Source organism: Streptomyces sp. NPDC107765, assembly GCF_055657085.1.
In genome coordinates this window covers 221,796-278,852 of sequence record NZ_JBVKBL010000003.1, presented here as the reverse complement: position 1 = coordinate 278,852, position 57,057 = coordinate 221,796, and the positions used below count along the sequence as shown (strand labels likewise).

Annotated in this window: 52 protein-coding genes (1 of these 52 cut by a window edge); 6 read left to right on the top strand and 46 right to left on the bottom strand. The window is 72.0% G+C overall.

The features are described from left to right. Positions 1-773 carry the 5' portion of a methionyl-tRNA formyltransferase gene (gene fmt / locus ACZ7MX_RS09930; RefSeq protein ID WP_472131018.1) on the bottom strand. It extends 166 nt beyond the left edge of the window, so the window shows 773 of its 939 coding nt (coding positions 1-773); it begins with the start codon at positions 771-773; the stop codon falls past the left edge of the window. Between the two features lie 249 nt (positions 774-1,022). On the opposite strand from fmt, the gene ACZ7MX_RS09925 reads away from it, so the two are divergent. Beyond that, the gene (locus ACZ7MX_RS09925) at positions 1,023-1,574 is read left to right on the top strand and encodes a hypothetical protein (RefSeq protein WP_472131016.1); all 552 of its coding nucleotides are present in this window, start codon (positions 1,023-1,025) and stop codon (positions 1,572-1,574) included. A gap of 161 nt (positions 1,575-1,735) precedes the next feature. Here the strand turns inward: ACZ7MX_RS09925 and ACZ7MX_RS09920 are convergent, their stop codons facing one another. From ACZ7MX_RS09920 to pyrR, 14 genes are all read right to left on the bottom strand, one after another. Continuing rightward, positions 1,736-3,877: a primosomal protein N' gene (locus tag ACZ7MX_RS09920; protein WP_472131014.1), complete on the bottom strand. Its 2,142-nt coding sequence runs from the start codon at positions 3,875-3,877 to the stop codon at positions 1,736-1,738. Positions 3,878-4,007: 130 nt separating this feature from the next. Continuing rightward, positions 4,008-5,216 (bottom strand): methionine adenosyltransferase, encoded by a 1,209-nt coding sequence (gene metK / locus ACZ7MX_RS09915; protein ID WP_472131012.1) that lies wholly within the window; start codon positions 5,214-5,216, stop codon positions 4,008-4,010. Positions 5,217-5,469: 253 nt separating this feature from the next. Next, positions 5,470-6,708, bottom strand: coding sequence for a bifunctional phosphopantothenoylcysteine decarboxylase/phosphopantothenate--cysteine ligase CoaBC (gene coaBC, locus ACZ7MX_RS09910; RefSeq protein WP_472131010.1), 1,239 nt, complete (start codon positions 6,706-6,708; stop codon positions 5,470-5,472). A gap of 125 nt (positions 6,709-6,833) precedes the next feature. After that, on the bottom strand, positions 6,834-7,106 hold the full coding sequence (gene rpoZ, locus ACZ7MX_RS09905; protein WP_030412017.1) for a DNA-directed RNA polymerase subunit omega: 273 nt from the start codon (positions 7,104-7,106) through the stop codon (positions 6,834-6,836). A gap of 103 nt (positions 7,107-7,209) precedes the next feature. After that, positions 7,210-7,833 (bottom strand): guanylate kinase, encoded by a 624-nt coding sequence (gene gmk / locus ACZ7MX_RS09900; protein ID WP_472131008.1) that lies wholly within the window; start codon positions 7,831-7,833, stop codon positions 7,210-7,212. Between the two features lie 38 nt (positions 7,834-7,871). Further along, positions 7,872-8,198: an integration host factor, actinobacterial type gene (gene mihF / locus ACZ7MX_RS09895; RefSeq protein WP_030412015.1), complete on the bottom strand. Its 327-nt coding sequence runs from the start codon at positions 8,196-8,198 to the stop codon at positions 7,872-7,874. A gap of 206 nt (positions 8,199-8,404) precedes the next feature. Continuing rightward, a complete protein-coding gene (gene pyrF / locus ACZ7MX_RS09890; protein ID WP_472131367.1) occupies positions 8,405-9,247 on the bottom strand; it encodes an orotidine-5'-phosphate decarboxylase in 843 nt (280 codons plus the stop codon). Between the two features lie 65 nt (positions 9,248-9,312). Further along, positions 9,313-10,422 carry a quinone-dependent dihydroorotate dehydrogenase gene (locus tag ACZ7MX_RS09885; RefSeq protein WP_472131006.1) on the bottom strand — a complete coding sequence of 370 codons (1,110 nt, stop codon included), beginning with the start codon at positions 10,420-10,422 and terminating at the stop codon, positions 9,313-9,315. 63 nt (positions 10,423-10,485) lie between these two features. Next, complete coding sequence (gene carB / locus ACZ7MX_RS09880) at positions 10,486-13,794, bottom strand: carbamoyl-phosphate synthase large subunit (RefSeq protein WP_472131004.1); 3,309 nt, start codon at positions 13,792-13,794, stop codon at positions 10,486-10,488. Continuing rightward, positions 13,787-14,944: a glutamine-hydrolyzing carbamoyl-phosphate synthase small subunit gene (gene carA, locus ACZ7MX_RS09875; protein WP_472131002.1), complete on the bottom strand. Its 1,158-nt coding sequence runs from the start codon at positions 14,942-14,944 to the stop codon at positions 13,787-13,789. The genes carB and carA overlap by 8 nt, the downstream gene beginning before the upstream one ends. Further along, the gene (locus tag ACZ7MX_RS09870) at positions 14,941-15,543 is read right to left on the bottom strand and encodes a PH-like domain-containing protein (protein ID WP_472131000.1); all 603 of its coding nucleotides are present in this window, start codon (positions 15,541-15,543) and stop codon (positions 14,941-14,943) included. The genes carA and ACZ7MX_RS09870 overlap by 4 nt, the downstream gene beginning before the upstream one ends. After that, positions 15,540-16,826 (bottom strand): dihydroorotase, encoded by a 1,287-nt coding sequence (locus tag ACZ7MX_RS09865; protein ID WP_472130999.1) that lies wholly within the window; start codon positions 16,824-16,826, stop codon positions 15,540-15,542. Before ACZ7MX_RS09865 ends, ACZ7MX_RS09870 begins: the two co-directional genes overlap by 4 nt. 4 nt (positions 16,827-16,830) lie before the next feature. Continuing rightward, the gene (locus ACZ7MX_RS09860; RefSeq protein ID WP_472130997.1) at positions 16,831-17,808 is read right to left on the bottom strand and encodes an aspartate carbamoyltransferase catalytic subunit; all 978 of its coding nucleotides are present in this window, start codon (positions 17,806-17,808) and stop codon (positions 16,831-16,833) included. Positions 17,809-17,901: 93 nt separating this feature from the next. Next, a complete protein-coding gene (gene pyrR, locus ACZ7MX_RS09855) occupies positions 17,902-18,492 on the bottom strand; it encodes a bifunctional pyr operon transcriptional regulator/uracil phosphoribosyltransferase PyrR (RefSeq protein WP_472130995.1) in 591 nt (196 codons plus the stop codon). Between the two features lie 221 nt (positions 18,493-18,713). On the opposite strand from pyrR, the gene bldD reads away from it, so the two are divergent. Continuing rightward, positions 18,714-19,214 carry a transcriptional regulator BldD gene (bldD, locus tag ACZ7MX_RS09850; RefSeq protein WP_030412006.1) on the top strand — a complete coding sequence of 167 codons (501 nt, stop codon included), beginning with the start codon at positions 18,714-18,716 and terminating at the stop codon, positions 19,212-19,214. A 164-nt stretch (positions 19,215-19,378) separates the two neighbouring features. On the opposite strand, the gene nusB is transcribed toward bldD, so the two are convergent. The 14 genes from nusB to ACZ7MX_RS09780 form a co-directional block, all read right to left on the bottom strand. Beyond that, positions 19,379-19,813: a transcription antitermination factor NusB gene (nusB, locus tag ACZ7MX_RS09845; RefSeq protein WP_261952574.1), complete on the bottom strand. Its 435-nt coding sequence runs from the start codon at positions 19,811-19,813 to the stop codon at positions 19,379-19,381. Between the two features lie 2 nt (positions 19,814-19,815). Then, positions 19,816-20,382, bottom strand: a complete 567-nt coding sequence (efp, locus tag ACZ7MX_RS09840) for an elongation factor P (RefSeq protein WP_472130994.1) — start codon at positions 20,380-20,382, stop codon at positions 19,816-19,818. A 65-nt stretch (positions 20,383-20,447) separates the two neighbouring features. Next, positions 20,448-21,554, bottom strand: a complete 1,107-nt coding sequence (locus ACZ7MX_RS09835; protein WP_030412003.1) for an aminopeptidase P family protein — start codon at positions 21,552-21,554, stop codon at positions 20,448-20,450. Positions 21,555-21,639: 85 nt separating this feature from the next. Further along, positions 21,640-22,524, bottom strand: a complete 885-nt coding sequence (locus ACZ7MX_RS09830; RefSeq protein WP_472130992.1) for a Pro-rich N-terminal domain-containing protein — start codon at positions 22,522-22,524, stop codon at positions 21,640-21,642. 236 nt (positions 22,525-22,760) lie between these two features. Further along, a complete protein-coding gene (gene aroQ, locus ACZ7MX_RS09825) occupies positions 22,761-23,210 on the bottom strand; it encodes a type II 3-dehydroquinate dehydratase (RefSeq protein ID WP_310725685.1) in 450 nt (149 codons plus the stop codon). Next, positions 23,207-24,298, bottom strand: a complete 1,092-nt coding sequence (aroB, locus tag ACZ7MX_RS09820) for a 3-dehydroquinate synthase (RefSeq protein ID WP_472130990.1) — start codon at positions 24,296-24,298, stop codon at positions 23,207-23,209. The genes aroQ and aroB overlap by 4 nt, the downstream gene beginning before the upstream one ends. Then, positions 24,295-24,852, bottom strand: coding sequence for a shikimate kinase (locus ACZ7MX_RS09815; protein WP_472130988.1), 558 nt, complete (start codon positions 24,850-24,852; stop codon positions 24,295-24,297). The genes aroB and ACZ7MX_RS09815 overlap by 4 nt, the downstream gene beginning before the upstream one ends. Beyond that, positions 24,849-26,033, bottom strand: a complete 1,185-nt coding sequence (gene aroC / locus ACZ7MX_RS09810) for a chorismate synthase (RefSeq protein ID WP_472130986.1) — start codon at positions 26,031-26,033, stop codon at positions 24,849-24,851. Before aroC ends, ACZ7MX_RS09815 begins: the two co-directional genes overlap by 4 nt. 126 nt (positions 26,034-26,159) lie before the next feature. Continuing rightward, a complete protein-coding gene (locus tag ACZ7MX_RS09805; protein WP_472130984.1) occupies positions 26,160-26,987 on the bottom strand; it encodes a shikimate dehydrogenase in 828 nt (275 codons plus the stop codon). Then, on the bottom strand, positions 26,984-28,732 hold the full coding sequence (gene mltG / locus ACZ7MX_RS09800; protein WP_472130982.1) for an endolytic transglycosylase MltG: 1,749 nt from the start codon (positions 28,730-28,732) through the stop codon (positions 26,984-26,986). Before mltG ends, ACZ7MX_RS09805 begins: the two co-directional genes overlap by 4 nt. Positions 28,733-28,860: 128 nt before the next feature. After that, the gene (gene ruvX / locus ACZ7MX_RS09795) at positions 28,861-29,325 is read right to left on the bottom strand and encodes a Holliday junction resolvase RuvX (RefSeq protein ID WP_030799948.1); all 465 of its coding nucleotides are present in this window, start codon (positions 29,323-29,325) and stop codon (positions 28,861-28,863) included. Positions 29,326-29,339: 14 nt separating this feature from the next. Beyond that, a complete protein-coding gene (alaS, locus tag ACZ7MX_RS09790) occupies positions 29,340-32,009 on the bottom strand; it encodes an alanine--tRNA ligase (RefSeq protein ID WP_472130980.1) in 2,670 nt (889 codons plus the stop codon). Continuing rightward, positions 32,009-32,353 (bottom strand): DUF6167 family protein, encoded by a 345-nt coding sequence (locus ACZ7MX_RS09785; RefSeq protein ID WP_472130978.1) that lies wholly within the window; start codon positions 32,351-32,353, stop codon positions 32,009-32,011. Before ACZ7MX_RS09785 ends, alaS begins: the two co-directional genes overlap by 1 nt. An 8-nt stretch (positions 32,354-32,361) precedes the next feature. Next, entirely contained in the window at positions 32,362-32,793 is a 432-nt protein-coding gene (locus ACZ7MX_RS09780; protein ID WP_472131366.1) for a DUF948 domain-containing protein, read from the bottom strand. Between the two features lie 188 nt (positions 32,794-32,981). On the opposite strand from ACZ7MX_RS09780, the gene ACZ7MX_RS09775 reads away from it, so the two are divergent. Further along, a complete protein-coding gene (locus ACZ7MX_RS09775) occupies positions 32,982-35,213 on the top strand; it encodes an ATP-binding protein (protein WP_472130976.1) in 2,232 nt (743 codons plus the stop codon). A gap of 27 nt (positions 35,214-35,240) precedes the next feature. Here the strand turns inward: ACZ7MX_RS09775 and rpsD are convergent, their stop codons facing one another. Further along, on the bottom strand, positions 35,241-35,852 hold the full coding sequence (gene rpsD, locus ACZ7MX_RS09770; RefSeq protein WP_261952560.1) for a 30S ribosomal protein S4: 612 nt from the start codon (positions 35,850-35,852) through the stop codon (positions 35,241-35,243). A 185-nt stretch (positions 35,853-36,037) separates the two neighbouring features. Between rpsD and ACZ7MX_RS09765 the strand changes: the two genes are divergently transcribed. Beyond that, positions 36,038-36,790 carry a DUF2470 domain-containing protein gene (locus ACZ7MX_RS09765; protein ID WP_472131365.1) on the top strand — a complete coding sequence of 251 codons (753 nt, stop codon included), beginning with the start codon at positions 36,038-36,040 and terminating at the stop codon, positions 36,788-36,790. Between the two features lie 40 nt (positions 36,791-36,830). Here the strand turns inward: ACZ7MX_RS09765 and ACZ7MX_RS09760 are convergent, their stop codons facing one another. From ACZ7MX_RS09760 to ACZ7MX_RS09745, 4 genes are all read right to left on the bottom strand, one after another. Next, complete coding sequence (locus ACZ7MX_RS09760) at positions 36,831-38,201, bottom strand: replication-associated recombination protein A (RefSeq protein WP_472130974.1); 1,371 nt, start codon at positions 38,199-38,201, stop codon at positions 36,831-36,833. Positions 38,202-38,299: 98 nt separating this feature from the next. Further along, a complete protein-coding gene (locus ACZ7MX_RS09755; protein WP_472130972.1) occupies positions 38,300-38,941 on the bottom strand; it encodes a vitamin K epoxide reductase family protein in 642 nt (213 codons plus the stop codon). Between the two features lie 200 nt (positions 38,942-39,141). Then, positions 39,142-40,404 carry a histidine--tRNA ligase gene (gene hisS, locus ACZ7MX_RS09750; protein ID WP_472130971.1) on the bottom strand — a complete coding sequence of 421 codons (1,263 nt, stop codon included), beginning with the start codon at positions 40,402-40,404 and terminating at the stop codon, positions 39,142-39,144. Between the two features lie 11 nt (positions 40,405-40,415). Then, on the bottom strand, positions 40,416-41,129 hold the full coding sequence (locus ACZ7MX_RS09745) for an MBL fold metallo-hydrolase (protein ID WP_472130969.1): 714 nt from the start codon (positions 41,127-41,129) through the stop codon (positions 40,416-40,418). Positions 41,130-41,289: 160 nt separating this feature from the next. Between ACZ7MX_RS09745 and ACZ7MX_RS09740 the strand changes: the two genes are divergently transcribed. Both ACZ7MX_RS09740 and ACZ7MX_RS09735 read left to right on the top strand, forming a co-directional pair. Then, positions 41,290-42,117 carry a peptidylprolyl isomerase gene (locus ACZ7MX_RS09740; protein ID WP_472130967.1) on the top strand — a complete coding sequence of 276 codons (828 nt, stop codon included), beginning with the start codon at positions 41,290-41,292 and terminating at the stop codon, positions 42,115-42,117. A 215-nt stretch (positions 42,118-42,332) separates the two neighbouring features. After that, positions 42,333-43,562 (top strand): DUF349 domain-containing protein, encoded by a 1,230-nt coding sequence (locus tag ACZ7MX_RS09735; RefSeq protein WP_472130965.1) that lies wholly within the window; start codon positions 42,333-42,335, stop codon positions 43,560-43,562. Between the two features lie 63 nt (positions 43,563-43,625). Here the strand turns inward: ACZ7MX_RS09735 and ACZ7MX_RS09730 are convergent, their stop codons facing one another. From ACZ7MX_RS09730 to ACZ7MX_RS09675, 12 genes are all read right to left on the bottom strand, one after another. Next, on the bottom strand, positions 43,626-46,235 hold the full coding sequence (locus tag ACZ7MX_RS09730; protein WP_472130963.1) for a RelA/SpoT family protein: 2,610 nt from the start codon (positions 46,233-46,235) through the stop codon (positions 43,626-43,628). 173 nt (positions 46,236-46,408) lie between these two features. Beyond that, positions 46,409-46,957 (bottom strand): adenine phosphoribosyltransferase, encoded by a 549-nt coding sequence (locus ACZ7MX_RS09725; protein WP_472130961.1) that lies wholly within the window; start codon positions 46,955-46,957, stop codon positions 46,409-46,411. Next, the gene (gene secF, locus ACZ7MX_RS09720) at positions 46,954-48,069 is read right to left on the bottom strand and encodes a protein translocase subunit SecF (protein ID WP_472130959.1); all 1,116 of its coding nucleotides are present in this window, start codon (positions 48,067-48,069) and stop codon (positions 46,954-46,956) included. Before secF ends, ACZ7MX_RS09725 begins: the two co-directional genes overlap by 4 nt. A gap of 1 nt (position 48,070) precedes the next feature. Further along, a complete protein-coding gene (secD, locus tag ACZ7MX_RS09715; protein WP_472130957.1) occupies positions 48,071-49,834 on the bottom strand; it encodes a protein translocase subunit SecD in 1,764 nt (587 codons plus the stop codon). Between the two features lie 149 nt (positions 49,835-49,983). Next, a complete protein-coding gene (yajC, locus tag ACZ7MX_RS09710; RefSeq protein ID WP_472130955.1) occupies positions 49,984-50,580 on the bottom strand; it encodes a preprotein translocase subunit YajC in 597 nt (198 codons plus the stop codon). Positions 50,581-50,699: 119 nt separating this feature from the next. Continuing rightward, positions 50,700-51,788, bottom strand: a complete 1,089-nt coding sequence (gene ruvB / locus ACZ7MX_RS09705; RefSeq protein WP_472130954.1) for a Holliday junction branch migration DNA helicase RuvB — start codon at positions 51,786-51,788, stop codon at positions 50,700-50,702. A gap of 103 nt (positions 51,789-51,891) precedes the next feature. Next, positions 51,892-52,512 (bottom strand): Holliday junction branch migration protein RuvA, encoded by a 621-nt coding sequence (gene ruvA / locus ACZ7MX_RS09700; protein WP_472130952.1) that lies wholly within the window; start codon positions 52,510-52,512, stop codon positions 51,892-51,894. After that, positions 52,509-53,060 carry a crossover junction endodeoxyribonuclease RuvC gene (gene ruvC / locus ACZ7MX_RS09695; RefSeq protein WP_472130950.1) on the bottom strand — a complete coding sequence of 184 codons (552 nt, stop codon included), beginning with the start codon at positions 53,058-53,060 and terminating at the stop codon, positions 52,509-52,511. The genes ruvA and ruvC overlap by 4 nt, the downstream gene beginning before the upstream one ends. Before the next feature lie 419 nt (positions 53,061-53,479). After that, the gene (locus tag ACZ7MX_RS09690) at positions 53,480-54,232 is read right to left on the bottom strand and encodes a YebC/PmpR family DNA-binding transcriptional regulator (protein WP_310725706.1); all 753 of its coding nucleotides are present in this window, start codon (positions 54,230-54,232) and stop codon (positions 53,480-53,482) included. Between the two features lie 95 nt (positions 54,233-54,327). Beyond that, positions 54,328-54,921, bottom strand: coding sequence for a pyridoxal 5'-phosphate synthase glutaminase subunit PdxT (pdxT, locus tag ACZ7MX_RS09685; protein ID WP_472130948.1), 594 nt, complete (start codon positions 54,919-54,921; stop codon positions 54,328-54,330). A 16-nt stretch (positions 54,922-54,937) separates the two neighbouring features. Beyond that, positions 54,938-55,849 carry a pyridoxal 5'-phosphate synthase lyase subunit PdxS gene (gene pdxS, locus ACZ7MX_RS09680; RefSeq protein WP_472130947.1) on the bottom strand — a complete coding sequence of 304 codons (912 nt, stop codon included), beginning with the start codon at positions 55,847-55,849 and terminating at the stop codon, positions 54,938-54,940. Positions 55,850-56,027: 178 nt separating this feature from the next. Further along, positions 56,028-56,573, bottom strand: a complete 546-nt coding sequence (locus tag ACZ7MX_RS09675) for a hypothetical protein (protein ID WP_030415312.1) — start codon at positions 56,571-56,573, stop codon at positions 56,028-56,030. Between the last annotated feature and the right edge of the window lie 484 nt (positions 56,574-57,057).

The following is a 57,057-nucleotide window of genomic DNA, read 5'->3' as shown; positions in this document are numbered from 1 at the left end:
GAGAGTTCGGTGTGGCCCGCGGCGGAGGTGGCGGACATCAGCTTCAGGCGCTCGCCGCGGAAGACCGTCCAGGCGCCGGGCGCGGGCGCACAGCCGCGGATCACCCGGTCGACCCGCAGGGCCGGCGCCGCCCAGTCCACCTTGGCGTCCTCGACCTCGATCTTCGGCGCGAGGGAGACGCCCTCGGCGGGCTGCGGCACCGGCGTCAGGGTGCCGTCCTCGATGCCGTCCATGGTCGCGACGAGCAGACCGGAGCCGGCGAACGCGAGCCGGGTGAGCAGATCGCCGCTGGTGTCGGTCGGCCGGACCTCCTCGGTCAACACCCCGTAGACCGGGCCGGAGTCGAGCCCCTCCTCGATCTGGAAGGTCGAGGCGCCGGTGACCTCGTCGCCGGCCAGCACCGCGTGCTGCACCGGTGCCGCGCCGCGCCAGGCCGGCAGCAGCGAGAAGTGCAGATTCACCCACCCCCTGGCGGGAATGTCGAGCGCCACCTTGGGCAGCAGGGCGCCGTAGGCGACCACCGGGCAGCAGTCCGGGGCGATCTCCCGCAGCCGGGCCAGGAAGTCCGCGTCCCGCGGCCGGGCGGGCTTGAGCACCTCGATGCCGGCCTCCTCCGCACGCTCCGCGACCGGGCTGGCGACCAGCTTCCGGCCACGTCCCGCGGGGGCGTCGGGCCTGGTCACGACGGCCACGACCTCGTGCCGGTCGGAGGCGATCAGGGCATCGAGGGAGGGGACGGCGACCTCGGGGGTGCCGGCGAAGACAAGCCTCATGGGTGGCGGACTACCTCTCACACGCAGCGGAACGACACACCAGTCTATGGGCCTTGCTCCGGGCCGGGAGCGCCGCTTCCGGGGGCGTACGACATTTCCCGCGCCTCGCACGGAAGCTCGTACGCCCCCATACCGTGACCAGAGCCGCTCCTGTCGCGTTGGTCAAACAGCATTGACCCGAACCGGGCCGCCGAGGCGGCCCGATCGTCTTCCCTTTCCTCATTCCACGCCGGTTCGAGAGGCTTGCTCATGGCCGACCACGCAACCCACGACGCCCAGGCGCGCGCCAGCCTGCATCTCCTGGTGCGGGACATCGAGCGGGTCCGCCGGCAGGTGGACGCACTGCGCACGCTGACCGCTCAGCTGGGCAACGTCTACCGGCCGCGGCGCACGGGTCCGTCCGCGGGCTTCGTCGTCTACGGACGCGCGCCCGCGCCGACCGTGCGCCTTGCCCAGGAGCTGCGGGACAGCGTCGAGACGCTCGTCACGGCCGCGGTCGACTTCGACCGTTCGCTGGGGTTCTCGTGGGACGCGGTGGGCTCCGCGCTCGGCGTCACCAAGCAGGCGGTGCACCGCCGTTACGGCGCCCGCCGGGCCACCGCCCAGCCCGCCGCGGACGGCGCGTCCGAGCCCGCGGTGCGTACGCCGGAGTCCGCCGCGACCCGCGCGGTGAGCGTGACCACCGGGCTGTCCGGCGCACCGTCCGTGCCGGCCGCCCGCTCCATGCCCGGCCAGTCCCCCGCGGTCGCCCGCGAAGAGCCGACCCGGCCGGGCGCCTTCCCCGGCCCGCGCAACGGCTGACCCCTCCCCCACGCCGGTCACCCGGCACCCTCGCCAGCGCCCCGGGACCGCCCGCCGACCTCGGTCCCGGGGCGGCGTCATGCCCGCCTCCGCACCCGGCCGCGGGCCCGGCACCCCGCAGCGCGGCCACCGGCCCCCGACCACGGCGCCGCGCCCCGTGATCAGCCCAGGTCCAGCGGATCGATCCGGACCCGCACCGCCGCCCCCTCCCGCTTGACCAGCCTGGCCGCCCGCGCCGCCTTGAGCGCCGCGGCGAGCGCCGCGCCCCGGCCCGGCCGGACCCGGACCAGCGCCCGCTCCCACTGCTCACCGGGCTGCGGATCACCCGGCCGGCGCGGCCGCCCCGGGTCCGGCACCGGAAGCGGCACCGGCCCCAACACCTCGGCGTCCGGCGGGAGTTCGGCCGCCCGCAGCAGCTCGGCGACGTCCTCCGGACGGCCGGTCACCGAGGCCATCCGGGACACCGGCGGGAACCCCAGCTCGGCCCGCTCGGCCAGCTCGCGCACCGCGTGCCCGGCCGGGTCCCAGCGCACCAGCGCCTGCACCGGCCGCAGCGTCGGCTCCGCGATGACCGCGACCGTGCCGCCCTCCGCCTGGCCGCGCACCAGCGCCGCGGCACCCAGCCAGCGCCGTAGCGCCTCCTCCCCCGCCCGCAGGTCCGCCCGCCCGAGCAGCGCCCAGCCGTCGAGCAGCAACGCGGCCGCATAGCCGCCGCCTTCGGCGACCGGCTCGGCACCAGGGGTGGAGACGACGAGGGCGGGGCGGTCCGGGACCGAGTCCAGGACGTGGTCCCGGCCGGAGGTGCGCACCGGCACCTCCGGGAAGGCCCGGCCCAGCTCCTCCGCCGTACGGTGCGCGCCGAAGACCCGCGCCCGCAGCCGGGCGCCACCGCACTCGGTGCAGTGCCAGTCCGGCGCCTCCTCGCCGCACCAACTGCAGCACAGCGCGGTGTCGTTGCTGCGCGCCTCCAGCGGGCCGGCGCAGTGTCGGCAGCGGGCCGGCTCCCGGCACCGCTCACAGGCCAGCCGGGGGACGTAGCCCCGGCGGGGCACCTGCACCAGCACCGGGCCGCGGGCCAGCCCGGCGCGGGCCGTCTGCCAGGCGAGCGTCGGCAGCCGGGCCACCCGCGCCGCCTCGTCGCGCGCGGCCTGCATGTCGTCGACGGTGCGGACCAACGGGGCGGCCGCGCGCAGCTGTTCGCGGGTGGCCTCCAGCGGCCGGGCCCAGCCGTTCTCGACGAGCTGGGTGGCCTCGACCGTGCGGCCCAGGTCGCCGACCAGGCAGGCGGCCTTCTCGTGCACCGCGCGGAGCAGGAGGACGTCCCGGGCGTGCGGATGCGGGGCGTTGGTGTCGCTGTGGCTGGAGTTGCCGTCGTCCCAGATGGCGACGAGGCCGAGGCCGGCCACCGGGGCGTACATCGTGGCGCGGGTGCCGATGACGGCCCGGACCGCGCCGCGGCGTATGGCCAGCCAGCGGCGGTACCGCTCCTCGGGGCCCGAATCGGCCACCAGGAGCGTGTGCAGCCCCGGCCCCACCAGCTCGGTCAGCGCCGCGTCCACCCGCGCCGCCGACCGCCCGTCGGGCATCACGACCAGGGCGCCGCGGCCGGACGCCAGGGTCGCCGCCACCGCCGCGGCCAGCTCCCCGGGCCATCGCGGTCCCGGGAGCGCGGTCCACACCGCGCGCGGCGCAGCGCCGCGCGCGAGGGCGTCCAGGAACGCCGGGCCGTCCGGATAGCGCGCCCAGCTGCCCGGGGCGGGCGGCGCGGGCGGGGGCGGTGGTTCGGGGAAGTGCTCCGCCTCCGCCTTGGCGTGCCGCGGCGGAACGGCCAGCTGGAGGACGTCGGCGAGCGAACCGGCGTACCGGTCGGCGACCGCCCGGCACAGCGCCAGCAGCTCCGGGCTGAGCACCGGCTCGGGCGAGACGACCTGGGCGAGCGCGGCCAGCGGGCCGCGGTAGTCGGACTCCGCGACCCGCTCGACCAGATAGCCGTCGAGCAGCCCGCCGCCCTCGCGCCGCCCCTCGCGCACCCGGCCGGCCCCCGCGCCGAACCGCACCCGGACCCGGACGCCGGGCCGGGCCTCGGCGTCCATGGCGGCGGGCACGGCGTAGTCCCACAGCTTGTCGAGGTGGACCGGGCCCTTGTCGACCAGGACCCGGGCCACGGGGAGGGCATCGGCGAGCTGCGCGCCCCGCCACGTCCGCGGCTTGGCGCGCTCCGCCCTGGTCTCCCGGACGGTCTCCCTGATGAGGGCCAGCTGCTCGCCCCGCTCCCCCGGATCCCGCCCGTTCTCACTGCTCACAGCACCAGTCTTAGCAGACCGCACCGACAACGGCCGCGGGCCGGAGCGCGGCCGCGGGCCGGAGCCCCGGGAACGCCGCCGGCCCCGTACCGCGGGGCGGTACGGGGCCGGGGCCGGGACGGTGCGCTGCTTACAGGCCCGTGGCCTTCTTCAGCGCCTCGACGCGGTCGGTCCGCTCCCAGGTGAAGTCCTCCAGCTCACGGCCGAAGTGGCCGTAGGCGGCGGTCTGGGAGTAGATCGGGCGGAGCAGGTCGAGGTCGCGGATGATCGCGGCCGGGCGGAGGTCGAAGACCTCGGTGATGGCCTGCTCGATCTTGTCCGTGTCGACGGTGGCGGTGCCGAAGGTCTCGACGAAGAGACCGACCGGCTCGGCCTTGCCGATGGCGTACGCGACCTGGACCTCGCAGCGGGCGGCGAGGCCGGCGGCGACCACGTTCTTGGCGACCCAGCGCATGGCGTAGGCGGCCGAGCGGTCGACCTTGGACGGGTCCTTGCCGGAGAAGGCGCCGCCGCCGTGGCGGGCCATACCGCCGTAGGTGTCGATGATGATCTTGCGGCCGGTCAGGCCGGCGTCGCCCATCGGGCCGCCGATCTCGAAGCGGCCGGTGGGGTTGACCAGCAGGCGGTAGCCGTCGGTGTCCAGCTTGATGCCGTCCTCGACGAGCTGGTTGAGGACGTGCTCGACGACGAACTCGCGGATGTCGGGAGCGAGCAGCGAGTCGAGGTCGATGTCGCTGGCGTGCTGCGAGGAGACCACGACGGTGTCGAGGCGGACGGCCTTGTGGCCGTCGTACTCGATGGTGACCTGGGTCTTGCCGTCGGGGCGGAGGTAGGGGATGGTGCCGTTCTTCCGGACCTCGGACAGCCGGCGCGAGAGGCGGTGCGCGAGGTAGATCGGGAGCGGCATCAGCTCCGGCGTCTCGTCGCAGGCATAGCCGAACATCAGGCCCTGGTCGCCCGCGCCCTGCCGGTCCAGCTCGTCGTCGTCGCCCTCGACGCGGTTCTCGTAGGCGGTGTCGACGCCCTGCGCGATGTCCGGGGACTGCGCGCCGATGGAGACCGAGACGCCGCAGGACGCGCCGTCGAAGCCCTTCTTGGACGAGTCGTAACCGATCTCGAGGATCTTGTTGCGGACGAGGTTGGGGATGTCGGCGTACGCCTTGGTCGTCACCTCGCCGGCCACGTGGACCAAGCCGGTGGTGATCAGCGTCTCGACGGCGACCCGGGAGGTGGGGTCCTCCTTCAGGAGCGCGTCGAGGATCGTGTCGCTGATCTGGTCAGCGATCTTGTCGGGGTGGCCCTCGGTGACGGACTCCGAGGTGAACAGGCGGCGGGACACATCGCTCCCTGGGGTTGCAGCGGCTGCTGGCTGATCATTGGCGGAAGGGCCGAGAGCTGCGCTCGGCCCGATCCACTCGCCAGTTTATCGGTCGTATGTGGCGTTCGGGTACGCGGTCTCGATTTCTGGACCCCTCGTGACCTGGGACACCACACCTCACGGTAGGACGATCACCGGGCGGGGGCGACATGGTCAAGGGAACACGCCCGATTTTGTGGGGCCGGTGGGGTGAAAGAGGAGAAGGTGCGCCGATTCAGCGGCGATTCCCGGCCAGCCGGGGGACGACCAGGTCCCACACCGTGTCCGCGAGGGCTTCCTTCGGACCGTACGGAACCGGGGTCTCGGTGCCGTCGGCCGCCAGGATCACCGCCTCGTTCTCGGCCGAGCCGAACGCCTTGTACTCGCCGACCTCGTTGACGACCAGCAGGTCACAGCCCTTGCGGGCGAGCTTGGCGCGCCCGTTGGCGAGCACGTCGTCGGTCTCCGCGGCGAATCCCACCACCACCTGGCCGGGCCGGGCGCGGTCGGCGGACAGCTCGGCGAGGATGTCCGGATTCCGGACCAGCACGACCGGCTCCGGCTCCTGGCCCTCGACCTTCTTGATCTTGGCGGTGGTGTAGACGGCGGGGCGGAAGTCGGCGACCGCGGCCGCCATGACCACGGCGTCGGCGTCCGCGGCGGCCTTCAGCACGGCCTCCCGGAGCTGGCGGGCGGTGCCGACCGGGATCACGTCCACGCCCACGGGGTCGGGCAGCTCGGTGTTCCCGGCGACGAGGGTGACCCGGGCGCCGCGCGCGGCCGCCGTGGCCGCGAGCGCGTAGCCCTGCTTCCCGGAGGAGCGGTTGCCCAGGTAGCGGACGGGGTCCAGGGGCTCGCGGGTGCCGCCGGCGCTGACCACGACATGGCGTCCGGCGAGGTCCGCCACGGCGGCCCCCTCGGCCCCGCGGGCCAGCACCCGGCGGCAGAGGGCGAAGATCTCCACCGGGTCGGGGAACCGGCCCTTGCCGGTGTCGACGCCGGTCAGCCGGCCGACCGCGGGCTCGACGACGATCGCGCCGCGGCGGCGCAGCGTGGCGACGTTCTCCTGGGTGGCCGGGTTCTCCCACATCTCGGTGTGCATCGCGGGGGCGAAGATCACCGGACAGCGGGCGGTCAGCAGGGTGTTGGTCAGCAGGTCGTCGGCGAGGCCGTGGGCGGCCTTGGCCAGCATGTCGGCGGTGGCCGGAGCCACCACGACGAGGTCCGCGGCCTGGCCGATCCGGACGTGCGGGACCTCGTGGACGGACTCCCAGACCTCGGTGGCGGCCGGGTGGCCGGACAGCGCGGACCAGGTGGCCTCGCCGACGAAGTGCAGCGCCGAGGCGGTCGGCACCACCCGGACGTCGTGCCCGGACTCGGTCAGCCGGCGCAGCAGCTCGCACGCCTTGTACGCGGCGATCCCGCCGCTGACCCCCAGGACGACCCTGGGCCGCTCCCGCTCCCGCTTGTCCATCGCTTCGCCGCTCCCGAGTCCGGTCCGCGCCACGGCCGTGGCGTCCGTGGCGTCCTCACGTCCCTATGACACACCAAAGGCCCGGCGGTCGTGCCGCCGGGCCCTGGATGAAACGCCATGCGTGCTTACTGGGCCGGGCCCTCGATGGACTCGGAGGTCAGCAGACCCGCGTTGATCTCGCGCAGCGCGATCGACAGGGGCTTCTCGTGGACGTGGGTGTCCACGAGCGGGCCGACGTACTCCAGCAGGCCCTCGCCGAGCTGGGAGTAGTACGCGTTGATCTGGCGCGCGCGCTTGGCGGCGTAGATCACGAGGCTGTACTTCGAGTCGGTGGCCTCGAGAAGCTCATCAATGGGCGGGTTGATGATGCCCTCGGGAGCGGTGATGGAAGAGGACACTCTCTACCTTCCGAAAGGGGATGAAGCCTGGGTGTCATGCACCCGGCCGTCGTACGGGCCGGCGCAAAGTCTGTGCGTCCGGAGCCGGAGCGGCTCCGCGGGGTCAGCCGCTGGTGCTCTTGTCCCCGGATCGATGCAACATCAAGGCTAGCAGCTCACGGCTCACGTCCTCGACGGAGGTGTTGACGCACGTCACGTCGAACTCCTTCTCCGCGGCCAGCTCGACCCGGGCCGCCTCCAGGCGGCGCTCGATGACCTCGGGCGCCTCCGTGCCCCGGCCGGTGAGCCGGCGGACCAGCTCCTCCCAGCTCGGCGGGGCGAGGAAGACCAGCTGGGCCTCGGGCATGGACTCCCGGACCTGGCGGGCGCCCTGCAGGTCGATCTCCAGCAGGACCGGCTCACCGGCCGCCAGACGGTCCAGGACCGCCTGGCGCGGGGTGCCGTAGCGGTTGCCGGCGAACTCGGCCCATTCGAGCAGCTCGCCGTTGGCGACCAGCTTGTCGAACTCCTCGTCGTCGACGAAGAAGTACTGGACGCCGTGCCGCTCCCCGGGTCGCGGGGAGCGGGTGGTGGCCGAGACCGAGAGCCATACCTCGGGGTGGACCTTGCGCATATGCGCGACGACCGTGCTCTTGCCGACCCCTGAGGGGCCGGAGAGCACGGTCAGTCGCGGTTGTCTGGCCGGGGGGCCGGCGGGGGTCGTCCCCCGGGAGACTGCAGAACTCATGCAGCGATTATTCCAGCTTCCCGGCGATGCCGGAAAATTCAGCCGGAAGCGCTGCCGCCGAATTCGCGCTCGAGTGCCGCGATCTGGTTGGAGCCAAGGCCCCGGACGCGGCGGCTCTCGGAGATCCCGAGCCGCTCCATGAGCTGCTTGGCACGGACCTTGCCCACGCCGGGCAGGGACTCCAGGAGGGCGGAGACCTTCATCTTGCCGATGACGTCGTTCTTCTGGCCCTGCTGGATGACCTCGTGGAGGGAAGCACCGGAGTGCTTGAGCCGATTCTTGACCTCGGCGCGCTCCCGGCGAGCCGCGGCGGCCTTCTCGAGCGCGGCTGCGCGCTGTTCAGGGGTAAGGGGCGGAAGAGCCACGCCTACGTCACCTCGGATGTCGAACTGTCGGATACGGACCGGTGTGGAACCTAGTCGCCCCGCATCAGCGGAGCAACGAGCAACGCGCTTACGTGCACTGCTCTCGACGGAGACTAGCGGCCGAGCGCGCCGGAGTCAGCGAGAACAGACGAAAAGTCCTGGTCAGACTCTGCTGACCAGGACAATTCGGGACCAAACTCCCCGTCTTACGGTGCCTGATCGAGCGCGGTGCGCACTTCCTCGGTGAATCGGTCCGTCGCGGCACGCAGTCCGGCGGCGTCCGGACCGTGCTTCAGCACCCCCCGGCTGACGCTGGGGAGGACGTTTCCGGCCGCGGCGCCGAAAACGGTCGGCAGGTCGGCCGGGGTGGCGCCCTGTGCGCCGATGCCGGGAGCCAGCAGCGGGCCGTTGATCGCCAGATCGAACGAGGAGAGATCGCCGAGGGTGGCGCCGACCACCGCGCCGAAGGAGCCCAGCGGCTCGGCGCCGGCGTTCTCGGCGGCGAGGTGGCCGAGCATGGTCGCCGCGAGGGTGCGGCCGTCCTCGCGGACCGCGCGCTGGACCTCGGCGCCCTCCGGGTTGGAGGTCAGCGCCAGCACGAACAGGCCCGCGCCGCTCTCCCGGGCCAGGTCGGCGGCCGGCTTCAGCGAGCCGTAGCCGAGGTACGGGGAGACCGTCAGGGCGTCCGAGAACAGCGGCGAATCCGGGCGCAGATAGGTCTCGGCGTAGGCCGCCATGGTGGAGCCGATGTCGCCGCGCTTGGCGTCCATGAGCACCAGCGCGCCGCGTTCGCGGGCCTCGACGACGGCGGTCTCCAGCACGGCCAGGCCGCGCGAGCCGAACCGCTCGAAGAACGCTACTTGCGGCTTGAAGACGGCGACGTGCTCGCCGAGCGCCTCGACGACGGTGCGGGTGAACCGGGCCAGGCCCGCGACGTCGTCGTTCAGGCCCCAGTCGGCCAGCAGCGAGGCGTGCGGGTCGATGCCGACGCAGAGCGGCCCCCGCTCGTCCATGGCGCGGCGCAGGCGAGCCCCGAAGGGGCTGGACATGCGATGCGGCCCGGAGGGCCTCGATGAGGGGTGGTGGCCGGGCGACGGGTGGGCGAAAGGCTCCGTCATGCGGTCACCTTCTTGTGCTCGGCGCCGACGGCGTCGGCGAGGGTGGCGTACGGGCTGGTGCGCAGGCGCGCGGCCAGGCCCTTGTGGATCGAGCGGCACCAGAACGGGCCCTGGTAGATGAAGGCGCTGTAGCCCTGGACGAGGGTGGCGCCGGCGAGGATGCGCTGCCAGGCGTCCTCGGCGGTCTCGATGCCGCCGACGCCGACCAGGGTGATCTTGTCGCCGACCCGGGCGTAGAGGCGGCGCAGCACCTCCAGGGAGCGCTGCTTGACGGGCGCGCCGGAGAGGCCGCCGGTCTCCTTGACCAGGGCCGGGTCGGACGTCAGGCCCAGGCCCTCGCGGGCGATGGTGGTGTTGGTGGCGATGATGCCGTCCAGGCCGAGTTCGACGGCGAGGTCGGCGACCGCGTCGACGTCCTCGTCGGCCAGATCCGGGGCGATCTTGACCAGGAGGGGCACCCGGCGCTCGGTGACCGTGCGGTCGGCGGCCTCGCGGACCGCGGTCAGCAGCGGCCGCAGGTGGTCGACCGCCTGGAGGTTGCGCAGGCCCGGGGTGTTCGGCGACGAGACGTTGACGACCAGGTAGTCGGCGTGCCGGGCCAGTCGCTCGGTGGAGGTGACGTAGTCCCCGATCGCCTCGGACTCCGGGACGATCTTGGTCTTGCCGATGTTGACGCCGAGGGTGGTCGGGAAGACCGGGTTGCGGGCCGCCAGGCGGGCCGCGACGGACGCGGAACCGTCGTTGTTGAAGCCCATGCGGTTGATCAGCGCGCGGTCCGGTACGAGCCGGAACAGGCGCTTCTTGGGGTTGCCGGGCTGCGGCTGGGCGGTGACCGTGCCGATCTCGACGTGGTCGAAGCCGAGCATGGTCATGCCGTCGATGGCGACCGCGTTCTTGTCGAAGCCGGCGGCCAGGCCGAACGGGCCGTGCATCCGGCGGCCGAACGCCTCGACGCGCAGTTCCTTGTAGCGCGGGGCGAGGGCGGCGGCGAGGAAGGTGCGCAGCACGGGCACCTGCGCGGCCCGCCGGATCCAGCCGAAGGCCAGGTGGTGGGCCCGCTCGGGATCCATGCGCGTGAAGAAGAGCCGGAAGAAGAGCTGGTACATGGTGTGTGTCCTCATGAAGAGGGGGACACAGCGGCGGTTTCGCTGTGTCCCCCTCACGGGCTGCTAGTCGCGGGCCGCGGTCAGGTGTTCCGCGTGTTCCTGGAGTGACCTGACGCCCACGTCGCCGCGGTTCATCGCCTCGATGCCCTGGACGGCGGCCGCGAGGGCCTGGACCGTGGTCAGGCAGGGCACGGAGCGGGCCACCGCCGCCGTACGGATGTCGTAGCCGTCGAGCCGGCCGCCGGTGCCGTACGGGGTGTTGACGATCAGGTCGACCTCGCCGGCGTGGATCAGCTGGACGATGGTCTGCTCGCCGTTCGGGCCCTCGCCCTCGGACTGCTTGCGCACGACGGTGGCGTTGATGCCGTTGCGGCGCAGCACCTCGGCCGTGCCGGAGGTGGCGAGCAGCTCGAAGCCGTGCGCGACCAGCTCCCGCGCCGGGAAGATCATCGAGCGCTTGTCGCGGTTGGCGACGGAGACGAACGCCCGGCCCTTGGTGGGCAGCGCGCCGTACGCCCCGGCCTGCGACTTGGCGTAGGCGGTGCCGAAGACCGAGTCGATGCCCATGACCTCACCGGTGGAGCGCATCTCCGGGCCGAGGATCGTGTCCACGCCGCGGCCGTGGACGTCGCGGAACCGGCTCCACGGCATCACGGCCTCCTTGACGGAGATCGGCGCGTCCAGCGGCAGGGTGCCGCCGTCGCCGGTCTTCGGCAGCAGGCCCTCGGCGCGCAGTTCGGCGATGGTGGCGCCGAGCGAGATCCTCGCCGCGGCCTTGGCCAGCGGCACCGCGGTCGCCTTCGAGGTGAAGGGGACGGTGCGGGACGCGCGGGGGTTGGCCTCCAGGACGTAGAGGATGTCGCCGGCCATCGCGAACTGGATGTTGATCAGTCCGCGGACGCCGACGCCCTTGGCGATGGCCTCGGTGGAGGCACGCAGCCGCTTGATGTCGAAGCCGCCGAGGGTGATCGGGGGCAGCGCACAGGCGGAGTCGCCGGAGTGGATGCCGGCCTCCTCGATGTGCTCCATGACGCCGCCGAGGTAGAGCTCGTGGCCGTCGTAGAGCGCGTCGACGTCGATCTCTATGGCGTCGTCGAGGAAGCGGTCGATGAGGACCGGGTGCTCGGAGATCAGCCCCGCGTGCCGCTCCAGGTACTCGCCGAGCGACGGCTCGTCGTAGACGATCTCCATGCCGCGGCCGCCGAGGACGTAGGAGGGCCGGACCATGACCGGGTAACCGATCTCGGCGGCGATCCGCTTGGCCTCGTCGAAGGAGAAGGCGGTGCCGTACTTGGGGGCGGGCAGCCCGGCCTCGGTGAGGACCCGGCCGAAGGCGCCGCGCTCCTCGGCGAGGTCGATCGCCTCGGGCGAGGTGCCGACGATCGGCACGCCGTTGTCCTTGAGCGCCTGCGCCAGGCCCAGCGGGGTCTGGCCGCCGAGCTGGACGATGACGCCGGCGACCGGCCCGGCCTGGGTCTCGGCGTGCACGATCTCCAGCACGTCTTCCAGCGTGAGCGGCTCGAAGTACAGGCGGTCGGAGGTGTCGTAGTCCGTCGAGACGGTCTCCGGGTTGCAGTTGACCATCACGGTCTCGTAGCCGGCGTCGGACAGCGCGAACGAGGCGTGGACGCAGGAGTAGTCGAACTCGATGCCCTGGCCGATGCGGTTGGGGCCGGAGCCGAGGATGATCACGGCCGGCTTCTCGCGCGGGGCGACCTCGCTCTCCTCGTCGTAGGACGAGTAGAAGTACGGGGTCTTCGCGGCGAACTCGGCGGCGCAGGTGTCGACGGTCTTGTAGACCGGGCGGACGCCGAGGGCGTGCCGGACCTCGCGCACGACGTCCTCGCGCAGGCCCCGGACCGCGGCGATCTGCGCGTCGGAGAAGCCGTAGCGCTTTGCTTCCGCGAGGATTTCCGGGCCGAGCTTGTCGGCGTCGGCGATCTCGTCGGCGATCTCCTTGACCAGGAAGAGCTGGTCGACGAACCAGGGGTCGATCTTCGTGGCGTCGAAGACCTCCTGGGGGGTGGCGCCCGCGCGGATCGCCTGCATGACGGTGTTGATCCGGCCGTCGGTGGGGACCTGGGACTTCTCCAGGAGGGCGGCCTTCTCGCCCGGCTCGCCGGCGAAGTCGAACTGGCTGCCCTTCTTCTCCAGCGAGCGCAGCGCCTTCTGCAGCGCCTCGGGGAAGTTGCGGCCGATGGCCATGGCCTCGCCGACCGACTTCATGGTGGTGGTCAGCTTGGCGTCGGCGGCCGGGAACTTCTCGAAGGCAAAACGCGGCACCTTGACGACGACGTAGTCGAGGGTCGGCTCGAAGGAGGCCGGGGTCTGCTCGGTGATGTCGTTGGGGATCTCGTCGAGGGTGTAGCCGACGGCGAGACGGGCGGCGATCTTCGCGATCGGGAAGCCGGTGGCCTTGGAGGCGAGCGCCGAGGACCGCGACACCCGCGGGTTCATCTCGATGACGATCACACGACCGTCCTCGGGGTTCACCGCGAACTGGATGTTGCAGCCGCCGGTGTCCACGCCGACCTCGCGGATGACCGCGATGCCGACGTCCCGCAGGATCTGGTACTCGCGGTCGGTGAGCGTCATGGCCGGGGCGACGGTGATCGAGTCGCCGGTGTGGACGCCCATCGGGTCGAAGTTCTCGATGGAGCAGACGACCACGACGTTGTCGTTCTTGTCGCGCATCAGCTCCAGCTCGTACTCCTTCCAGCCGAGGATGGACTCCTCCAGGAGCACCTCGGTGGTAGGGGAGAGCGTGAGGCCCTGGCCGGCGATCCGGCGCAGCTCGTCCTCGTCGTGCGCGAAGCCGGAGCCGGCGCCGCCCATGGTGAAGGACGGGCGAACGACGACGGGGTAGCCGCCGAGCGTCTCGACGCCCGCCAGGACGTCGTCCATGGAGTGGCAGATGACCGAGCGGGCGGACTCGCCGTGGCCGATCTTGCGGTTGACCTCCTCCACGACCTCCTTGAAGAGGTCGCGGTCCTCACCCTTGTTGATCGCCTCGACGTTGGCGCCGATGAGCTCGACCCCGTACTTCTCCAGGGTGCCGGCCTCGTGGAGGGAGATCGCGGTGTTGAGCGCGGTCTGGCCGCCCAGGGTGGGCAGCAGGGCGTCCGGGCGCTCCTTGGCGATGATCTTCTCGACGAATTCCGGGGTGATCGGCTCGACGTAGGTCGCGTCGGCGATCTCCGGGTCGGTCATGATCGTCGCCGGGTTGGAGTTCACCAGGATGACGCGCAGGCCCTCGGACTTGAGGACCCGGCAGGCCTGGGTGCCGGAGTAGTCGAACTCGGCGGCCTGTCCGATGACGATCGGGCCGGAGCCGATGACCAGGACGGACTGGATATCGGTGCGCTTAGGCACGCTGGCCCTCCATCAGGGATACGAAGCGGTCGAAGAGGTACGCGGCGTCGTGCGGACCCGCGGCGGCTTCGGGGTGGTACTGGACGCTGAAGGCCGGCTGGTCGAGGAGGTGCAGACCCTCCACCACGTTGTCGTTGAGGCAGACGTGGGAGACCTCGGCACGGCCGAAGGGGGTGTCGGAAACCTTGTCGAGCGGGGCGTCGACGGCGAATCCGTGGTTGTGCGCGGTGACCTCGACCTTGCCGGTCGTACGGTCCTGGACCGGCTGGTTGATGCCGCGGTGGCCGTACTTGAGCTTGTAGGTGCCGAAGCCCAGTGCGCGGCCGAGGATCTGGTTGCCGAAGCAGATGCCGAAGAGCGGGGTCTTCCGCTCCAGCACGCCGCGCATGACGGAGACCGGGTGGTCGGCGGTGGCCGGGTCGCCGGGGCCGTTGGAGAAGAACACGCCGTCGGGGTTGACGGCGTAGACGTCCTCGACGGTCGCCGTCGCCGGCAGCACGTGCACCTCGATGCCGCGCTCGGCCATGCGGTGCGGGGTCATGCCCTTGATGCCGAGGTCGACGGCGGCGACGGTGAACTTCTTCTCGCCGATCGCCGGGACCACGTAGGGCTCCTTGGTGGCGACCTGCGTGGAGAGGTCGGCGCCCATCATCTCGGGAGCCTGCCGCACCTTGGCGAGCATGGTGCCCGCGTCGGGCAGCGCGTCGCCGGAGAAGATCCCGACCCGCATGGCGCCGCGCTCGCGCAGGTGGCGGGTGAGCGCGCGGGTGTCGACGCCGCTGATGCCGACGACGCCCTGGGCGGTGAGTTCCTCGTCCAGGGAGCGCACCGAGCGCCAGTTGGACGGGATCCGGGCGGGGTCGCGGACGACGTAGCCGGCGACCCAGATCCGCTGCGACTCGGGGTCCTCGTCGTTGACCCCGGTGTTGCCGATGTGCGGGGCGGTCATGACGACGACCTGGCGGTGGTACGAGGGGTCGGTCAGCGTCTCCTGGTAGCCGGTCATGCCGGTGGAGAACACCGCTTCGCCGAAGGTCTCCCCCACGGCCCCGTAGGCACGACCGCTGAACGTGCGGCCGTCCTCCAGGACAAGTACGGCGGGAAGCGCCTTGTTCCTCAAAGAGGAGCTTCCCCTGGTGGAGGTCGTCATCGTGCGCCTTCCGTTTCGCTCTGCTCGGTGGTGTTTCGGGTGGTGCCGGTGGGGGTGGTGCTCAGTGCGGTGAGGGCCTCGACCCAGGCGGGGTGCTCCTCCGCCCGGTCGGAGCGGAAACCGGAGTCGAGCTCCTGGTCCCCGTGCTGCCAGGTGACGACGAGCAGGCCGCCCTCGGTGAGGACCTTGCCGGCGATGCCCTTGTCGAGGCGGGCGCCGCGCAGCGCGGCGGCCGGCACGAAGAAGTCCGTCGCGCCCGGCCGTACGACGTCCAGGCCCGCCTCGGTGAGGGTCAGCTCGACGCGGCTGCGGGTGCCCAGACCGTGCGCCACGATCCGGTCGAGCCACTGCCCGGCGGTGGTGGAGCCGTGGTAGCGCCCGCTGAGCGTGAGCTTCGGCTCGCCCGGGCTTTCGGGGGTGGACGGCAGCTCGGGCAGGTCGCCCTGGAGCGTGCCGCGCCATTTCCAGCCCTGGCGCATCAGCCAGTAGACGAAGGCGACCAGGACCAGCAGGCCGGCGACCCAGCCGAGCCGGGCCGCCCAGTCGGTGACCGGCGCGGACCGCTGCGCCTCGGCCAGTTGCATCAGTGGAGGAGTCACGCCAGCTTCCCGTCGACGACCGTTGCGCGGCCCCGCAGGAAGGTGTGGGTGACGCGTCCCGGCAGCTCACGGCCCTCGTAGGGGGTGTTGCGGCTGCGGGAGGCGAAGCCCGCGGGGTCCACCTCTCCACGGTAAGCGGAATCGACCAGGGTGAGGTTGGCGGGCTCACCAGCCGAGATGGGCCGGCCGTGGCCCTCCAGACGGCCGATCCGCGCGGGCCGGAAGGACATCCGCTCGGCGACGCCGGCCCAGTCCAGCAGCCCGGTGTCGACCATCGTGTGCTGGACGACGGAGAGCGCGGTCTCCAGGCCGACCATGCCCATGGCCGCGGCGCCCCACTCGCAGTCCTTGTCCTCGTGCGGGTGCGGGGCGTGGTCGGTGGCGACGATGTCGATCGTGCCGTCCGCCAGCGCCTCGCGCAGGGCCAGCACGTCGCGCTCGGTGCGCAGCGGCGGGTTGACCTTGTAGACGGGGTTGTAGGTGCGCACCAGCTCGTCGGTGAGGAGGAGGTGGTGCGGGGTGACCTCGGCGGTGACGTCGATGCCGCGGGACTTGGCCCAGCGGACGATCTCCACGGACCCGGCGGTCGAGAGGTGGCAGATGTGGACCCGGGAGCCGACGTGCTCGGCGAGCAGCACGTCCCGGGCGATGATCGACTCCTCGGCGACCGCGGGCCAGCCGCCCAGGCCCAGCTCGGCCGAGACGATGCCCTCGTTCATCTGGGCACCCTCGGTCAGCCGCGGCTCCTGGGCGTGCTGGGCGACGACGCCGCCGAACGCCTTCACGTACTCCAGGGCCCGGCGCATGATCACCGCGTCGTCGACGCACTTGCCGTCGTCGGAGAAGACGGTGACCCCGGCGGCGGACTCGTGCATGGCGCCGAGCTCGGCGAGCTTCTTGCCCTCCAGGCCGACCGTGACGGCGCCGATGGGCTGCACGTCGCAGTAGCCGTGTTCCTGGCCGAGCCGGTAGACCTGCTCGACGACGCCGGCGGTGTCGGCGACCGGGAAGGTGTTGGCCATGGCGAAGACGGCGGTGTAGCCGCCGGAGGCGGCCGCGCGGGTGCCGGTGAGGACGGTCTCGGAGTCCTCGCGGCCGGGCTCGCGCAGGTGGGTGTGCAGGTCGACGAGCCCGGGGAGGAGGACCTTGCCGCCGGCCTCGATGATCTGCGCGCCGTCCGCGTCGAGGCCGCTGCCCACGGTCTCGATGAACTCGCCGTCGATCAGGACGTCCTGCGGCTCGCCGCCGAGCACCTGCGCACCACGGATCAGGATCTTGCTCATGGTCTTACTTCTCCTCGGTACGGGGGTTGGTGACGGCGGGCTCGTTGCCGCCCAGGAGCAGGTAGAGGACGGCCATCCGGATGCTGACGCCGTTGGCGACCTGCTCGACGGCCGTGCAGCGACCGGAGTCGGCCACCTCCGCGGTGATCTCCATGCCGCGCACCATCGGCCCGGGGTGCATCACCAGGGCGTGTCCGGGCATCCGCGCCATGCGGTCGCCGTCCAGGCCGTAGCGGCGCGAGTACTCGCGCTCGGTGGGGAAGAACGCGGCGTTCATCCGCTCGCGCTGGACCCGCAGCATCATCACGGCGTCGGACTTCGGCAGCACGCCGTCGAGGTCGTACGACACCTCGCAGGGCCAGGTCTCGACGCCGACCGGCACCAGGGTGGGCGGGGCGACGAGGGTGACCTCGGCGCCGAGGGTGTGCAGCAGGTCGACGTTGGACCGGGCGACCCGGCTGTGCAGCACGTCGCCGACGATGGTGATGCGCCTGCCGGCCAGGTCCTGGCCGATCCCGGCGTCCGGGCCGATCAGCCGGCGGCGCATGGTGAAGGCGTCGAGCAGGGCCTGGGTGGGGTGCTGGTGGGTGCCGTCACCGGCGTTGATGACCGGGGCGTCGATCCAGCCGGAGGTGGCGAGCCGGTAGGGGGCGCCGGAGGCACCGTGCCGGATGACGACGGCGTCGACGCCCATCGCCTCCAGGGTCTGCGCGGTGTCCTTGAGGGACTCCCCCTTGGACACGCTCGACCCCTTGGCCGCGAAGTTGATGACGTCCGCGGAGAGCCGCTTCTCGGCGGCCTCGAAGGAGATCCGGGTGCGGGTGGAGTCCTCGAAGAAGAGGTTGCAGACCGTGCGTCCGCGCAGGGTGGGGAGCTTCTTGATCGGCCGGTCGGCGACCCGGGCCATCTCCTCGGCGGTGTCGAGGATCAGCACGGCGTCGTCGCGGGTGAGGTCGGCGGCCGAGATGAGGTGGCGCTTCATCCGGTTTTCTCCGTGTGTGAGGGAGGGGTACGGGAATGTCCGTCAGGCAGGCATGCGTGCGGGCCCGGGGTCACCGGGTCCGTCAGCGGTGCGCTAGCGCTCGCCGGCCGGGGTGGTCTGCTTGAGGCCGAGCAGTACGGCGTCCCGGCCGTCCTCCTCGGTCAGCTGGACCTTGACCGCCTCCCGCAGCGACGTGGGGAGGTTCTTGCCGACGTAGTCGGCGCGGATCGGCAGTTCGCGGTGGCCGCGGTCGACGAGGACCGCCAGCTGGACCGCGCGCGGCCGGCCGATGTCGCCCAGGGCGTCCAGGGCGGCGCGGATCGTGCGTCCGGAGAACAGGACGTCGTCGACGAGCAGGACGACCCGGCCCTCGATGCCCTCGGCGGGGATCTCGGTGCGGGCGAGCGTCCGGGCCGGGCCCAGGCGCAGGTCGTCGCGGTACATCGTGATGTCGAGCGAGCCCACCGGGACCGAGCGGCCGGTGATGTCCTGGAGCTTGGCGGCCAGCCGCCGGGCGAGGAAGACGCCACGGGTGGGGATTCCCAGCAGCACCACGTCGTCCGCGCCCTTGGCGCGCTCGACGATCTCGTGGGCGATGCGGGTGAGCATGCGCGCGATGTCGGGGCCTTCGAGCACCGGCCGCGCGGGGAGCTGAGCTCCCGCTTCGGAGCTGTTTGCGTCCATACGAAACGGACCTCCTTCTCCGCCTCACGGGACGGACCTTAAAGGACGTCGGAATTACGCAGTCAGGTTACCAGGGCCGCTCTCCTGGCCCGTCTGCACCCCTGACGGGTGAGGGTCTGACCCATTCCGCTTGACGAACCGAGATTACGCTGCGTAACCTCACAGTGAGTTACCAGCCACGCGGCGGAGCCGCATGTCGATACAGCTGTCTGGGGAGCTATATGTCCAGCGAATACGCCAAACAGCTCGGGGCCAAGCTCCGCGCCATCCGCACCCAGCAGGGCCTCTCCCTTCACGGCGTCGAGGAGAAGTCCCAGGGTCGCTGGAAGGCCGTGGTGGTCGGTTCGTACGAGCGCGGCGACCGTGCCGTGACCGTGCAGCGCCTTGCCGAGCTGGCGGACTTCTACGGCGTTCCGGTGCAGGAACTGCTGCCGGGGACGACACCGGGCGGTGCGGCCGAGCCGCCGCCGAAGCTGGTGCTCGACCTGGAGCGGCTGGCCCACGTCCCGCAGGAGAAGGCCGGCCCGTTGCAGCGCTATGCCGCCACGATCCAGAGCCAGCGCGGTGACTACAACGGCAAGGTCCTCTCGATCCGCCAGGACGACCTGCGGACCCTCGCCGTCATCTACGACCAGTCGCCCTCGGTGCTGACCGAGCAGCTGATCAGCTGGGGCGTGCTCGACGCCGACGCCCGTCGGGCCGTGTCCCACGAGGAGATCTGAGCCTCTCCCGTTATCTGCAGAAACGTACCGCCGCTCCGGAGCCCGGGGCGGCGGTTCCGTTTGCCGCCGTCCTCCGGGGCCGGTGCGGGCATGCGAACGGGCCCGGAGCGTTCACCCAACGCTCCGGGCCCGTCCTGTGCTCTGCCGCTCGTCCGCGGCGCCGGCTACTGCGCCTCGCGCCGCAGACCCGGCTTCAGCTCCTTCAGCCGGCCGAGGAGGCCGTTGACGAAGGCCGGGGAGTCGTCCGTGGAGAACTCCTTGGCGAGCTGCACGGCTTCGTCGATCGCCACCGCGTCCGGTGTGTCGTCCACCCAGAGCAGCTCGTAGGCCCCGAGCCGGAGGATCGAGCGGTCGGCCGCCGGCATCCGGTCCAGGTCCCAGTCGACCGCGTAGGTGGAGATCAGCTCGTCGATGCGGACGATGTGGTCCGCGTACCCCTCGACGAGCTGCAGGGTGTACTCGTTCACCGGCGGCTGCCGGGGGTCGGTCCGGGCGTGTCGCATCCAGTCCGCGAGCACGGACTGCACGTCGGCGCCGCGCTGATCGGCCTCGAAGAGGATCTGGAACGCGCGCTTACGGGCCTTGCTGCGGGCAGCCACGGTTAGCTGTTCACCCGGCCGAGGTAGTCGCTCGTGCGGGTGTCGACCCTGATCTTCTCACCGGTGGTGATGAAGAGCGGCACCTGGATCTGGTGGCCGGTCTCCAGCGTCGCGGGCTTGGTGCCGCCGGTGGAGCGGTCGCCCTGGACGCCCGGCTCGGTCTCCTGGACGACGAGCTCGACGGCGGCCGGCAGCTCGACGTAGAGCACCTCGCCCTCGTGCTGCGCGACAACCGCCTCGAAGCCCTCGATGAGGAAGTTGGCGGCGTCGCCGACGGCCTTGCGGTCGACGTGCAGCTGGTCGTAGGTGTCCATGTCCATGAAGACGAAGTAGTCGCCGTCCATGTACGAGAACTGCATCCCGCGCTTGTCGACGGTGGCCGTCTCGACCTTCACGCCGGCGTTGAAGGTCTTGTCCACCACCTTGCCGGAGAGCACGTTCTTGAGCTTGGTGCGGACGAAGGCCGGGCCCTTGCCGGGCTTGACGTGCTGGAACTCGACGACGGACCAGAGCTGGCCGCCTTCGAGCTTGAGCACCATGCCGTTCTTGAGGTCGTTCGTGGATGCCACGGTTGCGGAATCTCCTGGACTGCAGGTGGTGGGACCCGGAGCGACGCCCCCCGAGCCGCTGCGGCTCAGAGTGCGAGCAGCTCCTTGGTCGTGATCGTGAGTAGCTCGGGCCCGCCGTCCGCCTCGGGGCGGACGACGAGTGTGTCGTCGATCCGGACACCCCCACGGCCCGGGATGTGAACCCCCGGCTCGACGGTGACCGGCACGCAAGCGTCCAGTTTACCCATGGCGGCCGGGGACAACTGAGGGTCCTCGTCGATTTCGAGCCCCACACCGTGCCCGGTCCACGGTCCGAGCCGCTCGCCGTACCCCGCCGCATCGAGTACATGGCGGGTGATCCGGTCCACCTCGCGGCACTCCACCCCCGGCGCGAGCGCCTCCCGGCCGGCCCGCTGGGCTGCGAAAACGAGATCGTACAGCTCGATCTGCCAGTCCGAGGGGGTGGTGCCGATGACGAAGGTGCGGCCGATCTCGCAGCGGTAGCCGCGATAGTTCGCCCCCAGGCAGACACTGAGGAAGTCGCCCTCCTCCACGCGCCGGTCGGTGGGCAGATGCCCAGGGCGGCCGGAGTTCGGGCCGGTCGCCACGGAGGTCGGGAAGGCCGGGCCGTCCGCGCCGTGGTCCACCAGCCGGCGCTCCAGCTCCAGCGCGAGATGCCGCTCGGTACGGCCCACCAGGATCGATTCCAGCAGTTCGCCGAGCGCCTGGTCGGCGATCTCCGCGGCGATCCGCAGACAGGCGATCTCGTCGTCGTCCTTGACCAGCCGCTGCGCCTCGACCGCACAGGCCAGGTCGGCCAGCCGGAGCTGCGGCGCGACCTGGGAGAGCGCCCGGTGCCGGGTGACGGTCAGATGGTGCTCCTCGACGGCCAGGGTGTCTGCGCCGGCCTTCGCGGCCAGGTCGGCGCCGGCCACCACCGGGTCACCGCCGCGGCCGGGCAGCACCGACACCCGTACGTCGTCCACCGGCCGCCCCTCGGACGGATCACCGCTCAGCGGTCTGCCGCACAGCAGCAGGTCGTCGGACGGGCCCAGCAGCAGAGCGGCGCCCGGCGGGGCGCAGGCGGTGAGGTAGCGGACGTTCGCGGGGCGCGAGATCAGGGCGGCGGCGCTTCCGGTTGCGGCACAGCGGTCGCGCAGCCGCGTGCGTCGGGCCGCGTACAACTCGGACATATCGCAAGGGTACGGCGGCTCCCCCGCGGCGGCCGGTCGAGGGGGCCGCCCGGGGGACGACCGGCAAGGACGCTCCCCAGGGCGGCTACCAGCTGGGCGGGCTGGCCAGTGAGCGGGCGACCACGTCGTCCAGCACCCGCACCGTCGTGGCGACGTCGTGCTGGGAGTTGTCGATGATCGGCAGCCCCGAGCCGTACCAGCCGGCCATCCGGCCGTGGATCCGGGCCACCTCTTCGTCCGACAGCCGGCGATTGCCGCTGCGCCGGGCGTTGCGCTCCAGCACGATCTCCAGGCCGGGCAGCAGCACGATCGGCAGCAGTCCGGGGCCGACGTGGCGCTTCCAGCCGCCCAGGCCGACGACCGGACGGTCCGGGAAGACCGCGTCGTCGAGGATGCAGGAGATGCCGTTGGCCAGGAAGTTGCGGGCGGCGAAACCGCAGGTCCGGCGGGCCAGGCGGTACTGCGCCTCGGAGTGGTCGTTCCAGCCGGACTGCGGGTCGGCGAAGCCGGACCGGACCCATTCGCGGACGTCGTCCAGGCTGATGTGCGCGGTCGGCACCCGGCGGGTGTCGGCCCAGTGGCGGGCGACGCTGGTCTTGCCCGCGCCGGCCGGGCCGATCAGCAGCACCGCGACGGCGGCGTGCGCGGCGTCCGGCGCGGCCGGGTCGGAGGGCGGGCTCGGCAGCGGCACCGGCGCGCCCGGCGGCAGCTGGACATGGCCGGTGATGTCGGTGCTGTGCCCGTTGGGCGCCGGGGCCTGCTGCGGCGCGGGGCCGTGCCAGCCCGGCTGCGGGGCGGGCTGCTGCGCGGGCGGCGGCGGGCCCGCGGGGGCGGGCGGGGCGGCCGGCGGGGCCGGCGGCGAGGTGGGTGGGGTGGGCCGTCCCTGGCCGGGCGTCCAGTGCATGGCGGCCCCGGGTCCTGATGCCTGCCCGTGGGGCGGCGGCAGCGGAGCCCCCACTGCGTACTGCATCCGGTGGCTCTCCGTCTCGTGCGGTCGACGTGGTGCGGGGCACGGCGCCGGGCCGGACTGCCCGGTGCGCCGTACGGTAACCCGGCGGCCCCCAGGGGCCGTTGGGCCCACGGCCGCCGGCGTGGGAGGTACTGCCTGCGAACGGTACCCTCCCGGCGGCGTGCCGGGGGCCTCCTACCCCCGGCACGTACCGCGTGAACGGCCGGGGGCGGGCCCGCAGCGCCCGCCGGGAGGCGTCAGTCGTTCAGTTCCTCGGCCAGCGCACGCAGCGCGAGCCGGTACGAGCCGATGCCGAATCCGGCGACCGTGCCGCTGGCCACGGCCGCGATGACCGAGGTGTGGCGGAACTGCTCGCGGGCGTACGGATTGGAGATGTGCACCTCGATGAGCGGGGCGGTCCGCTGGGCGGCCGCATCCCGCATTCCGTACGAATAGTGCGTGAACGCACCGGGGTTGATCACGACCGGGACGGCTCCGTCGGCGGCCTCGTGCAGCCAGCGGATCATCTCGCCCTCGTCGTTGGTCTCCCGGACGTCGGTCTCCAGGCCCAGCTCCTTGCCGAGCCGGGCGCACTCCTCGACCAGTCCGGCGTAGGAGGTGGCACCGTAGACATCGGGCTCACGGGACCCCAGCCGGCCGAGGTTGGGACCGTTCAGGACGAGAACCCGCCGCAGCGCGCCACTCACGAGGCGATCTCCGCGTGTGCGGCGAGCAGCATGGCCGGGTCCGGGCCCTCCAGGACGGTCGGCTTTGCCAGGCCGTCCAGGACGATGAAGCGCAGCCGGTCGCCGCGGGACTTCTTGTCGACCTTCATCGTCTCCAGCAGCTTGGGCCACTGGTCGCCGCGGTAGGTCAGCGGCAGCCCGACGGAGGCCAGCACCGCACGGTGCCGGTCGGCGGTGGCGTCGTCCAGGCGGCCGGCGATCCGGCCGAGTTCGGCGGCGAAGACCATGCCGACGGAGACCGCCGCACCGTGCCGCCAGTTGTAGCGCTCGTTCTTCTCGATGGCGTGCGCGAGGGTGTGGCCGTAGTTGAGGATCTCCCGCAGACCGGCCTCCTTGAGGTCCGCGGAGACCACCTCGGCCTTGACCCGGATCGCCCGCTCGATGAGTTCGGCGGTGTGCGCGCCGTCGGGGCGCTTGGCGGCCTCGGGGTCCGCCTCGATCAGGTCGAGGATCACCGGGTCGGCGATGAAACCGGCCTTGATGACCTCGGCCAGGCCGGAGACGTAGTCGTGCACCGGCAGGGTGTCCAGCGCGGCCAGGTCGCACAGCACCCCGGCCGGCGGGTGGAAGGCGCCGACGAGGTTCTTGCCCTCGGCGGTGTTGATGCCGGTCTTGCCGCCGACCGCGGCGTCGACCATGCCCAGGACGGTGGTCGGGATCGCGATCCAGCGCACGCCGCGCAGCCAGGTGGCGGCGACGAAACCGGCCAGGTCGGTGGTGGCCCCGCCGCCGACGCCGACGATCACATCGCTGCGGGTGAAGCCGGACTGCCCCAGCGCCTTCCAGCAGTACGCCGCGACCTCGACCGTCTTGGACTCCTCGGCGTTCGGCAGCTGGATGGCGATCGCCTCGTAGCCCTGGGAGGCGAGGTCCTCCCGCAGTGCCTCACCGGTGGCGGCCAGCGCCTCCGGGTGCAGCACGGCGACCCGCTGCACCCCGGCACCGATCAGGCCCGGGAGTTCACCGAGCAGCTGCCGCCCGACGAGCACCTCGTACGGGTCGGTGCCCGCGGTGCCGCCGACCTGGATCCGGGTGGCCTGCTCCGTCATGCGTTCTCCTCCCTGTGGGCCGCCTGCGGGGCGCCGCCCGCGGCCGGCCGTAGCTCCAATGCGTCCAGGATCGCCTCGGCGACCTGACCGGGGGTGCGCTGCGCCGTGGGGATCACGGCGCGCGCGACCTGGGTGTAGAGCGGACGACGCCGTTCCATCAGTTCGCGCCACTGCTTGCGCGGGTTGACGGCGAGCAGCGGACGGGGCGCGTCGAGGCCCACCCGCTTGACGGCGTCGGCGAGTTCGACGTCGAGGAAGATCACCGGCAGCCCGGTCAGCAGCGTGCGGGTGCCCTCGTCGAGGACCGCGCCGCCGCCCAGCGCGAGCACGCCCGGGTGCTCGTCGAGCGCGGTCCGGACCGCCTCCCGCTCCAGTCCGCGGAAGTGCTCCTCGCCCTGGTCGATGAAGATCTCGGCGATCGGCCGGCCGGCGGTGGCGACGACATCCGCGTCGGTGTCGCGGTAGCCGACCCCCAGCCGCTCGGCCAGCAGCGCGCCCACCGTGGACTTGCCGGCACCGGGCGGGCCGATCAACACGACGACCGGGGACGTCATTTGATCGCCAGGTTGTCGAGGAAGCCCTGCACGTTGCGGCGGGTCTCGGCCACGCTGTCGCCGCCGAACTTCTCCACCACGGCATCGGCGAGGACCAGGGCCACCATGGCCTCGGCGACGATCCCGGCGGCCGGCACGGCGGAGACGTCGGAGCGCTGGTGGTGCGCCTGGGCCGGCTCACCGGTGGTGACGTCCACGGTCTTCAGGGCGCGCGGCACGGTCGCGATCGGCTTCATCGCGGCCCGCACCCGCAGCAGCTCGCCGGTGCTCAGGCCGCCCTCGGTACCGCCGGCGCGGCCGGAGACGCGCCGGATGCCCTCGGGGGTGCCCACGATCTCGTCGTGCGCCTGGGAGCCGGGCACCCGGGCCAGCTCGAAGCCGTCGCCGATCTCGACGCCCTTGATCGCCTGGATGCCCATCAGGGCACCGGCGAGCCGGGCGTCCAGCTTGCGGTCCCAGTGCACGTGCGAGCCCAGGCCGACCGGCACGCCGTAGGCCAGTACCTCGACCACACCACCGAGCGTGTCGCCGTCCTTGTGGGCCTGGTCGACCTCGGCGACCATCGCCTTCGAGGCGTCCGCGTCCAGGCAGCGCAGCGGGTCGGCGTCCAGCTTCTCGACGTCGGCCGGCGTGGGGTACACGCCCTGCGGAGCCTTCACGGAGCACAGCTCGACGACGTGCGAGACGATCTCGATGCCGGCGGTCTCCTTGAGGAAGGAGCGGGCCACCGCGCCCAGGGCGACCCGGGCCGCGGTCTCCCGCGCCGAGGCGCGCTCCAGGATCGGGCGGGCCTCGTCGAAACCGTACTTCTGCATCCCGGCGAGGTCCGCGTGACCGGGGCGCGGGCGGGTCAGCGGGGCGTTACGGGCCAGCGCAGCGAGCTCGTCCGGATCCACCGGATCGGCCGCCATCACCTGCTCCCACTTGGGCCACTCGGTGTTGCCGACCATGATCGCCACCGGCGAGCCCAGCGACAGGCCGTGCCGCACGCCGCCCAGGAACGTGACCTCGTCCCGCTCGAACTTCATCCGGGCACCGCGGCCGTAGCCCAGCCGGCGGCGCGCCAGGGCGTCCGCCACCAAGTCGGTGGTGACCGGGACCCCGGCCGGAAGGCCCTCCAGCGTCGCCACCAGTGCGGGGCCGTGCGACTCCCCCGCCGTCAGCCAGCGCAACCTGCTCAACGGTGCTCCTCATGTACTGCTCATCCGCGTACGGTCTCCCCCTGATCCTCCCACGTCACGCGGGAGCGGCGGCGCCGAGTCCAGGAAGCGGACCCCGGCGCCGCGCGCGAGGAACCGTCCGGCGGCTCAGCGGGCCGCGAGGGCGACCTCGCCGGCCGCGCGCATCGCGGCCAGCGGGGCGGGCGAGCGGCCCGTCATCTGTTCCACCTGCAGCACGGCCTGGTGCACCAGGAGGTCCAGGCCGCCGACCACCGCGCCGCCGCGGCCGGCCCAGGCGCCGGCGAGCGCGGTCGGCCAGGGTTCGTAGAGGACGTCGAAGAGCGTGCCGGGGCGGTCCGGGACGGCGGCGGCCAGGACGTCGGTGGTGCCGGCGGGGGTGGTGGCGATCACCAGCGGTGCGCTGAGCGCCTCGGCCGCGTCCGCCCAGTCCGCCGTGCGGACGTCCACCTCCAGCCGCTCGCCCCACTGCCGCATCTCCGCGGCCCGCCCCTCGCTGCGCACGTACGCGGTGACCTCGCCCGAGCAGATCCGGGAGAGCGCGGCGAGCGCGGAGGAGGCGGTGGCTCCGGCGCCGAGGACCGCCGCGCGCCCGACCTCCGTGACACCGCGCTCGCGCAATGCTGCGACCATGCCCGGGATGTCGGTGTTGTCGCCCAGGCGGCGGCCGTCGGAGGTGAGGACTACGGTGTTGACCGCCTCGACCGAGGCCGCGGTGGGGGTGATCTCGTCGAGCAGCGGGATCACCGCGCGCTTGAGCGGCATGGTCAGCGAGAGCCCGGCCCACTCCGGCCCGAGCTTTTCCAGGAATCCGGGCAGCGCGGCCTCGTCCACCTCATGCCGGCCGTATTCCCAGCCGGTGAGCCCGAGTGCGTCATAGGCGGCACGGTGCAGCACCGGGGAAAGGGAATGCGCGATGGGCGACCCGAGGACCGCCGCACGGCGTGTGGGGCTCATTGGTTCGCCTTCTTGTGTTCCTGTTCGTAAATGCGGCGGTTCCGCTCATGCTCTTCGTTCGTCTCGGCGAACAACGTCTTCTCCGGGCTGATCGAGACGAAGTAGTACCAGTTGCCCTTGGCCGGGTTGATGGCGGAATTGATCGCCACCTCGCCGGGATTGCCGATCGGCCCGGGCGGAAGTCCCTTGAACTTGTAGGTGTTGTAGGGATCGTTGAAGTGCCTCAGGTCGTCGACCGAGCCGGTGTCCAGGGTGCTCTGGGACCGGGCGTAGTTCACCGTCGAGTCGAAGTCGAGCAGACCGTAGGTCTCCGTGTTGTCCGGCTTGAGGCGGTTGTAGACGACCCGCGCGACCTTGACGAAGTCGTGCTTGTACTTGCCCTCGGCCTGGGTGAGGCTGGCCACGGTGAGCAGTTGCAGCGGCGAGGAGAGGTGGAACTCGCGCGCCTTGCCCTCCAGGTCGTACTTGGCGTACACCTGCTTGGCCCGCGACACCATCTGTTTGAGGACCGCGGCCGGCTTCGCCTTCTCGCCCACGCTGTAGGTGGACGGGTAGAGGAAGCCCTCCAGCGGGTCCTTGGTCTTGCCGTTGCCGTCGGCCCAGGACGGCAGTCCGAGGTTCTTGGCCTGGCTGTGCGCTATCTCCTTGGTGGTCCCCGGCTTGAGCTTGAGCTTCTTGTCGATCAGCTTGTAGACCGTGGCCGCCCGGATCCCCTCCTGGATCGTCAGGCCGTTGCGGCTCTTGGGGTCCGCCATCAATTCGATGGCCGAGGCCGCGGACATCTGCTTGCGGAGGGAATACGTACCGGGCTGGAGCGACCCGGCCTTCTTGTTGTCCGCGGCTGCCTCCGTGAAGGCCCCGGCGCTCTTGATCACGCCCTTCTTCGCCAGGATCTGGCCCATTTCCAGGCCGGTCGAACCATCCGGAATGTCGACCTGGACCGACCCGGAGCCCTCGCCCTCGTAATCGGGCGCCGATCCGAAGTGGGCCATGAAGAAGTCGTAGCCGAAATAGCCGACGGTGCCGACCGCGCCGGCGAAGACCAGGGTCATCACCAGACAGGCGGTACCGCTGCGGCGTTTGTTCTTCTTGCCGTTCCGTTTGCCGCGGCCGCCGCGGCGGTCGCCGGGTTCGTCGTCGGGGTACTCGTCGGCGTCGTCATCGGCGAAGAACGCGTGCTCCGCATCCGCTTCCCGCGGCCGCTCGGGATCGGCGCGCCAGTCGTCGCCCGGGGCGTCGTCGTAGGCGGGGTTCTCGTACGCGGAGTTTTCGTAGGCGGCGTTTTCGTACGCGGGGTCCTCGTACGGCGCCCCGGCGGGGTGCTGCTCGTACTGCTCCGGCGGGTACGGCTGCTGGTGCGGCACCTGCTGCTGGTGCTGCGGGGCCTGCTGGGGGTGCGGTGCCTGCTGGTGCCCGTGCTGTGGCTGCTGCTGGTACGGGTCCTGGTGGCCGTAGTAGTCCTGGCCCGCTCCGGCGTACGGATCGGCCGGCGGCTGCTGGGCGGCGTAGGGGTCGTACGGGTCGTACGTCGGCAGCTGCCCGGTCGAGGAGCCGTCCCAGCCTTGGCCGTAGTGCTGCTGGGGATGCTGGGGAGGCTGTTGGGGATCCGGGTGGTGCTGCGGGGCGGGCTGCTGCCCGCCCCACTGCGGCTGGTGCGCCTGGCCTCCGTAGGGCCCCTGGTCTCCGTAGAGCGGGTCCTCGGGATGCCACGGTTCGGAGCCGTAGCCCCGGCCATACTCGGTCATCGATCCCCTAGAGCCGAGAGGCGGTGCGCTCCGTACGGGCAGCGCGCTTGCGGTATCGATCCGCCTCTACTTGCACGTGCGGCTGTTCGAACCACCGCCGCATCGCGCGGCACGTTACCGTATCGCGATCAGATGACCACTTCGACGCCCTCGCCCGGAGGTTCCCCGGAGAGGCGTTCGGTTTCCAGTGCGCTCTGCAGGATGACCACCGCGGCCGCCTGGTCGACGACCGAGCGGCCCTTCTTGCTGCGTACGCCGGAGGCGCGCAGGCCCTGGGTCGCGGTGACCGTCGACATCCGCTCGTCGACCAGCCGGACCCCGACGGGGGCGATGTTCTTTGCCAATTCCTGAGCGAACGCCCGGACCTTCGCCGCGGCCGGCCCCTCTCCCCCACTGAGGGAGCGGGGCAGGCCGACCACGACCTCAAGGGGTTCGTACTCCTCGACGATCGCCTTCAGGCGCCGGTGCGCTGACGGAACGTCACGTCCCGGCACGGTCTCGACGGGGGTGGCGAGGACCCCGTCGGGGTCGCACGAGGCGACCCCGATGCGGGCGTCCCCGACATCGACCGCGAGGCGCCGACCGCGTCGCATCTCACTCACGCGCGTCAGGCCGCCTCGGAGACCAGGCGCTCGACGGCCTCGATGGCCTCGGGCACCGCGGCCGCGTTCTGACCGCCGCCCTGGGCGACGTCCGGCTTGCCGCCGCCACCGCCACCGAGCGTCTTGGCGGCCGTACGGACCAGGTCACCGGCCTTGATGCCGCGCTCGCGGGCGGCGTCGTTGGTGGCGATGACTGTCACCGGCCGGCCGTTGGCGACCGCGAAGAGCGCCACGACGGCGGCCCGGCCGCCCTGGATGCGGCCCCGTACGTCGAGGACCAGCTTGCGCAGGTCGTCGGCGGCCGTGCCGTCCGGGACCTGGCCGGTGACGACGGCGATGCCGCGGACGTCCTTGGCACCCTCGGCGAGCCCGGCGGCGGCCTGGAGCACCTTCTCGGCGCGGAACTTCTCGATCTCCTTCTCGGCGTCCTTGAGCTTGCCGAGCATCGCCGAGATCTTCTCCGGCAGCTCCTCGGAACGGCCCTTGACCAGCTCCTGGAGCTGAGCGACGACCGTGTGCTCCTTGGCCAGGAAGTTGTACGCGTCGACGCCGACCAGGGCCTCGATGCGGCGCACGCCGGAGCCGATGGACGATTCGCCGAGCAGCTTCACCAGGCCCAGCTGGGCGGTGTTGTGCACGTGCGTGCCGCCGCACAGCTCCTTGGAGAAGTCGCCGATGGTGACGACGCGCACCCGCTCGCCGTACTTCTCGCCGAACTCGGCGATGGCGCCCTGCTTCTTGGCGTCGTCGATCGACATGATCTCGGCCTGCACGTCGAGCTCGCGGGCCAGGACCTCGTTGATCTTCTGCTCGACGTCCGTCATCACGGCCGTGGGCACGGCGGACGGCGAACCGAAGTCGAAGCGGAAGCGGCCCGGCTGGTTCTCCGAACCGGCCTGGGCGGCCGTCGGGCCGAGGGCGTCGCGCAGCGCCTGGTGCGTGAGGTGGGTGGCGGAGTGGGCGCGGGCGATGGCGCGGCGGCGGACCACGTCGATGGTGGCGTGCGCCGCGGCGCCGACCGTGACCTCGCCGACCTGCACGACGCCCTTGTGGACGTACACGCCGGGAACCGGCTTCTGGCAGTCGCGGACCTCGATGACCGCGCCGTTGTCCAGCTTGATGCGGCCGGTGTCACCGATCTGGCCGCCGCCCTCGGCGTAGAACGGGGTGCGGTCCAGGACGACCTCGACCTCGTCGCCCTCGGTGGCGGCCGGGGAGGAGGCGCCGTTGACGAGCAGGCCGACGACGGTGGACTCGCCCTCGGTGGACGCGTAGCCGACGAAGTCGGTGGCGCCGGCGCGGTCGGCGATCTCGCGGTAGGCGCCGAGGTCGGCGTGGCCGTGCTTCTTGGCCTGGGCGTCGGCCTTGGCGCGCTCCCGCTGCTCCTTCATCAGGCGGCGGAAGCCGTCCTCGTCGACCGAGAGCCCCTGCTCGGCGGCCATTTCGAGGGTGAGGTCGATCGGGAAGCCCCAGGTGTCGTGGAGCAGGAACGCCTTGTCGCCGGGGAGGACCGCGCCACCGGCGGCCTTGGTCTCCGTCACGGCGGTGTCGAGGATGTTGGTGCCGGCCTTCAGGGTCTTGAGGAAGGCGGCCTCCTCGGCGAGGGCGACGGTCTCGATGCGGCTGCGGTCCGCCAGCAGCTCGGGGTACTGCTGGCCCATGGTCCTGATGACCACGTCCAGCAGCTCGCCGACGACCGGGCCGGTGGCGCCGAGCAGGCGCATGTTGCGGATGGCGCGGCGCATGATGCGGCGCAGGACGTAGCCGCGGCCCTCGTTGCCCGGGGTGACGCCGTCGCCGATGAGCATCGTGGACGTGCGGAGGTGGTCGGCGACCACGCGCAGCGAGACGTCGGTGCCGTCGGCGGAGCCGTAGCGGACGCCGGTGAGCTCGGTGGCCTTGTCGATGACGACGCGCAGGGTGTCGGTCTCGTACATGTTGCGGACGCCCTGGAGGATCATCGCCAGGCGTTCCAGGCCGAGGCCGGTGTCGATGTTCTTGCTGGGCAGCTCGCCGAGGATCTCGAAGTCCTCCTTGCCGGTGCCCGCGCCGCGCTCGTACTGCATGAAGACCAGGTTCCAGATCTCCACGTACCGCTCGTCGTTGACGGCCGGGCCGCCCTCGACGCCGAATTCGGGGCCGCGGTCGTAGTTGATCTCGGAGCACGGGCCGCAGGGGCCCGGGACGCCCATGGACCAGTAGTTCTCCTTCTTGCCCAGGCGCTGGATGCGCTCCTTGGGCACGCCGACGACCTCGTGCCAGATGCGCTCGGCCTCGTCGTCGTCGAGGTAGACGGTGATCCAGAGCTTCTCCGGGTCGAGGCCGTAGCCGCCGTCGGCCTGCGAGCCGGTGAGCAGCTCCCAGGCGTGCTTGATGGCGCCTTCCTTGAAGTAGTCGCCGAAGGAGAAGTTGCCGCACATCTGGAAGAACGTGCCGTGCCGGGTGGTCTTGCCGACCTCCTCGATGTCCGGCGTGCGGACGCACTTCTGGACGCTGGTCGCCGTCTTGTAGGGCGGCGTGACCTCGCCGAGGAAGTACGGCTTGAAGGGGACCATGCCCGCGTTGACCAGCAGCAGCGTCGGGTCGTCCGCGATGAGCGACGCCGACGGCACGACGGTGTGCCCGCGCTCCTCGAAGAAGCGCAGCCAGCGCCTGCGGATTTCAGCCGACTCCATCAGTGGTCCTCTTTTCCAGTCGGTCCGGTCAGACCGGTCGGTCCGGTTGTTCTCGTGGTTCGGTGGTGCCCTTCGAGCACCGCGCGGCGCGGTGCGGGCAGCTCGCGCGCCTCGGCCGGCGCGCTCAGGCCGAGTGCCTCGTGCAACTGCTCTTCACGGTCCGCCATTCCGCTGCGTACGTCCAATGCAAATTGGCGCAGCCGGTGTCCGGTCTCGACGGCCTTGTCCGCGGCCTGGGCGGCGAGGCTGTCGGGCTGCAGCTTGCGCAGCTTTCGGTGGACCTTGTTGGTGGCCCACACCCCGGCGGCGGCGCCGGTGGTGAACCAGAATGCGCGGCGGAACATCGCGGTGATCAGTCCTTGGAGCGGCGGTTGCGGCGCCCGCCGCGGCGGGCGCCGGGCAGGGTACGGCCGACGACGACGGTGCGCGGTGCGCGTTCGGCAGGGGCTGGCGCGCCCTTCTTGCCGATCGCGCGGCGCACGCCGTAGCCGAACGCGGCCACCTTGACCAGCGGTCCGCCGAAGGCGGAGGAGACGGTCGAGGAGAGCGCGGAGGCGTTGGCGGTGACCTCCTGGACGTCGGCGGCGATCGCGTCGACGCGCGCCAGCTGGGTGTGCGCGGAGCGGACGGTCGCGGAGGCGTCGGAGAGCAGCGGCACGGCCTGCTCGGACACCTCGGCCACCATCTTCGTCGTCGCCTTCAGCGTCTGTGCGAGCCTCACCAGCACGAGGGCGAGGAACGACACGAGGATCGCCCAGAAGACGGCCACGAGAATCCCGGCCACCTCTCCACCGGACACGTTGGCACCACTCTCCGACTGGTCTGGTCTCGTCCTGCTCGAACGGCAACCTTGACCTTATCGCGCCGTGACTGTCCGTCCGTACCCAGTTCTCCGCGCCGGGACGGGGGCGTCCGGGGAATCGGGAGAGGTGATTGTACGGTCCGCATCCCGCCGAGTACGCTCCGTGTGCCATGCGACGCTTCACGGGCTCCGGGCCCGCTTCGGGTCCCTCCCCCGACCGTCCGGAAGGGCCGGGGAGACGGCCGGGCGGGCCGGGTGGGCCACCGGGTGCGCCGGGCAATCTCCCCGCGGAACTGAACCGGTTCATCGGTCGCGACGACGAGCTCGCCGAGCTGGTCCGGCAGGTGGGTTCGGCCCGGCTGGTGACCGTCACCGGGCTCGGCGGGGTCGGCAAGTCACGGCTGGTCCACCATGGTGCGGCGATCTTGCAGGATCGCTTCTGCGACGGGGTGTGGCTGGTCGAACTGGCCTCCCTGAGCGAGCCGCACCTCCTGGACCACGCGGTCGCCGAGGCCCTCGCGGCGGCCGACCACAGCGGCCGACCGGTGCGCGCCACCCTCTGCGACCACCTCGCCGGCCGTGAGCTGCTGCTCGTCCTGGACGGCTACGAGCACCTGGTCGACGCCTGCGCCGGTCTGGCCGCCGAACTGCTGCGCCGCGCGCCGGGGCTGCGGGTGCTGGCGGCCGGCCGGCGGCCGCTGGGCATCCCGGGCGAGCAGCTGATGCCGCTGGCGCCGATGCCCGGGGGCGATGCGGCGGCGTTGTTCGCCGACCGGGCCGCGGCCGTCGTTCCGGGTTTCACCGTCGGGCCGGCGAACGAGGCCGCGGTCGGTGAACTCTGCGACCGCCTGGACGGCATCCCGCTCGCACTGGAGCTGGCCGCCGGGCGGCTGCGGGCGCTGTCGGTGGACCAGGTGCTGCTCCGGCTCGACGACCGGTTCCGGCTGCTGACCGGCCGGGCGAGGGGCGCGCTGCCCCGCCACCAGACGCTGCGCTGCGCGATCGGCTGGAGCCATGAGCTGTGCACGCCCGGGGAGCGGCTGCTGTGGGCGCGGCTGTCGGTGTTCGCCGGGCAGTTCGACCTGGAGGCGGCGGAGTACGTCTGCTCGGGACCGGAGCTGCCGGCCGACGAACTCCTGGACACGCTGGAGGAGTTGGTCGCCCAGTCGGTGCTGGTCCGCGAGGAGACCGCGGCCGGGGTGCGCTACCGGATGCTGGACACCGTACGGGCCTACGGCGCGGGCTGGCTGGCGGCGACGCAGGACGCCGAGCGGCTGCGGCGGCGGCACCGGGACTGGTACCTGGGGCTGGCGACGTGGTGCGAGCTGGACTGGTTCAGCTCGCGTCAGGCGGAGATCGCGGCCCGGATCGAGGCCGAGCTGCCCAATCTGCGGGTGGCGCTGGAGGAGAGCCTGCAGAGCACCACCGAGACGCATCTGGGCCAGTACCTGGCGGGCACGCTGTGGTTCTACTGGGTCGGCTGCGGGCGGCTGTCGGAGGGCCGGCACTGGCTGGACCGGGCGCTGGAGCTGGACGGCGGCCATGACGACGCCCGGCTGAAGGCCCTGTGGGTGGCCGGTTACGTGGCGGTGCTCCAGGGGGACACCGTCGGCGCGCTGGGGGCGCTGCAGGAGTGCAGCGAGGAGGCCGAGCGGACCGGGAACGCCACCGCGGCCGCCTACGCGCTGCACCGCACCGGCTGTCTGGCGCTGGTCTGCGACGACATGCCGCGGGCCGAGGAGCTGCTGCGCGGGGCACTGGCGCGCTACCGGGAGATCGGCGAGCTCAACAGCAATGTGCTGATGGGGCAGGTCGAGCTGGCGATGGCGGTGGCCTTCCAGGGCGAGCTGGCGGACGCGGTGCGGCTGTGCGAGGACGTTCGGCAGGTGTGCCAGGACCACGGGGAGCGCTGGACGCTGGCGTACGCGCTGTTCGTGCTGGCCTTCGCGGCCTGGTCGCGCGGCGAGGCAGGGCAGGCCCGGGCGCTGCTGGAGGAGTGCCTGGCCATCGACCACACCTTCCACGACCTGCTGGGCGCGGTGCTGGCGATCGAGCTGCTGGCGCTGGTGACGGTGGGCGAGGGCGATGCGGCGGAGGCGGCGGTGCTGCAGGGCGCGGCGGGGCGGATCTGGCCGTCGGTGGGGCTGCCGCTGTTCGGCTCGCGCTACTTCAGCCGGCCGCACGCGCTGTGCGAGGACCGGGCCCGGCGGGAGCTGGGGGACCGGGGCTACGAGCGCTGTCTGCGGGAGGGCGGGCGGCTCGACCTGGACGCGGCGGTGGCGCGGGTCCTGCGGCCGGCCGGCCCGCTGCCGGCGCCGCGCCGGGCGGTGCGGATCGCGCGGCCGGCCACGCACGAGCCCGCCGCCTCCCCCTCCGCGAGCGGCGGGGAGACGGCGGGCTGAGGTGGTGCTGCGCCGCGCGGTGTGACGTCAGCGGGCGTAGTACTCGACGACGAGCTGCTCGTCGCAGATCACCGGGATCTCCTTGCGGTTGGGGTCCCGGTCGAGGCGGAACGCCAGCGCGGGGAGGTTGACCTCCAGGTAGCGCGGGGTCTCGCCGTCGGGGGCGTAGCCGCCCTCGCGCGCGACCTGGAAGGGGTGCTTCTCGCGGCTGCGCTCGCGGACCATCACGACGTCGCCGGGGCGGACGCGGAAGGACGGCTTGTCGACCTTGCGGTCGTTGACCGCGATGTGGCCGTGGACGACCATCTGGCGGGCCTGGTAGATGGTGCGGGCGATGCCCGAGCGCAGGACGAGCGCGTCCAGACGGCGCTCCAGCTCGACCACCAGGGCCTCGCCCGTCTTGCCCTCGGCCTTGCGGGCGCGGTCGTAGGCGCGCGCCATCTGGCGCTCGCTGATGTCGTACTGGGCACGCAGGCGCTGCTTCTCCAGCAGACGGACCTTGTAGTCACTGCTCTGCTTGCGGCCGCGGCCGTGCTCGCCGGGCGGGTACGGGCGGGCCTCGAAGTACTTGACGGCCTTCGGCGTCAGCGCGATGCCGAGCGCGCGGGACTTCTTGACCTTGGGACGCGACTGGTTCACGTGGAACGTTCCTCCATGTAAGTTAGGTGAGGCTTACCTTAGCGCGAGGAGAACGCATGTTTCGACCTGGGATCCCCCTGCCCGGTGCTGGTCAGAGCACCGGGACGGGTCAGCCGCGTCCCAAGGAAGACGCCCGGCAGCCGACCGCCGCCGAACGCGTACGCACTCTCGTCGAATCCCATGGTATGGCGTCGCTGAGCGTCCCCGGAGTCGAGGACCCGGACGAGACCGGGCTCGCCGCTCCGGTCTGCCGGACCGTGACGCCCGACGGAGACGTGCTGTTGCTGGTTCCCGGCGACTGTGCGGCGGCCCGCGCGGCCGCCCACGCCCAGGACGACGACCTGACCGCCGTGATCGAGATCACGGATGTGGCACCGGTCTCGGTGCCACACCGCATCCGCGGCCGGGCCTGGCTGGCCGGCTGGCTGACCCCCGTACGCAACGGTCAGCGCGCCGAGGCCGCGCTGCTGCTCGCCGAGCGGCACCCGGTCGGCGAACTGCTCGGACTCGGCGAGGCACTGCACCCGGAGCCGGCACCGGGGCTCTACGGGCGGACCGCCTGGATGATGCTGCGCCTGGAGGTCGGCGAGGGGGCGGTGGACGACCTCTGGGGCGCCGGGCCGGTCGAGCCGGACGACTTCGCGGCCGCCGCGCCCGATCCGCTGGTCGCCCACGAGGCCGAGCTGCTGCAGCACCTGGCCGCGGCGCACGGCGAGCAGATCCGCGGGCTGTGCTCGCTGCTGGGCGAGCGCGGCCGGGTCTGCGGGGCGCACGAGAAGGCCGTACCGGTGGCCCTGGACCGCTTCGGGCTGCGGGTCCGCTTCACCGACCCCGCACGGCGCTCCTTCGACGCCCGCTTCGACTTCCCCGAGCCGGTACGGGACGTGGCCGAACTGCGGCGGGCGATGCACACGCTCTTCGACGCCGCGGCGCAATAGGCCGCGCCCGCGGGCCTGTGGGGCCGGTGCCGCCCGCCGCCTACTCGGCGGCCGGCTCCCCGGTGGCGCCGCGCAGACGGGCCCGGACCCGGTCCGCCACGTCGGCGTAACGGGCCTCGGCGCCATGGCGGGTGGGCTCGTAGTAGCGCTTGCCGTGCACCTCGTCGGGGGCGTACTGCTGGGCCGCGATACCGCCGGGCAGGTCGTGCGGGTACTGGTAGCCGTGGCCGTGGCCGAGCTTCTGGGCGCCCTTGTAGTGGCTGTCGCGCAGATGGAGCGGCACCGCGCCGGCCTTGCCGGCCCGGACGTCCGCCAGCGCGGCGTCGATGGCCAGATAGGCGGCGTTCGACTTCGGCGCCAGGGCGAGGGCGATGGTGGCCTGGCTCAGCGTGATCCGGGCCTCCGGGAAACCGATCAGCGCCACGGCCTGGGCGGCGGCGACCGCGGTCTGCAGCGCCGTCGGATCGGCCAGCCCGATGTCCTCGCTGGCGGAGATCATCAGCCGCCGGGCGATGAACCGGGGGTCCTCCCCCGCCTCGATCATCCGCGCGAGGTAGTGCAGCGCGGCATCGACGTCCGAACCGCGGATCGACTTGATCAGGGCGCTGGCGACGTCGTAGTGCTGATCGCCGGACCGGTCGTACTTCACCGCCGCGCGGTCGACGGACTCCTCCAGCGTCGTCAGGGCGATCTCCTTCTCGCCCTTGGCCAGCGCGGCTCCGGCGCCCGCCTCCAGGGCGGTCAGCGCGCGCCGGGCGTCGCCGCCCGCGATGCGCAGCAGATGCGCCTCGGTGTCGTCGGGGAGCGTGACGGCCCCGGCCAGACCGCGGGCGTCGGTCAGCGCCCGCCGCATCAGGGCGCGCAGATCGTCGTCCGTGAGCGGTTCGAGGGTCAGCAGCAGCGAACGGGAGAGCAGCGGGGAGATCACCGAGAAGTACGGGTTCTCGGTCGTCGCGGCGATCAGGGTGACCCAGCGGTTCTCCACCGCGGGCAGCAGGGAGTCCTGCTGGGCCTTGCTGAAGCGGTGGATCTCGTCGAGGAAGAGCACCGTCTCCTTGCCGTACCCGCCGGTGGCGCGGCGGGCGCCGTCGATGACCGCGCGGACCTCCTTGACGCCGGCGGTGATCGCGGAGAGCTCCACGAAGCGCTTGTTCGTGGCCTGGCTGACGACGTACGCCAGGGTCGTCTTGCCGGTGCCGGGCGGGCCCCACAGGAACACCGACGACGGCCCGGCGGGCCCCCCGCTGCCCTCGCCGACCAGGCGGCGCAACGGCGAGCCGGGCTTGAGCAGATGCTGCTGGCCCACCACTTCGTCGAGGGTGCGCGGACGCATCCGCACGGCGAGCGGAGACCCCGCGGGGTCCTTCTCCTGGCGGTCTTCGGCGGCGGCGGTGAACAGGTCGGGCTCCACGCTCACGAGCCTATGCCACCCCACTGACAACGCCCCGGCGACCGTCGGGGACGGACCGGGGCGCAGGCGGCCTCCCGGCTGAACGGGAGGGCGGTTCGCTACAGCAGGCCGATCCAGAACGACCACCAGCGGGTCAGGATCAGCAGCGCGATCACGCCGTACCAGAGGACCGGCACGACCCAGTGGAACTCCGCGACCGCGTTCCGCACGCCCGCGGGGGCCGGGATGACGCCGTGCTTGATGTTGTGCGCGGTGGTGTACCAGAACATCAGGATCGTCACGCACCAGGTCAGCGTGCACCACAGGCACAGCGCGTTGATGCTGTACAGCGACTGGCCCATCAGCCACATGCAGAAGACCGCGGCGAGCCCGGTGCCGATGTTCAGGCCGATCCAGTACCAGCGGCGGAAGCGGGCACCGGCCAGGACCGCCATGCCGATCGCCACGACCACCCCGAAGCCGACGAGCCCGGCCATGGGGTTGGGAAACCCGAAGACCTCCGCCTGCTTGCTCTGCATGACGCTGCCGCAGGAGATGATCGGGTTGAGGCTGCAGGCCGGCGTGAAGTTCGGGTCCTTCAGCAGCTCGAACTTGTCCAGGGTGATGACCCAGGCGGCCAGGAGGCCCAGCGCGCCGGTGATCACCAGCAGCAGCCCGAGGCCGCGGCCCGCGCCCAGGGTGCGCGCGCCACTCTCGTGGTCGTCGTCGAGGGACACGTCATCAACCGCTGTCGTCGTCATATCGCCGTTCCGTCGATGCCTTGGGAAGGGGGCTGCGGCAGGCGGGCCCGCGGCCGCGTCCCTCATTGTGCCCCAACCCCACCACAACGGGCCGTTCGCTGCGCATAAAGCGGATGAACCCCCGGTGCGGGGTGTTGACGCGAGGGGCCCGGACGGTCGCACCGCCCGGGCCCCTCGCCACCTCGTCGTCCGACCGTGCCTCAGCCCAGCCGGCGCCGGACCTCCTCGGCCACGGCGTCCACCGCGACCGGCGTCTGCTCGCCGCTCTCCAGGTCCTTCAGCTGCACGACGCCCTCGGCCAGATCACGCTCGCCGGCGACCAGCGCCAGCCGCGCACCGGAGCGGTTGGCGGACTTCATGGCGTTCTTCAGGCCCTTGCCGCCGTAGGCGAAGTCGGTGGCGACGCCGGCCCGGCGCAGCTCGGTGACCGCGCCGAACAGCACCCGGCGGGCCTCGTCGCCGAGCGGGACGGCGTAGACGGCGGTGGCCGCCGGGATGTCGAGCGTGACGCCCTCCGCCTCCAGGGCCAGCACCGTGCGGTCCACGCCCAGCGCCCAGCCGACGGACGGCAGCGCCGGGCCGCCGATCATCTCCGACAGGCCGTCGTAGCGGCCGCCGCCGCCGACCGCGGACTGCGAACCGAGGCCGTCGTGGACGAACTCGAAGGTGGTGCGGGTGTAGTAGTCCAGGCCGCGCACCAGCTTCTCGTCGTCCTCGAAGGCCACGCCCGCCGCGGTCAGCAGCTCACGCACCTGCTCGTGGTACGCCTTGCACGCCTCGCAGAGGTAGTCGCGCAGCATCGGCGCCCCGGTCAGCTGCTTCTGGACCGCGTCCCGCTTGTCGTCCAGGACCCGCAGCGGGTTGATGTCGACCCGGTTCCGGGTGTCCTCGTCCAGCTCCAGGCCGCGCAGGAAGTCCTGCAGCGCGGCGCGGTAGACGGGGCGGCACTCCTGGTCGCCCAGCGAGTTGAGCAGGATGCGGAAGTTGCGCAGGCCCAGCGAGCGGTACGCCTGGTCGGCCAGGATGATCAGCTCGGCGTCCAGCGCCGGGTCCTCGGCGCCGATCGCCTCGGCACCGACCTGGGAGAAGTGGCGGTAACGGCCCTTCTGCGGGCGCTCGTAGCGGTAGTACGAGCCGGAGTACCAGAGCTTGACCGGGAGGTTGCCGGCCTTGTGGAGGTTGGCCTCCAGTGCGGCGCGCAGCACGGAAGCGGTGCCCTCGGGGCGCAGCGCGATCTTGTCGCCGCCCTTGGTCTCGAAGGCGTACATCTCCTTGGTCACGATGTCGGTGGACTCACCGACGCCGCGCGCGAACAGCTCGACGTTCTCGAAACCGGGCGTCTCGATGTAGCCGTAGCCGGAGTTCTTCAGCGGCGCGGCGATCGCCTCGCGCACCGCGAGATAGGTGGCGGACTGCGGCGGGATCAGGTCGTAGGTGCCCTTGGGGGCCTTGAAGGTGCTCACGGAAGCTCTCGTCACATTCCTCGTCGTGGAGCGGCGCGGACGCCGTCTCCGAGGCCGGCGGCCACCTCGCGAAGGAAGGGGTTGGTGGCGCGCTCGCGGCCGATGGTGGTCTGGGGGCCGTGGCCGGACAGCACGACGGTCGAGTCGTCCAACGGCAGGCACACGCGTGCCAGCGACGTCAGGATCTCGGCGTGGTCGCCGCCCGGCAGGTCGGTGCGTCCGATGGAGCCGGCGAACAGCAGGTCGCCCGAGAAGAGGACCGGCGGAACGTCGGCCTGCTCGGGCATCCTGAACGTCACCGACCCCTTGGTATGGCCCGGTGCGTGCGCGACCGAGAACTCCATTCCGGCGAGTCCGAGGACGGCACCGTCGCTCAGCTCCTTGACGTCGTCGGGCTCCCCCACGGTGAGGTCGCCCATGAGCTGCTGGCCGACGGAGAGGCCGAGGGCCTTCTCCGGCTCGGTCATCATGTAGCGGTCCTCGGGGTGGATCCAGGCCGGGACGTCGTGCGCGCCGCACACCGGGACGACCGACGCGACATGGTCGATGTGGCCGTGCGTGAGGACGACCGCGACGGGCTTGAGCCGATGCTTCCTGACCGCGTCCTCGACTCCCTGGGCGGCCTGGTGGCCCGGGTCGATGATGACGCACTCCTCGCCTGCGGCGGGGGCGACCAAATAGCAGTTGGTGCCCCAGGCCCCGGCGGGGAACCCGGCAATCAGCACGTTCGTCCTTAAGGATCGGTGTGGCGGGCGGCCGCGGGGCCGCTCCCGGACATCTCGGCAGCTCCAGAGCCTACCGGCGGGACTCCCGGCAGGGCGAACCCGTATACGGTACGGCGACGGCGGACCTCAGCGATCGGTGATCGGACAAGGAGACGAGTCGGTGGTCAGCAAGGATCAGCGGCGGCGGCAGCTCGCCCGGGAGAAGTACGCGCGCCAGCAGCAGCGGCGGACCGCCGCCCAGCACAGGGCCAGGCGCCGCAACGCCGTCATCGCCGGCGCGGTGGCCGTCGCACTGGCCGCCGGCGGGGCCGTCTACGCCTCCACCGCGCTGATCGGCGGTGACGACCGGACGTCCGACGCGGCCGCCGGCAGCCACCGGCCGGACGACCCCTGCCGCACCCCCGCGAAGGGCGCGCCGTCGCAGCAGACCTGGAAGAAGGAGCCGAAGATGTCGGTCGACACCTCGGCCTCCTACCGCGTGAAGCTGGCGACGACCTGCGGCACGATCGGCCTGAAGCTGGACGCCGGCAAGGCGCCGCACACCGTCAACTCGTTCGCGTTCCTGGCCCGGCAGGGCTTCTTCGACCACAGCCGCTGCCACCGCCTGGTGGACCAGGGCATCCACGTCCTGCAGTGCGGCGACCCGACGGCCACCGGCAGCGGCTCCCCCGGCTACACGATCCCGGACGAGAACCTCAAGGACCCGCGGCTCAAGGGCGGCGTCTATCCGGCGGGCACGGTGGCGATGGCCAACAGCTACGACGGCCGGAACCCCAAGACCCGCAACTCCGGCGGCAGCCAGTTCTTCCTCGTCTACCAGGACAGCAAGCTGCCCGCCAACTACACCCCGTTCGGCACCATCACCGGCGGTATGGACGTCCTGCGCAAGATCGCCGCTGCCGGGGCGACGGCCCCCGACCCGCAGACCGGCAACACCGCGCCGCACGCCACCGTCGTGATCGACCGGGCGACCGTCACGAAGTCCTGACCGGCCGCCGGGCGGAATTTCGGTCGTGCTGGATGCGGACAGCCGACCGCCCGTCGCCTAGATTGGCGTGTGGGTAGGGTGCCTGGTCCGACGGCTTCCACCCTCACCCGCAAAACCACCCGTCGGACGGTCAGGGCGCGGCCCTGCCGGACAGAAACTGTGGACGATGCCGGGGGGCCGTACGCCCTTCGTCGGCATCATGTGGAGGAGGCGCTGTGAGCAGCGACCCGTGGGGCCGCGTCGATGAGACGGGGACCGTGTACGTGCGTACCGCCGACGGCGAGCAGGTCGTCGGATCGTGGCAGGCGGGCAGCCCCGAGGAGGCCCTTGCCTACTTCGAGCGCAAGTATGACGGCCTGGTCGTCGAGATCGACCTCCTCGAACGCCGGGTACGGACCACCGACCTGTCGGCCAAGGACGCGATGACCGCGATCGACCATCTGCGCCAGCAGGTCGACGAGCACCACGCGGTCGGCGATCTGGCCGCGCTCCGGAAGCGGCTGGACAAGCTGGTGGAGGTCGTCGAGTCCCGCCGCGAGGAGCGCAAGGCGCAGAAGGCGCGGCAGAGCGACGAGGCCCGGCAGTCCAAGGAGAAGCTGGTCGCCGAGGCCGAGGAGCTGGCGGCCAGTGAGCAGTGGCGGGCGGCCGGCGAGCGGCTGCGGGCGCTGGTCGACATCTGGAAGGGCCTGCCGCGGCTGGACCGCAAGGCGGACGACGAGCTGTGGCACCGCTTCTCGCACGCCCGCTCGGCGTTCTCCAAGCGGCGCAAGGCGCACTTCGCGTCGCTGGACGCGCAGCGCGAGGAGTCCCGCAAGGCCAAGGAGAAGCTGGTCGCCGAGGCGGAGTCGCTGTCCAACTCGACGGACTGGGGGGCGACGGCCGCCCGCTACCGCGAGCTGATGCAGGAGTGGAAGGCCGCCGGCCGGGCCCAGCGCGAGCACGAGGACGACCTGTGGAACCGCTTCCGCGGCGCCCAGGACGTCTTCTTCCAGGCCCGCGGTGAGGTCTTCGCGGAGCGCGACGCCGAGCAGCGGGAGAACCTGACCCGCAAGGAGGAGCTGGCCGTGGAGGCCGAGAAGCTGCTCCCGGTCTCGGACCTGAAGGCCGCGCGGTCCGCGTTCCGGTCGATCAACGAGCGGTGGGAGGCCATCGGCCACGTCCCGCGGGACGCCCGCCCCAAGATCGAGGGCCGGATGCACGCCGTCGAGCGCGCCATCCAGGAGGCCGAGGAGGCCGAGTGGCGGCGGACGAACCCTGAGGCGCGGGCCCGCGCCGCGGGGCTGACCGGCCAGCTCCAGGACGCCGTCGACAAGCTGCAGAAGCAGATCGACGCGGCCCGGGCGGCCGGCAACGACGCCAAGGCCGACAAGCTCGGCCGCGAGCTGGAGGGCCGCAAGGCGCTGCTGGACCAGGCGCTCAAGGGCCTGGAGGAGTTCGGCGGCTGAGCAGGCCGCGTACGAGGAGGGCCCCGGTACCCAGGTACCGGGGCCCTCCTCGTGTCCGCGGCGTTACGGCCGGCGCGCCGAGGTCACGCGGTAGACGTCGTACACGCCCTCCACGCCCCGTACGGCCTTCAGGACGTGCCCGAGGTGCTTGGGGTCGCCCATCTCGAAGGTGAAGCGGGAGGTGGCGACCCGGTCGCGGGAGGTCTGGACGGCCGCCGAGAGGATGTTGACGTGCTGGTCGGACAGGACCCGGGTGACGTCCGACAGCAGCCGGGAGCGGTCCAGCGCCTCCACCTGGATGGCGACCAGGAAGACCGAGGACTGGGTGGGCGCCCACTCGACGTCCAGGATCCGTTCCGGCTGCCGGGACAGCGAGTCGACGTTGAGGCAGTCGGCGCGGTGCACCGAGACGCCGCTGCCGCGGGTGACGAAGCCGATGATGGGGTCGCCCGGCACCGGGGTGCAGCAGCGGGCCAGCTTGACCCACACGTCGTCGACGCCCTTCACGACCACGCCCGGGTCGGCGCTGGAACGGCGCTTGGAACGCGGCCGGATCGGGGTGGACTCGGCGATGTCCTCGGTGGCCTCGTCCTGCCCGCCGAGCGCCTGCACCAGCTTCTGGACGACGCCCTGCGCCGCGACGTGGCCCTCGCCGATCGCGGCGTAGAGCGAGGAGATGTCGGGGTAGCGCATCTCGTGCGCGAGCGTCACCAGGGAATCGCCGGTCAGGATCCGCTGGATCGGCAGGTTCTGCTTGCGCATCGCGCGCGCGATGGCGTCCTTGCCCTGCTCGATGGCCTCGTCGCGGCGCTCCTTGGAGAACCAGCCGCGGATCTTGTTGCGGGCGCGCGGGGACTTGACGAAGCCGAGCCAGTCGCGGGACGGGCCGGCGCCGGCCGCCTTGGAGGTGAAGACCTCCACCAGGTCGCCGTTGTCCAGGGTCGATTCGAGCGGGACGAGCCGGCCGTTGACCCGGGCGCCTATCGTGCGGTGGCCGACCTCGGTGTGCACCGCGTACGCGAAGTCGACGGGCGTGGCCCCGGCCGGCAGCGCTATCACGTCGCCCTTGGGGGTGAAGACGAAGACCTCGTTGCGGGACAGGTCGAAGCGCAGCGACTCCAGGAACTCGCCGGGGTCCTCGGTCTCCTTCTGCCAGTCGAGCAGCTGCCGGAGCCAGGCCATGTCGTTGACGGTTTCCTGGCCCTTGCCGGCGTTCTTCGGCACGTCCGTGCGGACCTTGGACGCGCCGGCCACCGCCTCCTGCTTGTACTTCCAGTGGGCGGCGATGCCGTACTCGGCGCGGCGGTGCATGTCGAACGTGCGGATCTGCAGCTCGACGGGCTTGCCGCTGGGGCCGATGACTGTCGTGTGCAGCGACTGGTACATGTTGAACTTCGGCATCGCGATGTAGTCCTTGAACCGGCCGGGGACCGGGTTCCACCGCGCGTGGATGGTGCCGAGGGCGGCGTAGCAGTCGCGGACGGTGTCGACGAGGACGCGGATGCCCACCAGGTCGTAGATCTCGGCGAAGTCGCGGCCGCGCACGATCATCTTCTGGTAGACGCTGTAGTAGTGCTTGGGGCGGCCGGTGACGGTGGCCTTGATGCGGGCGGCGCGCAGATCGGCCTGGACCTCGTCGGTCACTATCGCGAGGTACTCGTCCCGCTTGGGCGCCCGCTCGGCGACCAGCCGCACGATCTCGTCGTACATCTTGGGGTAGAGGATCGCGAAGGCGAGGTCCTCCAGCTCCCACTTGATGGTGTTCATGCCCAGGCGGTGGGCGAGCGGAGCGTAGATCTCCAGCGTCTCGCGGGCCTTCTTCTCCTGCTTCTCCCGCTTGAGGTAGCGCATGGTGCGCATGTTGTGCAGCCGGTCGGCGAGCTTGATGACCAGGACGCGCGGGTCCTTGGCCATGGCGACGACCATCTTGCGGACCGTCTCGGCCTGCGCGGCCTCGCCGAACTTGACCCGGTCGAGCTTGGTGACGCCGTCGACCAGCAGCGCGACCTGGTCGCCGAAGTCGCCCCGCAGCTGCTCCAGGCCGTACTCGGTGTCCTCGACGGTGTCGTGCAGCAGCCCGGCCATCAGCGTCGCCGGGTCCATGCCGAGCTCGGCGAGGATCGTGGTGACGGCGAGCGGGTGGGTGATGTACGGGTCGCCGCTCTTGCGCTTCTGGCCGCGGTGCCAGCGCTCGGCGACCTGGTAGGCGCGCTCGATCTGGCGCAGCGTGCCCGTCTCGATCTTGGGGTCGTTGCCGCGGACGGCCCGCAGCAGCGGTTCGAGCACCGGGTTGTACGGGCTGGAGCGCTGCACACCGAGGCGCGCCAGGCGGGCCCGTACGCGGTTCGGGGAGCCGGAGCGGCCCGCCGGGGCGGCCGGCAGCGGCTTGGCGGCGGCCGGCTGGTCGGCCTTGGCCGGGGGCTTGGGGGCGCGGGCCGGTGCGGCCGCGGGGTGGGGCGAGGCGGCGGCGGGCCCCGGCTTGGGCGCGGGGCGGGGCCGGTCGGCGGGGGCCGCCGTCCCGGACCGGCCGGTGCCCTCGGGGGTCGTGCCGTGCCGCTCGGGCCGGGGCGCGTCCGGGGAAGCCCCGGTCGCGGGCTTCGGCTCGTCCGGGCGCGCGGCATGGGATCCCGCCGGACGCAGTCCGGGGGAGAGCGGCTGGGCCTCGTCTGGCAAGAGCACTCCTCAAGCGGTTCCGGACCCCAGGCCCTCGAACAGGCCGGGGTGCCATGGTATCGAGCCCGGGGCCGCAACCGCCGCGCGGCCATGGGTACGTACATGACACAGCAGCAGGGGCACCCGGATTGTTCCGGATGCCCCTGCTTGTCCAGCAGGTGGGACGGCCCTGGTCAGACCGTGATCAGCGCCTCCAGCGGGGCGCCCTTCAGGCCCGGCTCCAGGCGCCGGCGCCCGGCGAGGAAGCCGAGCTCCATCAGCACCGCGACGCCGGCGACCTCGGCGCCGGCCCGGCGGATCAGCTGGAGCGAGGCATCGGCGGTGCCGCCGGTGGCCAGCACGTCGTCGATCACCAGCACCCGCTCCCCCGGCGTCAGCGCATCGGCGTGCATCTCGATCTCGGCGGAGCCGTACTCCAGCTCGTAGGACTGCCCGAGCGTCGCACCAGGCAGCTTGCCGGCCTTGCGGACGGGGACGAAGCCGAGGCCGGCCCGGACCGCGACGGGGGCGGCGAGTATGAACCCGCGCGCCTCCAGGCCCACGACCTTGTCGGCGCCGTGCCGCTCGCACAGCCCGGCGAGGGCGTCGGTGAGCGCACCGAAGGCCGCCGGATCGGCCAGCAGCGGGGTGATGTCCTTGAACATCACGCCCGGCTTGGGATAGTCCGGCACGTCCGCGATCTTGCTGAGCAGCAGCTCCCGCAGTGCTCCGGGGCCGTTCATCGGCGCTTGCCCGACGGGCGGCCGCGTCCGCGGTTACGGGCGGCGGGCTGGTGGCGGGGGCCGACGACCGCGGGGCCGTCCTCGCCGTCCGCCGCACCCTCGGGCGCGGACTCGCCGTCCTCCTGGCTCGCGGCCTTGGCGGCGGCCGCGGCGCGCTTGGCCTTGACCCGCTTGGCCAGCGCCTTCATCTCCGGCTCGCTGTTCTTGAGGTCGGTGACCAGCGGGGTCGCGATGAAGATCGAGGAGTACGCACCGGCGGCGAGACCGACGAACAGGGCCAGCGAGATGTCGTTGAGCATGCCCGCGCCCAGCAGACCGCCGCCGACGAACAGCAGACCGGCGACCGGGAGCAGCGCCACGACGGTGGTGTTGATGGACCGCACCAGCGTGCCGTTGATCGAGCGGTTGGCGATCTCGCTGTAGGTGAAGCGGGTCTGCTTGGTGATGTCCTTGGAGGCTTCCTTGAGGCTGTCGAAGACGACGACCGTGTCGTACAGCGAGTAGCCGAGGATGGTCAGCAGACCGATGACCGTGCCCGGGGTGACCTCGAAGCCGACCAGGGCGTAGACGCCGACGGTGATCGTGAGGTCGTGGATCAGCGCGATCAGGGCGGCCAGCGCCATCCGCCACTCGAAGGCGATGGCCAGGTAGAGCACCACCAGGACCATGAAGATGCCCAGGCCCAGCCAGGCCTTGTTGGCGATCTCCTCGCCCCAACTCGGGCCGACCAGCTGGGTGTTGACGTCCTGGGCCGGGACCTTCAGCTCCTTGGCGAGCTGCTCCTGGACCGGCACCGCCTGCTTGGTGTCCAGACCGCCGATCTGGATCCGCAGCGCACCGTCGCCGAGCTTCTGCACCACGGCCTGGTGGCCACCGGACGCGGACTCGGCCCGGGCCTGCGCCTCCGCGGTCGACACCGAGGTCTTCGGGGTCGAGAAGACCGCGCCGCCGGAGAACTCGATGCCCATGTTCAGACCGCGCACCGCCAGGCCGACGATGGCCGTGATGGTGATGAGGATCGAGATGCCGTACCAGATCTTCCGCTTGCCGATGAAGTCGTAACCGACCTCACCGCGGTAGAGCCGGGCGCCGATGCTTCCGAGCTTGGACATCTCACGCCTCCTTCGTCTGGGTGGGGGCGGTGCGACGACGGCGCAGCGGCGGCTTGGCGCCCAGGCGCTTGGGGTCGAGGCCGGACCAGGGGTGCCCGTCGGCGAAGAACTTCCGGCGGGCCAGCAGCGTCATCAGCGGCTTGGTGAAGAGGAAGACCACGACGACGTCGAGCACGGTGGTCAGACCGAGCGTGAACGCGAAGCCCTGGACCTTGCCGACGGTGACCGCGAACAGCACCGCGGCGGCCAGGAACGACACGAAGTCGGAGACCAGGATCGTGCGGCGGGCCCGCGGCCAGCCGCGCTCGACGGCCGGACGCAGGGTGCGGCCCTCGCGGATCTCGTCCCGGATGCGTTCGAAGTAGACGATGAACGAGTCGGCGGTGATGCCGATGGCGACGATGGCGCCACAGACCGCCGGGAGGTTCAGCGCGAACTGGATGGCCGGCCCGAGCAGCGTCATGATCGCGTACGTCAGGATCGCCGAGACGCAGAGGCTCGCCAGCGCGACCAGCGCCAGGCCCCGGTAGTAGGCGATGAGGTAGATCACGACCAGCCCCAGGCCGATCGCGCCGGCGATCAGACCGGCGTGCAGCTGCTCACCGCCGAGCGCCGCGGTGACCGAGGTCTCGTCGACGATCTTGAACGAGAGCGGCAGGGCACCGTAGGAGAGCATGTTGCCCAGGTCCTGCGCGGACTGCTGGGTGAAGCCGCCGGAGATGGTGGCGTTGCCGCCGTTGAGCTGCTCGCTGACCCGCGGGTCGGAGACCACCGCGCCGTCCAGGACGATCGCGAACTGGTTCTGCGGCTGCGCCTTGGTGGCGAGCTTGCCGGTGATGTCCGCGAACTTCTTGCCGCCGTCGGAGGTGAAGTCCATCTGGACGATCCAGCCCTGGCCCTGCTGGCTGTCGAAGACGGCCTTGGCGCCCTTGACGTCCGTGCCCTCGACGGCCACCGGGCCGAGCACGTACTTCTGGGTGCCCTCGGTGTTGCAGGCCACGACCGGGTCGGTGGGCTTGGCCGCGGCGGCCTGCTCACCGGCGGCGGCGCGGCCCTGCTTCGTCGAGCAGTCCAGCGCGTTCAGCTTCTTCTGGAGGGCCGGCGGGATCTGGTCGCCACCGGGCGCCGGGGGCGTCGGAGGCGTGGAGGGCTTGGCCGGACCCGAGGGGGTGGGCTTGGCGGACGGCGCCTTCTTCAGGGAGTCCGTGACGGCGCGGCCCTGCGTCGAGGGCTTCGCGTCGGGCTTCGGCGAGGAGGAGGCGTGCTGCTGGGTGCCGCCGGCCTGCTGGCCGCCCTTGCCCTTGGCGTTCTTGCCGCTCTGCGACGGGTTGGGCTTCGGCTCGGGGGTCTTCGTGCCCACGGTGGTGGTCAGCACCGGGCGGAAGCCGAGCTGGGCGGTGGTGCCGACCTGCTGGCGGGCCTGCTTCGCGTTCGTCCCCCGGGGGATGTTCACGATGATGTGGTTGGTGCCCTGCGTCTGGACCTCGGTCTCGGAGACGCCCAGACCGTTGACCCGCCGGTCCATGATGTCGGCGGCGGTCTTCATGTTGGTCGGGTTGATCGCGTTGGGCCTGCCCGGCATGTTCTCGGCCTGGAGCGTGAAGCTCGTACCGCCGGCCAGGTCGATGCCCAGCCGGGGCGCCAGGGTGCCGGAGTAGAACATGCCTCCGATCAGCCCCGCCATCGCGATCAGGACCAGGAGCAGGGTGCGGACCGGATGCCCCTGGCCCGCGGGCGCCCTGCGGCCCTTTTTCGGTGCTGCCACCTTCTCGATTCTCCCTGTCCAACCCCTCGGCCTGGGGTATCGGCCGAGCGGCCACGAAGTGTTGTGGGGACCTGCCCCCGCCGGAGCCTAGACCGTCCCGGAACCGCGGTGCACGCCTCGACGGGTGCTCCGCGGTTCCGTGGGAGGGACTACTTCGCGTCGCCGCCGGTCTTCTTGTCCTTCTCGGCGGCGTCCGCGTCGGCCTTGGCGCCGTCCCCGGCGTCCTTGGTTTCCTTGCCGGCCCCGGCCTCGTCGGCCGCGGGCTGCTCGGCGGCGGGCTCGGCGTCGGCCGGCGTCGCGGCCTTGCCCAGGTCGATCTTGTCGGCCTTGTCACCCGTTTCGGTGGCTTCGCCGGCGGTGTCGCCGGTCAGCGACGAGGCGTCGTCCGGGACGACGGTCTCCTCGGCGTGGATCGGGTCGGCACCGTCCAGGATGCGGTTGTACTCCTCGTCCGCGAGCACCGCGCCGATGGCGTTCTTGGCGTAGATGGCGTGCACGCCGGGGGCGACCTCAAGGAGGACGGTGTCCTCGTGGACCTCCTTGACGGTGGCGTACATGCCGCCGATCGTGCGCACGCCGGCGCCCGGCTGCATCTGGTTGCGCATCTGCGCGGCCGCCTGCTGCTTCTTCTTGGCGGACCGCGTCATCAGGAACATGGCCCCGATGAGGACGATGAAGGGGAGGAGAGAGACGATGTTGGGCACGGGACGAAGATCCTTCGCACGACCGCGCAGCCGCGGCCTCATATACGGGGGTGGTATGCCGGCCCCTACGGACGGCATCGGCGGAGTCTAAGCGAGTCCCCACCAGTGGAACAACGCCCAGCATCGCACCGCAGTTCCTGCCCGGGCGAGTCCCCGCGCCGTCACGCCCCGAACAGGCCCTGCTGTCCGTTTCCGCCCGCTTGGTGCTGCGGCGGAACCATCCCCAGATGCGCCCAGGCCGCAGGGGTGGCGATCCGCCCGCGCGGGGTCCGGGCGAGCAGGCCCTCCCGTACGAGGAACGGCTCGGCGACCTCCTCGACCGTCTCGCGCTCCTCCCCCACCGCCACCGCCAGGGTGGACAGGCCCACCGGGCCGCCGCCGAACAGCTTGAGCAGGGCGGTGAGCACCGCACGGTCGAGGCGGTCCAGGCCGCGCGCGTCGACCTCGTAGACCCCCAGGGCCTGCGAGGCGATCTCGCGGGTGATCACGCCGTCGGCCTTGACCTGGGCGTAGTCGCGGACCCGGCGCAGCAGGCGGTTGGCGATCCGGGGCGTGCCGCGGGACCGGCCGGCGATCTCGGCGGCGCCGTCCGCCTCCAGGGGGACGTCCAGCAGGCCGGCCGAGCGGTGGATGACCCGCTGGAGCTCCTCGGGGGCGTAGAACTCCATGTGGGCGGTGAAGCCGAAGCGGTCGCGCAGCGGCGGCGGCAGCAGACCGGCCCGGGTCGTGGCTCCGACCAGCGTGAACGGCGGAAGGTCCAGCGGAATGGCGGTGGCGCCCGGGCCCTTCCCCACGATCACGTCGACGCGGAAGTCCTCCATCGCCATGTAGAGCATCTCCTCGGCGGGCCGGGACATCCGGTGGATCTCGTCGAGGAAGAGGACCTCGCCCTCCTGGAGGGAGGAGAGGATCGCGGCGAGGTCGCCGGCGTGCTGGATGGCGGGGCCGGAGGTGATCCGGATCGGGGCGCCCATCTCGGCAGCGATGATCATCGACAGGGTCGTCTTGCCGAGGCCGGGCGCGCCGGAGAGCAGGACGTGGTCGGCGGTGGCGCCGCGGGCCCGGGCGGCGCGCAGGACCAGGTCGAGCTGTTCGCGCACCCGCTCCTGGCCGACGAACTCCTGGAGGTCCTTGGGCCGCAGCGCGGCCTCGACGGCGGTGTCCTCACCGTCGGCGTCGGCGCCGACCAGCCGGTCGGGGCCGGCCGGGGCGGCGTCGTCGGTGGCCGGTGCGGTGTCGTCCCAGTTCACTGCGGAATGCCTCGCGGGGTCGGGGCGGCCGGGCCGCCGGTCGGGTCGTACGGTCGCGGGCCGGGGCGCCGCGCACGGCACGGGGCGGGGCCCGCGGCGGCGGTCATCGGGCGCGGTTGAGGGTCTGCAGGGCGGCCTTGAGCAACTGCGGCACCTGGGGGGCGCCGCCCTCGGCGACGGCGGCCTCGGCCTGCGGGGCGACCGCGGCGACCGCCTCGTCCGCCTCCCGGGTGGCGTAGCCGAGGCCGATCAGGGCGGCCTGCAGCTGGTCGCGCCAGCCGGCCGGGCCCGCGGCGGCCGCCGCCGGACGACGGCTGCCCACCGGCGCGCCGAGCCGGTCCTTCAGCTCCAGCAGCAGCTTCTGTGCGCCCTTCTTGCCGATGCCGGGCACGGCGGTGAGGGCCTTCTCGTCGCCGGTGGAGACCGCCAGCCGCAGGGCGTCCGGGGAGTGCACCGCGAGCATGGCCTGGGCCAGCCGGGGGCCGACGCCGCTGGCGGTCTGCAGCAGCTCGAAGGTCTGCCGCTCGTCGTCGTCGGCGAAGCCGTAGAGGGTGAGCGAGTCCTCGCGGACGACGAGGGAGGTGGCGAGCCTGGCCGGCTCGCCGACGCGCAGGCCGGAGAGGGTGTTCGGCGTGCACTGGACGGCCATGCCGATCCCGCCGACCTCGACGACGGCGGCATCGGGGGCCAGGGCCGCGACCGGGCCGGAGACAAAGGCGATCATCGGGTGCCCTTCGGCGTACGTACGGGAGCGGGGGTGCGGCGGGCGGCGGCCTGCGCCTCCTGGAGGCGGTTGACCGCGGGGGCGCGCCATATGTGGCAGATGGCGAGGGCGAGGGCGTCCGCGGCGTCGGCCGGTTTGGGCGGGGCGGAGAGCCGCAGCAGCCGGGTCACCATCGCGCCGACCTGGGCCTTGTCGGCCCGTCCCGAGCCGGTGACGGCGGCCTTGACCTCGCTGGGGGTGTGCAGCGCGACCGGCAGTCCGCGGCGGGCGGCGCAGAGCATGGCCACCGCGCTGGCCTGGGCGGTGCCCATGACCGTACGGACGTTGTGCTGGCTGAACACCCGCTCCACCGCGACGAATTCGGGGCGGTGGCGGTCCAGCCACTCCTCCAGGCCGCGCTCGATGAGGACGAGACGGTGGGCGACGTCCGCGTCGGCCGGGGTGCGGACGACACCGACCCCCACCATCGTCAACGGGCGCCCGGCCACGCCTTCCACCACGCCGACCCCGCACCGGGTCAGCCCCGGGTCCACCCCGAGCACCTTCACGACGCCCTCCCCTCTCACGCACCGCGCCACGACCGCCGCACCCTCGTGCTGCCGCCCGGGGACCTGCCGAACCGGCCGTCGGCCCACCGACCTGACGGACCGTTTCACCCCGCACCTCCCCCTTGGGGGGCGCGGAGATCCCCTGCTCAGCACAGTATCGGGTGCCACTGACAACGCCCCCCACCGACCACGCCAGCGGCCGACTCGCCACCCGCCGACAACGCGACGGGCCGACGGGGTGTGCTCCCCGTCGGCCCGTCGGGCGCGGCTGTGGCGCCTGGGCAAGGTCCGGCCTGTTTCCGGCTCGGACGTCGACCGTGGTGCGGTTCGGACGACGACACGTGCTCCGGCTCAGACGACGACCGTGGTCCGGCTCAAACGTCGGCCATGGCTCGCTCAAGCATCGACCGTGGTCGGTGTCAGGCGTCGACCTTGGCCATGACGTCGTCCGAGACGTCGAAGTTGGCGAAGACGTTCTGCACGTCGTCGCTGTCCTCCAGCGCGTCGATCAGCTTGAAGATCTTGCGGGCGCCCTCTTCCTCCAGCTCGACCTGCATGGTCGGGACGAAGTTGGCGTCCGCCGAGTCGTAGTCGATCCCGGCTTCCTGGAGCGCGGTGCGGACCGCGACCAGGTCGGTGGCCTCGCTGAGCACCTCGAAGGACTCACCGAGGTCGTTGACCTCCTCGGCACCCGCGTCGAGCACCGCGGTCAGGACGTCGTCCTCGGTCAGCTCGCCCTTGGGGACGATCACGACGCCCTTGCGGTTGAAGAGGTACGAGACGGAGCCGGGGTCGGCCATCGAACCGCCGTTGCGGGTCATGGCGACGCGGACGTCCGAGGCGGCACGGTTGCGGTTGTCGGTGAGGCACTCGATGAGCACCGCGACACCGTTGGGGCCGTAACCCTCGTACATGATCGTTTCGTAGTCGGCGCCGCCCGCCTCGAGACCGGCTCCGCGCTTGACCGCGGAGTCGATGTTCTTGTTCGGCACCGACGACTTCTTGGCCTTCTGGATGGCGTCGAAGAGGGTCGGGTTACCGTCCGGGTCGGCGCCGCCCGTACGGGCCGCGACCTCGATGTTCTTGATCAGCTTCGCGAAGAGCTTGCCGCGCTTGGCATCGATCACGGCCTTCTTGTGCTTCGTCGTAGCCCATTTAGAGTGGCCGGACATCCGCCTGTCTCCTTCGCGTAACCAATCCTGAAACGAACGCCGTCGATCCTACCGGGGCCGCGTCACACGGTGTCACTCACCTGATCGCCGCAGCCTCACCCGGCCGCGGCCCGCACCATGTCCACGAACAGGGCGTGGACGCGGTGGTCCCCGGTGAGTTCCGGGTGGAAGGACGTGGCAAGGACGTTACCCTGCCGCACGGCGACGGTGTGCCCGTCGTACGTGGCCAGGACCTCGACGTCTCCGCCGACCGACTCGACCCAGGGCGCCCGGATGAAAACGCCCTCGACCGGCCCGCCGGGGATGCCGGCCACGTCGATGGCCGCCTCGAACGACTCGTTCTGCCGCCCGAACGCGTTACGGCGCACGATCATGTCGATGCCGCCGAACGTCTCCTGGTCTTCCCGGGCGTCCAGCAGCTTGTCCGCGACCATGATCATGCCGGCGCAGGTGCCGTAGACCGGCTTGCCCGCGCGGACGAAGGCGCGCAGCGGCTCCAGCATGCCGAAGACGACCGCCAGTTTGGACATCGTGGTGGACTCGCCGCCGGGGATGACCAGGCCGTCGACCTCGTCCAGTTCCTCGGGGCGGCGTACCGGCCGGGCCAGGGCGTCCGCCTCGGCGAGCGCGGTGAGGTGCTCGCGGACGTCGCCCTGGAGGGCCAGCACGCCGATGGTGGGGGTGCTCATCTGCGTTCTTACGTCCTTACCAGCCGCGGTTGGCGTAGCGCTCGGCCTCGGGGAGGGTGTCGCAGTTGATGCCGACCATGGCCTCGCCCAGGTTGCGGGAGACGTCCGCGATGACCTTCGGGTCGTCGTAGAAGGTGGTGGCCTTCACGATCGCGGCGGCGCGCTTGGCGGGGTCGCCGGACTTGAAGATGCCGGAGCCGACGAAGACGCCCTCGGCGCCGAGCTGGCGCATCAGAGCGGCGTCGGCGGGGGTGGCGACACCACCGGCGGAGAACAGCACGACCGGCAGCTTGCCGAGCTCGGCGACCTCCTTGACCAGCTCGAACGGGGCGCGCAGCTCCTTGGCGGCGGCGTACAGCTCGTTGTTGTCACAGCCGCGCAGCTTGGCGATCTCGCCCTTGATCTGGCGCAGGTGACGGACCGCCTCGACGACGTTGCCGGTGCCGGCCTCGCCCTTGGAGCGGATCATCGCGGCGCCCTCGGCGATCCGGCGCAGGGCCTCACCGAGGTTGGTGGCACCGCACACGAAGGGGGTGGTGAAGGCCCACTTGTCGGAGTGGTTGACCTCGTCGGCCGGGGTGAGGACCTCGGACTCGTCGATGTAGTCGACGCCGAGCGACTGCAGGACCTGGGCCTCGACGAAGTGGCCGATGCGGGACTTGGCCATGACCGGGATCGAGACGGCGTCGATGATGCCGTCGATCATGTCGGGGTCGGACATCCGGGCCACGCCGCCGTCCTTGCGGATGTCGGCGGGGACCCGCTCCAGGGCCATGACGGCGACGGCGCCGGCGTCCTCGGCGATCTTGGCCTCTTCCGGCGTGACGACGTCCATGATCACGCCGCCCTTGAGCTGCTCGGCCATTCCGCGCTTGACGCGCGCGGTTCCGGTCTCGGGGGTCTGGGACGTGGTGGGCGTGCTGGACACGGTTTTGACCTCACTCAGTGCGGGTGGTTGTGCGTGCGGCCCACACAACCGTTTGTGAGCGGCCGATGAAAAGGGCCAATTCAAGGCCGGTGGCTCGCCGCCCCGCGGCCCGGTACCCGCTCCCCCGGGCGGCCTCCGGTCCGTCGTACGCGCTTCCCAGGGCGCTGCCGCTCCCCGCTCAGCCACCCGCCGAGCGGTCGTCGAGAACGGCCGGCGGCTCGTCGTCCATCTCGAAGGCCAGCGGGAACGGGGCGTGGCCGGCGAGCCGGAAGTATCGCACCACCCGGTGGCGGCGGACCGCGCGGGCGGCCCGTACGGCGTCGTTGTGGAAACGCCGGGCCATCGGGACGCGGCGGACCGCGGCGGTGAGCTCGGTGATCGTCTGCTCGCCGCCGGGTGCCTCCCGTACGGCCTCCAGCTGCGCCTCCTCGGCGAAGATGGCCCGCAGCGCCTGGCTCAGCTCGCTCTCGGCGACCTCGCGGTGGTCCTCCTCGGCCTGCCGGGCCTCGTGGGCGGCCTGGTACAGGACGATCGAGGCGGCCGGGTCGAGGACCCCCGACGTCCCGACCTCCTGCGCGACGGACGCCCGCCGCAGCAGCTGGGCATCGAGCGCCGCCCGGGCGGCGTCGATGCGCGCATGCAGGCGATCGAGGCGGCCGGCCGTCCAGCTGAGGTAGATGCCGATGAGGATGATCGCGGCGGCGATCCAGATGAACGTGCTCACGGGGTGGCAGGTTATACCCCGTATCCCACGTACCTGGCTTTCCCGCCGTGGTGGTTGCTCGCCGTTGCGCTTTGCGGCGCCCCCGCACGTACCTGTCTGTCCCGCCGCGGGTCGTCTCGCCGTTGCGCGCTTTGCGGCGCCCCCGCACGTATCTGGCTCTCCCGCCGCGGGTCGTCTCGCCGTTGCGCTTTGCGGCGCGCCGCACCTAGCTTTCTGCGGCGCCGCGGTTGTTTCTCGCCGTTGCGCCTGCGGCGGGCTGGGTGGGTGTCGGGTGCGGTGACTGGCCTACGGGGCCTTGTTCGTGGACTGCTGGCGCTTTACGTCCACGAACAAGGCCCCTCCGGCCCGTCCCCTCCCGTTGGGGGAGTGTGCGGGTGCGTGGGGGGCGTGCGTTGTTGAGTGAGCACCTGGTGTCGTGAGGTTTTGGGAATGCCTCGCCCAGCCGTCGGCTTGTGGCCCCGCAGGGGGCCCTTGCGACCCTTAC

Coding starts and splice junctions, on each gene's coding strand:
- ACZ7MX_RS09925 (WP_472131016.1), top strand. CDS start 1,023: ATGGCCGACCACGCAACCCACGACGCCCAGGCGCGCGCCAGCCTGCAT.
- coaBC (WP_472131010.1), bottom strand. CDS start 6,708: ATGGACAAGCGGGAGCGGGAGCGGCCCAGGGTCGTCCTGGGGGTCAGC.
- gmk (WP_472131008.1), bottom strand. CDS start 7,833: ATGAGTTCTGCAGTCTCCCGGGGGACGACCCCCGCCGGCCCCCCGGCC.
- pyrF (WP_472131367.1), bottom strand. CDS start 9,247: ATGTCCAGCCCCTTCGGGGCTCGCCTGCGCCGCGCCATGGACGAGCGG.
- ACZ7MX_RS09885 (WP_472131006.1), bottom strand. CDS start 10,422: ATGTACCAGCTCTTCTTCCGGCTCTTCTTCACGCGCATGGATCCCGAG.
- carA (WP_472131002.1), bottom strand. CDS start 14,944: ATGACGACCTCCACCAGGGGAAGCTCCTCTTTGAGGAACAAGGCGCTT.
- ACZ7MX_RS09865 (WP_472130999.1), bottom strand. CDS start 16,826: ATGAGCAAGATCCTGATCCGTGGTGCGCAGGTGCTCGGCGGCGAGCCG.
- ACZ7MX_RS09860 (WP_472130997.1), bottom strand. CDS start 17,808: ATGAAGCGCCACCTCATCTCGGCCGCCGACCTCACCCGCGACGACGCC.
- pyrR (WP_472130995.1), bottom strand. CDS start 18,492: ATGGACGCAAACAGCTCCGAAGCGGGAGCTCAGCTCCCCGCGCGGCCG.
- bldD (WP_030412006.1), top strand. CDS start 18,714: ATGTCCAGCGAATACGCCAAACAGCTCGGGGCCAAGCTCCGCGCCATC.
- ACZ7MX_RS09835 (WP_030412003.1), bottom strand. CDS start 21,554: ATGTCCGAGTTGTACGCGGCCCGACGCACGCGGCTGCGCGACCGCTGT.
- ACZ7MX_RS09830 (WP_472130992.1), bottom strand. CDS start 22,524: ATGCAGTACGCAGTGGGGGCTCCGCTGCCGCCGCCCCACGGGCAGGCA.
- aroB (WP_472130990.1), bottom strand. CDS start 24,298: ATGACGGAGCAGGCCACCCGGATCCAGGTCGGCGGCACCGCGGGCACC.
- ACZ7MX_RS09815 (WP_472130988.1), bottom strand. CDS start 24,852: ATGACGTCCCCGGTCGTCGTGTTGATCGGCCCGCCCGGTGCCGGCAAG.
- ACZ7MX_RS09805 (WP_472130984.1), bottom strand. CDS start 26,987: ATGAGCCCCACACGCCGTGCGGCGGTCCTCGGGTCGCCCATCGCGCAT.
- mltG (WP_472130982.1), bottom strand. CDS start 28,732: ATGACCGAGTATGGCCGGGGCTACGGCTCCGAACCGTGGCATCCCGAG.
- ruvX (WP_030799948.1), bottom strand. CDS start 29,325: ATGCGACGCGGTCGGCGCCTCGCGGTCGATGTCGGGGACGCCCGCATC.
- alaS (WP_472130980.1), bottom strand. CDS start 32,009: ATGGAGTCGGCTGAAATCCGCAGGCGCTGGCTGCGCTTCTTCGAGGAG.
- ACZ7MX_RS09785 (WP_472130978.1), bottom strand. CDS start 32,353: ATGTTCCGCCGCGCATTCTGGTTCACCACCGGCGCCGCCGCCGGGGTG.
- ACZ7MX_RS09775 (WP_472130976.1), top strand. CDS start 32,982: ATGCGACGCTTCACGGGCTCCGGGCCCGCTTCGGGTCCCTCCCCCGAC.
- ACZ7MX_RS09765 (WP_472131365.1), top strand. CDS start 36,038: ATGGCGTCGCTGAGCGTCCCCGGAGTCGAGGACCCGGACGAGACCGGG.
- ACZ7MX_RS09755 (WP_472130972.1), bottom strand. CDS start 38,941: ATGACGACGACAGCGGTTGATGACGTGTCCCTCGACGACGACCACGAG.
- ACZ7MX_RS09725 (WP_472130961.1), bottom strand. CDS start 46,957: ATGAACGGCCCCGGAGCACTGCGGGAGCTGCTGCTCAGCAAGATCGCG.
- secF (WP_472130959.1), bottom strand. CDS start 48,069: ATGTCCAAGCTCGGAAGCATCGGCGCCCGGCTCTACCGCGGTGAGGTC.
- yajC (WP_472130955.1), bottom strand. CDS start 50,580: ATGAGGCCGCGGCTGCGCGGTCGTGCGAAGGATCTTCGTCCCGTGCCC.
- ruvA (WP_472130952.1), bottom strand. CDS start 52,512: ATGATCGCCTTTGTCTCCGGCCCGGTCGCGGCCCTGGCCCCCGATGCC.
- ACZ7MX_RS09690 (WP_310725706.1), bottom strand. CDS start 54,232: ATGTCCGGCCACTCTAAATGGGCTACGACGAAGCACAAGAAGGCCGTG.
- pdxT (WP_472130948.1), bottom strand. CDS start 54,921: ATGAGCACCCCCACCATCGGCGTGCTGGCCCTCCAGGGCGACGTCCGC.